The organism is Streptomyces sp. C (genome assembly GCF_000158895.1).
GTDB lineage: Bacteria > Actinomycetota > Actinomycetes > Streptomycetales > Streptomycetaceae > Streptomyces > Streptomyces racemochromogenes.
The window spans coordinates 3527409-3579341 of the sequence record NZ_GG657750.1; the positions used below are offsets into that span (position 1 = coordinate 3527409).

Consider the following 51933-nt stretch of genomic DNA (forward strand, 5'->3'; position numbering starts at 1 on the left):
GGGGCGGGGTGCCCTTGGGCGGTCTCAGGGAGGGTTGGGGGCTTCCCGTCAGTCCCATCGTCCTTCCGGTTCGGGCCGGTCCCTCAAGGGCGCTCCTTCGTCGCGTCGCTACGCGATCGCCTTCGGCGACCCTTGACCGACCGACCCGAACCGGAAAGCCGAAAGACTGCCGGGAAACCCCCAAAGAAACGGCACGGTCCAGAGGAGAAGGGACGGGTCCCTCAGCGATGAGACGAGGGGCCGGGGCTTGGCCGGCCGGGCATCCGGGCCCCAAGAGCCGAGATCCGGAGCCGGGGCGCGACTACCCGCACGAGAAGGCGAACAGACTGCCCTGCGGAGCCCCCAGGCGCAGCAGATCGCTACGCGCTCCTCTCGTCTCAGCGTCCGACGACCGCCTTGGGCCGATACCCGCACCAGAGGGCGAACAGAGCAGCCCAGGAAGCCGACAGGCGCGACAGATCGCTACGTGCTTCTCCCGACTTGGCGTCGGACGGCCGTCTGTGGCTGATACCCGCGCCAGAAGGCGAACAGAGCAGCCCAGGGAGCCGACAGGCGCGGCGGATCGCTACGCGCTTCTCTGATCGCGGCGGCCGGCGGCCGTCTTGGCCTCCGGAGGGAGCGTGGGAGTTTCGTTCAGGTGATGCGACTAGGTTCTGTCCGGCGGATCATTCGCGGAGCCAGAGCCTGATGGCTGCGGTGGTGATGGTGCCGTGGAAGACGTAGGCGCGTTTGTCGTAGCGGGTGGCGACGGCCCGGTGGTGTTTGAGCCGATTGATCGTCCGCTCGACCTCGTTGCGCCGTTTGTAGAGCTCCTTGTCGAAGCCGGTGGGCCGGCCGCCCCTGCTGCCGCGGCGTTTGCGGTTGGCCCGCTGGTCCCTGGGCTCTGGGATCGTGTGCTTGATCTGGCGTCTTCGCAGGTGGCTGCGGTTGCGGCGTGAGCTGTATGCCTTGTCGCCGCTGACGTGGTCGGGCCTGGTGCGGGGGTGTCCGCCGCCAGGTCTGGCGACACGGATGCGAGCGAGGACTTCGGTGAACTGGGGCGCGTCGCCCCACTGTCCCGGTGTGACGAGCAGGGCCAGCGGGCGGCAGCCGCCCTCACTGGCGAGATGGATTTTGCAGGTCAGGCCGCCCCGGGACCGGCCGAGTCCCTCGTCGGGGCGGTGGTTTCGAGGCGTCGTTCTTTTTTCGGGACCCGTGGAGTGGTCTTGCGGGCTCCGGCCGCGTGCTGATGGGCCGGCACGTGGTCGAGTCGACGCCGACCATGCTCCAGTCGAGTCGGCCCGCCAGGTCGGCATCGGCCTGGACCGCCCGCAGGATCCGGTCCCACGTGCCGTCGGCGGACCAGCGCCGATGGCGTTCATAGACCGTCTTCCAGCTGCCGTATCGCTCGGGAAGGTCCCGCCACGGGATCCCGGTCCGCACCCGGAACAGGATTCCGTTGACCACCTGCCGGTGGTCGCTCCAGCGTCCGCCCCGCAGCCCGGCAATGGGCAGGTGCGGCTCAAGCCGCACCCACTCCGCGTTCGTCAGATCACCCCGCCCCATGCCCGGCCTAACGACCGGACAAGCCGACAGTGACAAGATCCGCCGGACAGAACCTAGAACCGTCTGGTCAGAATGCAGTGGGGATCATCGTTGTCTTCATCGCCCACGCGGGTCCAGAGCATCACCGTGTTGTCATGCCGCCACACGCTGAGCTCGTCGCGCACTTCGTCGCCCTTGGGGCCTTTGACGTCGAACTTTCGCTCAACGGCCCTTCCTGTCTCGGCTCTCCAGGTTCCGGACCCCGACCGGGGGCCGTCCCAGTTCCAGTCCGAGGCGCCCATCCAGTCGCCGCACACCTGGTTGGCGATGAAAGTCCCGTCCGGATTCAGCGTCAGGCTGCCGCCGTAGGCGTCGAACCACGTGACCGCGAGTTCGGCCGGCGTCAGTCTGACGGGTTCGCCTTCGGGCGGCGGGCGGTTCCAGATCCTTCCGCAAGCCGTGAGCGTGAGAGACATGGCGAGGAGGACCAGTACGGTCCGGCAGGAACGCGGCACACTCCACCCCCAAGGGTTTCTGCAGGTCGCGTGTGCGACGAGGATGCGACCCGCAGCCTGGCACACACTTTGAACGCGTTCAAGTCCGAGGTGCGGCATCAGCCCCGGACGGGCGTCGGACGCTGAGAGATGAGGAGCGCGTAGCGATCTGTCGCGCCTGTCGGCTTCCTGGGCTGCTCTGTTCGCCCTCTGGTGCGGGTATCGGCCCAAGGCGGTCGTCGGACGCTGAGACGAGAGGAGCGCGTAGCGATCTGCTGCGCCTGGGGGCTCCGCAGGGCAGTCTGTTCGCCTTCTCGTGCGGGTAGTCGCGCCCCGGCTCCGGATCTCGACTGTTGAGGGCCCGGATGCCCGGCCGGCCAAGCCCCGGCCCCTCGTCTCATCGCTGAGATGCCCGTCCCTCCACCATGGACCGTGCCGTTTCTTTGGGGGTTTCCCGGCAGTCTTTCGGCTTTCCGGTTCGGGTCGGTCGGTCAAGGGTCGCCGAAGGCGATCGCGTAGCGACGCGACGCAGGAGCGCCCTTGAGGGACCGGCCCGAACCGGAAGGACGATGGGACTGACGGGAAGCCCCCAACCCTCCCTGAGACCGCCCAAGGGCACCCCGCCCACCGCGGCGTCTCAGCATGCCCCGCCACGGTGGAGGCGGCGGGTCAGGGCGTGGAGCCAGGGGTGGGTGGCCGGGCGGCCGTCCAGGACGGCGGTGAACTGGGCCGTCGTGCGCAGGGCGCGGAGGGTGGCCAGGTCGTCGCGGCCCGGGGGCGGGGGCGGAGGGGTGCCGTGCTGGGCCGCGCGGTAGGTGTCGACGAGGTACTGCTCGATGGCTGTCATGCATCCACCCTCACCCCGTTGGGCGCGGCGCGCTCGCCGATTGACGCTCCCCGTCAATCGACGCCCCTCACCTGCGGCGATGCCCCGTCGGCGGCTTCACGACCCCTCGTACGGGCGTACGGCCAGAGCGCGGGCGCCCGCGCCCGTCGGCCGCGCCCTGCCGTGTCCGCGGCGCGCGCGGGAGGCCACAATGGGGCGATGAGCGTCACCATCGACATCGCCGGGCTCCCCGCGGAGCGGATCGGTTTCGCGCCGTCGCCGCTCGCCGAGCTCTGCATGACCCTGCACGCGCTCTCGCAGCCGGCCCATCACCCGGGGCTCCAGTCCTGGACGAGGGCCACCACGGCTTCGCTCGACCCCTGCCTCGCCGACCGGCTCCTCGAGGCCGATTTCATGTGGCGCAGTTCGTTCTCGGACATCTTCATGGCCTTCGCCGGCATCCCCGGTGGTACCGGCCGTCCGGGGGCGACGCTGGCCGAGGAGCTGGACGTGCTCGACCGGTTGGACGACGAGCGGTTCGTGATGGCGGCGCTGGAGCACTGCTGGCTGGCGCTGTACAACGAGGGCGGCGGGCCGCACCCGTTGAAGGACGCGGGGGCGCGGGCGAAGGCGCTGGAGACGGCGGCGGCGCGCGGGCCGCGGCAGTTGGAGTTCTCGATCCGGCTGCTGGACGACCCGACCGGGGTGCGGGTGTGGATGCGGCGGCTGCTGGAGGACTGCGACGAGGCCTTCTTCGCCGAGACCTGGCGGCGCATCGAGCCCCGTCAGACGGCGGACGCCCGGCACAAGGCGGAGGTGCTGCGCCGCAAGGGGCTGCCGGCGGTGCTGCGGGAGGTGTCCTCGGCGCTGAGCGTCGACGAGGGGCTGACGGTGATCACCGCCGACAAGATGGTCAACGGTCAGACCACGGCGACGGATCCGCTGGTCGGGCCGGGGCTGCTCTTCGTTCCGACGAACTTCGGCTGGCCGCACCTGTTGGTGCTGCACGCTCCGGGCTGGCGGCCGGTGGTGCACTACCCGCTGGACTCGCCCGAACTGGCCTCCGAGCCGGGCTCGGTGGAGTTGTTGCAGCGCCGGATGGAGGCGTTGGCGCACCCCATGCGGATGATGCTGTGCCGCAGTCTGGCGCGCGCCCCGTACACGACGAGTGAGCTGGCGCGGGTGTACGGGATCTCCGCGCCGGAGGTGTCCCGGCACCTGGCCGTGCTGAAGAAGGCGGGCCTGATGCACACCCGGCGCCAGGGACGTTATGTACAGCACCAGTTGGATCTGTCCGTGGTCGCACGAATAGGTGGCGATTTCATCGAGGGAATCCTGCGCTGAGCCGGTCTGCCCGACGATCGGACGGTGGCCGGATTTCGCCCCTCATCAGAGGTACCGATATCCGGATTTCACAAACCGGAAGCAGTGAAAACTCTGGCGAGGGCCGCCTCTTGGTGTCTAACGTGCGTCCACCACGCCACGCCTCCCCCACAGACGCTTCCTGCTGTGAAAGGACCTTCATGCCCTCTCGCCGTATAGCCGCAGCCACCGCCGTCCTGGCGGCCGCCGCCCTCGTCTCCCCGCTGCTCCTCGCCGGTCCGGCCGGTGCGACGAGCCCGCAGAGCGACGCCGCCCGGGGTGACGCGCTGGCCAGGAAGCTGGTCAAGGACTCGACGGGCAAGGGCGCCAACAACCATCTGAAGGTCTTCCAGTCGATCGCCGACTACAACAACGGGACCCGGGTGGCCGGCTCGAAGGGCCACGCCCAGTCGGCGCAGTACGTCGAGGCCGTGCTGAAGGGTGCCGGGTACCAGGTCTCGCGCCACGAGTTCGACTTCGTGTACGTCGAGACGATCTCCGAGAAGCTGAAGGTCAACGGGGCCACCGGCCGCGACGTGCCCCTCAAGCTGATGACCTACACGGCCAGCGGCCCGGAGGGCGGCATCACCGCGCCCGTCGCCGTCGCCCCCGTCGACGCCGACGGCACCAACGGCTGCGAGGCCGCGGACTTCGCGCCCGGCGCCTTCACCGGCAAGATCGCGCTGATCAAGCGCGGCGGCTGCACCTTCGCCACGAAGCAGGCGAACGCGGCGGCGGCCGGCGCGGTCGGCGCGGTCATCTACAACAACACCGCGGGCGCCCTCAACGGCACCCTCGGCGACGCGAACGCCGGCAAGGTCCCCACCGGCGGCATCTCCCAGCAGGACGGCGAGAAGCTCGCCGCGGAGGCGGCCGCCGGTCCCGTCTCGCTCACCCTGGACGTCCGCGAGCTGCGCGAGAACCGCAAGACGTTCAACGTCGTCGCGGAGACCAAGGGCGGCGACCCGGAGAACACCGTCTTCCTCGGCGCGCACCTGGACTCGGTCGCGGCCGGTCCGGGCATCAACGACAACGGCTCCGGCTCGGCGGGCATCCTCCAGGTCGCACAGCGCCTCGCGAGCGAGCAGAAGAAGATCAAGAACAAGGTGAAGTTCGCCTGGTGGTCGGCGGAGGAGTTCGGTCTCCTCGGCTCCGAGGCGTACGTGGCCTCGCTGACGCCCGAGCAGAAGAAGCAGATCAAGCTCTACCTGAACTTCGACATGATCGCCTCGCCGAACTCCGCGTACTTCGTCTACGACGGCGACGACTCGGACAAGGTCGGCTCGGGCCCGGGCCCCGAGGGTTCGGCGCAGCTGGAGAAGCAGATCACCGACTTCCTCGACGCGCAGAAGATCCCGCACGAGGGCAGTGACTTCACCGGCCGCTCGGACTACGGCCCGTTCATCGAGGCCGGCATCCCGTCGGGCGGTACGGACACGGGCGCCGAGGGCATCAAGACCCCGGAGCAGGCCGCGAAGTTCGGCGGTCAGGCGGGCGTCGCCTACGACCCGAACTACCACGGCAAGGGCGACGACATCAACAACATCGACCAGAAGGCGCTCGACATCAACGTCGACGTCATCGCGAACGCGGTGGGCCACTACGCCTGGGACCTGGCGCCGCTGACGCAGCCGGTCACCCCGAAGCCGTCCACCGGCTCCGGCAACGGCGGCGGTCTGCGCCCGGGCCACGACCACGACGTCACGGAGTAGGAACACCGGGACACACCAGGGGCCGGCCTCCCGTGCGGGGGGCCGGCCCCCGGCCGTGCCCCGCGGGGCGGCGGCCTACCCCGGCCAGGCCCCGACGCCGACCGGCTGGACCAGCCAGCCGAAGTCGCCCAGGCCCCCGCGCGCGGTGAGTTCCGCCGCCTCGCCCGCCGCCGACAGGGCGCGGACGTAACCGGCGGGGTCGGTGGAGGCCAGGGCCAGCGGCGGCCGGCCGCCCGAGACGCCGAGGGCGGTCAGGGCGGCGCGCTGGGTGAGCAGGCCGGCGCCCGGTCCGGCGCAGGCGTCGAGCGCGACGTGCGCGGTGACGTCGCAGCCGCCGTCCGGGACGGGAGCCGTCTCGCGGCCGTCACGGAAGCCGGTGAGGGTGCCGTACGGGGGGCGGGCGGCGCGGGTGTGCGCGTAGTCCACGGCCACCGCGAGGCCCCGGTCCAGGGTGGCGACGGCCGCCGCCCAGGCCTCGTCGCGGGCCCGGCCGATCTCCGCCCGGCCGCCGTCCGGTCCGGCCGCGCCGGGCCACCACCGCTCCAGCCAGTCCCGGTCGGCGTCCTCCAGCGGGCCGCCGGGGGTCTCCGTACCGTCGCGGGCGACCAGGACGTACCGGCCGTCCTCCGCGACGTCCAGCGGTACGTTGTCCAGCCATTCGTTCGCGAACAGCAGCCCCGTCGCCCCCTCGGGCGGCTCGGCCACCCAGCGGACGCGGGGGTCCAGCCCCTCGGGTTCCGCCGCGCGCTCCACCCCGTACGGGCGCACCCGCGCGGCCGTCTCCGCGGGCAGCGCGGCGAGGACGCCGGCCAGCAGTTCGCCCCGCCCGGCCCCCATGTCGACCAGGTCGAGCCGCGCGGGCCGGCCCAGCTCCGCGTCCACCCACTCCAGCAGCCGGGCCACGGCCGCCGCGTACAGGGCGGAGGCGTGCACGGAGGTCCGGAAGTGCCCGGCGGGCCCCGGCCCGCCCGGGCGGACGTAGAAGCCGCCGGGCCCGTACAGCGCGGCCTCCATCGCGGCCCGCCACCGGACCGGCCCCCTGACCTCACCCTCAGCGTTCATCCACCGCAGGTTAAGCCAACCCTCCACCTTGGGGAGTACTCCCCCGTCGCAGGGATCGCACCTGTGGTTGACTCCAGCACCTATTCCCTTTCCCTACTCTGGGTTACGTGCAGCGCCTCTACGACTTCATCCGCAGACACCCGACGGGCGTCGACAGCTTCTGGGCTGTCCTCTTCTTCGGGATCTCGATGATGAACGTGGCCGGGGCCGAGGGGCAGAGCACCGCCCTGCGGCTGGCCACCGTGCCCGTCGTCGGCGCGCTGACCGCCGCCCTGGCCCTGCGCCGCCGCTGGACCGTGCCGATGTTCTGGCTGTCGGCCGGCGCGGGCGTCTGCCAGCTGGCCATCGGGCAGGAAATACAGTTCTGCGACGTCGCGATGCTGGTCGTCCTGTTCACGGTGGCCGCCGCCGACGTCCCGCGCTGGGTCTCGCGCGCCGCGCTGGCCGCCGGGCTGCTGGCCTCGCCGCTGTACTTCCTGCGCTTCGGCGTGGACAAGACCGCGAGCGGCACTGAGGAGCTCCTCTTCGTCCTCTTCATGATGGTCCCCTTCGCCCTCGCCTGGGTGATGGGCGACTCGCTGCGCACCCGCCGCGCCTATTACGCCCAGCTCGTGGAGCGCAACCAGCGGCTGGAGAAGGAGCGCGAGGCGCAGGCCAAGGTCGCGGTGGCCGCCGAGCGCGCCCGGATCGCCCGCGAGCTGCACGACGTCGTCGCGCACAACGTCTCGGTGATGGTGGTCCAGGCCGACGGTGCCGCGTACGTCATGGACGTGGCGCCCGACCAGGCCAAGGAGGCCCTCCAGACCATCTCCGGCACCGGCCGCCAGGCGCTGGCCGAGATGCGCCGGCTGCTGGGCGTGCTGCGCACGGGCGAGCCGCAGGAGTCCGAGGACTACGTGCCGCAGCCCGACGTGGAGCAGATCGAGGTGCTGGTCGAGCAGGTGCGGGCGGCCGGGCTGACGGTCGACTTCGAGGTGGAGGGCGCGCCGCGCAGGCTGCCCAGCGGGGTGGAGCTGACGGCGTACCGGATCGTGCAGGAGGCGCTGACGAACACGCGCAAGCACGGGGGCCCCGACGCCCGGGCGAGCGTGCGGCTGGTCTACTTCGACGACGGGCTGGGCCTGCTGGTCGAGGACGACGGGCGGGGCGCGGCGCACGAACTGTACGAGGACGGCGGCGCGGACGGTGCCGGGCACGGTCTGATCGGCATGCGGGAGCGGATCGGTATGGTCGGGGGAACCCTGGACGCGGGCCCGCGCCCCGGCGGGGGCTTCCGGATCAGTGCCCTGCTCCCGCTCAAGAAGAGTTAGCCCCGTACGGGAACGCCCAAGAAGAGGTAGAGGTAGTCACGGATGTCCATCCGAGTGATGCTGGTCGACGACCAGGTCCTGCTGCGCACCGGCTTCCGCATGGTGCTGGCCGCGCAGCCGGACATGGAGGTCGTCGCCGAGGCGGGCAACGGCCTGGAGGCGCTGGAGGTGCTGCGGGCCACGGCGGTCGACGTCGTCCTGATGGACGTGCGCATGCCCAAGCTGGACGGGGTGGAGGCGACGCGGCGCATCTGTGAGCCGGAGCAGCACCCGAAGGTGATCATCCTGACCACCTTCGACCTGGACGAGTACGCGTTCTCGGGCCTGAAGGCGGGCGCGAGCGGCTTCATGCTGAAGGACGTGCCGCCGGCGGAGCTGCTGGCCGCGATCCGGTCGGTGCACAGCGGGGACGCGGTGGTGGCGCCCTCGACGACGCGGAGGCTGCTGGACCGGTTCGCGCCGATGCTGCCGACGACGGCGGCGGAGCCGGAGAACAAGGAGATCGAGCGGCTGACGGACCGCGAGCGGGAGGTCATGCTGCTGGTCGCGCAGGGCCTGTCGAACGGGGAGATCGCGGCCCGGCTGGTGCTGTCGGAGGCGACGGTCAAGACGCACGTGGGCCGGATCCTGACGAAGCTGGGCCTGCGCGACCGGGTGCAGGTGGTGGTGCTGGCGTACGAGACGGGGCTGGTGCGCGCCGGGGGCGGCGGGGCGGGGTAGTCCCGTCGCCCCTCGGGGGGCGGGTCAGCCGCGCTGGATGAACTCGCAGGAGTTCGAGGCGACGAAGTCGAGGGTGGCCTGGTCGGCGAGCAGCACGTCGAGGTCTCCGGGGTTCTCGCCGCATTCGATGCGGTCGAAGCCGCCGTTGCGGCTGACGATGGTGTCGTTGCCCTCACGGCCGTTGAAGGTGTTGCCCGAGAAGCCCGAGAAGTTCCAGCCGTCGGAGTCGAGGAGCCGGTCGGGGCCGGTTCCGCCGACGAGGCGGTCCAGGCCCTCCCCACCCATGAGGTCGCTGGGAATGGCCGTACTGTTGGTGGCCTCGTCGTTGCGGTCACCGAGCGAGGCCATGATGCGGGTCACGGTGTTCGCCTGGCCGCAGCGGACCGTGTGCGGGTTTCCGGCCTGGACGCAGCCCGGGCCCGGGATCAGGACGGCCGTCGCGTCGTTCACTTCGAGGAGTCCGCCGCTGATCCGGAACTCGACCGTGTTGGTCTCCCCCGGCTGCGCGGTGAAGAGGATCTGGCCGCCGTTGCGCGTCACCAGGGCGGGGTCGGCGGAGGCCGGGCCCGCGAGGGCCATCGTCAGGGCCAGGGCGGCCAGGGCGGGGGTGGCGACGCGTGCGGTGCGGGAGAGCTTCATGGGTGTGCTGTCCTTCGGTTGCGAGACGCGGACCGGGTCGAGGGTCCGTCCGGACCTGCACTACCCCGAGCAACCGTCAGATTCATATTGTCAGCCCGGAGTTACCCCGGCTGCCGTAAGCAACCCCACGTCCGGCCCGCCGCCACCCTGACGACGGCGCCCGGCTACGGCAGCGGCGGCACCGCCGTGCGCAGGTGGGTCAGCAGCACCGACAGGGACTCCCACGCCGACGGGTCCCCGCCGTCGCCCAGCGGGTAGTGCAGCCCGGGCCTGCGCGGGGGGCCCACCTGGACGGGCTTGACCTCCAGCGGGGGCCGCCGCGCCTGGGTCAGCGTCGCCTCGGCCACGCCGGCCCCGCCCAGGGTGAAGGACACCGGTACCGCCGGCACGGACACCCGCGGGGTCAGGCTCAGGTCCCGCCGGCCGGGCCCGAGGGAGGCCAGCATGCTGACCAGGCCGTGCCCGGCGACGAGTTCCTCCGCCAGTCCGGCGAGCGCGTCGAGCGGCACCTCCTCGGAGGGCCCGTACCCGAGGGACAGGGTGACGTCCTCCTCGACCCCGGCGGCCGTGCGGAGCACGCGTACGGTGGCCAGCGCGGGCCGCTCCGGCGATCCGACGGCGGTGACCAGCGTCGGCTCGGGCGCCCGGCTCCGGGCCAGGTCGGTGAGCTGGCGCGGCGACCACGGCAGGTTCACCGGCTCGGCGGTGCCCCAGCCGGCGGGCGGGCCCCCGGTCAGGGTGCGCCAGGCGGCCTCCAGCGAGCGGCCGACCAGCAGCCCTTCCTCGGCGGGGTGTTCGGCGCGGAACTGTACGGTCAGCCGGCGTTCGCCCGACGCCTCGGGCCGCCGGAACGCGGCGGCGAGCCGCGCGTCGCCCGCCTCGTCGCGGACCGGGGCGAAGGTGCCGTCCTGCCAGGCCAGCACCGCGCCGGACAGGCCGTCGTAGTACCCGGACGCGGGGTCCTGGACCACCCACCGGTTCGGCGCGCCGGCGAGCGCGGTGCGCAGCGGCAGGCTGAGCCGGCAGTGGTCGGGGGTGACGATGTGCAGGGCCGCGCCGAATTCGGCGGTGGTGCGCAGGACGTCCGACAGCCAGGCGGTCAGCCCGATCACGGGCCGGTCGGCGAGGACCACGGCGGTGGACGCGGTGACGACGTCCACGGTCGGGAGGGCTCCGACGGGCGCGGGTGCCGCCGAGGCCTCGGAGGTCACCGGCACCACTCCGACGTGCCCGGCGCCCTCGGGCCAGACCGTGCCGCCGAGGACCTCGGCGAGGCGTCCGGCGACGGCCCCGGCGAGGGGGGCCGCCTCGGGTACGGCGGTGGAGGCGCGGGTCTCCGTCCACCAGACGGGGGTGGCGGCGGGCGTCCCGAGGAGGCGCTCGACCTCGCCGGGGACCTGGACGAGCACCGGGGCCTCGACGGAGACGAGCGGGCGGCCGGCCGCGCCGAGCAGCTGGATGACGGCGCCGTCCCCGACGGCCTGGGCGTCGAGGTCCGCGCCGCCCGCCGTCAGGGCCACCATCAGGGCGGTGGTGTCGGGCATCTTGGCGGTGAGGGCGATGACGTCCTTGGTCACGGTGTCAGGGCGCTTCCTGGGTCGGGGAGTCGGCGAGGGCGGTCTGCACGATCTGGTGCGGGCGGCCGCGCCGGACGAGGGTGCCGCGGCCGGGCGGCTGGGCGCTCGCGTACAGCTGCGGGAACAGCTGGCCTTCGGAGCGTTCGCCGTTCATCACGAGGGCGGTGGTGCCGGACTCGCGCAGGGTGGTCATCAGCGGCTCGTACAGGGCCCGGGAGGAGCCGGCGACGCGCCGTGCGATCACGAAGTGCAGGCCGATGTCCTGGGCGGACGGCAGGTAGGGGACGAACGCCTGGAGGGGCTGCTGTCCGGCGGTGGTGAGGATGTCGTAGTCGTCGACGAGGACCACGATGCGCGGTCCGGCGAAGCCGGGCCCCTCGCCCGGTTCGGCGTCGGGGTCGATGCCGTCCTCGGGGAGCCGCTTGTCGAGTTCCTTGGCGATGCCCGCGGACAGGGCGGCGGCGATCTTCGCGTTGTGCGCGTAGCCGCCCCGGTAGGGCTCGGGGACCACGCCGCGCAGACCGCGCCTCGGGTCGTAGACGGCGAAGACCAGTTCCTCCTCGCCGTAGCGGGCGATGAGCTGGCGGGCGACGAGGGCGAGCAGGTTGGTCTTGCCGCACTCGTTGTCGCCGAGGATCAGCAGGTGCTGGTCCTGGCCGAAGAGGTCGAGGAGCACCGGGGCGAGGACGTCCTGGTCCACGCCGACGGGGATCCGGTACGGCTCCTCGTCGACGCCCGGCAGCCGGCCGGACGGCAGCCGCGCGGGCAGGACCCGCACGGGGGAGGCGATGTCGCCGTGCCAGGTGGCGCGGACGGTGCCGGCGGCCTCCTCCAGGGCGGTGGCCAGGTCGGTGTTCCCGGCCCGGGAGTCGATGCGCGGCAGGGCGGTCTGGGCGAACAGCTTGCCGTCGGTGAGGACGCGGCCCGGGGTGTCCGGGGAGATCGTCTCGGACAGTTTGCGGTCGATGGCCGAGTCGGAGGGGTCGCCCAGGCGCAGTTCGACGCGGCCGCCGAAGAGGGACTGGTTGGCGATCCGCACGTCGTTCCAGCGGAGCATGCCGGCGACGACGTGGATGCCGTAGCCGCCGCCCCGCTTGAGGAGGTCGGTGACGGAGTCGTCGAGTTCGGAGAACTCCTCGCGCAGGGCCCCGTAGCCGTCGACGAGCAGCACGATGTCGGTGGACGCGAGCTCGGGCAGCCGGCCCTGGGAGCGCAGCCGGCGCAGCTGGTCGACGGAGTCGATGGAGTGCTCGCGGAACAGCTCCTCGCGGGTGGCGAGCATGGCCCGTACCTCGGCGACCGTGCGGGCGGCCCGTTCCCGGTCGGCTCGGCCGGCGATCCCGCCGACGTGCGGGAGCCCGGCGAGCGCGGCGAGGCCGCCCCCGGCGAGGTCGAGGCCGTAGACGGCGACCTCCTGCGGGGTGTGGGTCAGCGCGAGCGACAGGGCCAGGGTGCGCAGCAGGGTGGTCTTGCCGGACTGGGGGCCGCCGGTGACGGCGGTGTGCCCGCCGGCGACGGTCAGGTCCAGCTCCCAGGGGCCGCGCCACTGGCGGGCGGGGTCGTCGAGGACGCCGAGCGGCACCGTGAGGGGGGCGCGGCGGGCGGTGCCGAGCCGGAGTCCGCGTTCGGTGACGGACAGCGGTCCGGCGGCGGCGTCCAGGGGCGTCGCGTCGGGCAGCGGCGGCAGCCAGATGCGGCGGACGGGCGGGGCGGCGTCGGCGAGCTGGTCGACGATGACGGAGAGCACGCTGGGCCCGGTCTCGCGGGCGGTGGCGGTGGGCTTCTCCTCGGCGGGTTCGGCGGGGCCGGTGCTGTCCTGGAGGGTGTTGAAGGTGGGGTAGGCCAGGGCGAGGGGGCCGCGTTCGGTGTCGTCGAGGGCGGCGGCCGGGCCCCGGTAGCGGCCGGAGACGTACCCGGCCTTGAAGCGGGTGTAGGTGGAGGTGTCCACCTTGAGGTAGCCGAAGCCGGGCAGCGGCGGCAGCTGGAAGGCGTCGGTGGTGTCGAGGACGGTGCGCGACTCGTCGGCGGAGAAGGTGCGCAGGCCCAGCCGGTACGACAGGTAGGTGTCCAGGCCCTTGAGCTTGCCGCCCTCGATGCGCTGGCTGGAGAGCAGCAGGTGCACGCCGATGGAGCGGCCGATGCGGCCGATGGACAGGAACAGGTCGATGAAGTCCGGCTTGGCGGTGAGGAGTTCGCCGAACTCGTCGATGACGACGAACAGGTGCGGCAGCGGCTCCAGTTCGGGCTTCTCGGCGCGCAGGACCGCGTAGTGGCCGATGTCGGCGACGTTCCCGGCGTCCTTGAGGACCTGCTGGCGGCGCTTGACCTCGCCGGCGAGGCTGGTGTGGACGCGTTCGACGAGTCCGGCCTGGTTCTCCAGGTTGGTGATGACGCCGGCGACGTGCGGGAGCTTCTCGAAGGGGGCGAAGGTGGCGCCGCCCTTGTAGTCGACGAGGACCATCGCGAGGTCCTCGGGCGAGTGGGTGGCGACGAGGGCGAGGACGAGCGTACGGAGCAGCTCGCTCTTGCCGGAGCCGGTCGCGCCGACGCACAGGCCGTGCGGGCCCATGCCGAGCTGCGAGGACTCCTTGAGGTCGAGGAGCACCGGGCCGTGCCGGTCGTCGATGCCGATGGGGACGCGCAGGAAGTCCCGCTCGCCGCGCGGCGCCCACATCCGCTTCACGTCGAGGGCGGCGGGGTCGGCGATGCCGAGCAGGCCCATGAAGTCGACCGGCCCGGAGACGGGGGTTCCCTCGGCGACGGACTCGGCGGACAGCCGCAGCGGGGCGAGCATGCGGGCCAGGCCCTCGGCGGTGGCCGGGCCGAGGGCGTCGCTGATGCCCTCGGCGGCGGGGGCCTGCGGGGTGCGCAGGTCCCGGACGGTGACGTGGCTGCCGTCCGGCCCGTCGACGGTGATCCGTATGGTCACCTCGTCGGGCTCGTGGACCTGCTCGGCGAGCAGGTGCAGCACGGTGGTGTTCATGTCGGCCAGGCCCACGGCGGTGTCGGGGCGGGGCAGTTCGACGGCGTTCTCTCCGTACTCGTCGCTGACGACGAGGAGCCGGCCGGCCAGGCGCAGGGCGCGCTTGTCGGACAGGCCGCGGCGCACCTCGGCCGCGTACGAGGCCCTGCGGCGCAGGTCGGCCGCGAGGACCCCGGAGGCGAGCTGGGGCAGGCTGGGCGCGATCCGGCGGGCGGCGACGGGCCCGTCCTGTTCCTGCTGGTCGAGGACGTGGGGCAGCCACTTGGCCCACTCCCAGTCCCCGAGCCGGTCGCCGGGCACGCCGAGGGCGACGGCGACGTCGTCGGGGGCGTGCAGGACCGCGGTGTGCGCGAGCAGGGCGCGGGCGACGCGCAGCACGCCCTCGCGGTGGCCGACGATGCTGACGTTGCCGGCCCGGTCGAGGGGGACGGTCAGCGGGAAGTCGCTGGCCCGGCCGAAGCGGGCCATGAGGGCGCCGGCCTCGTTGAGCATGAACCGGTCGGGCGGGGTGAGGACGCCGCCGGCGCCCGCCGCGAGGGAGAGTTCCTGCACGGCGACGGCGCCGGTGCCCAGGCGGGGCCGCAGGAAGTCGGGGTCGGTGCGGCGCCGCTCCCACAGCCGTGCGGGGTCGCGTACGAGGTCGTACAGGGCCTCCGGCGGCGGGTTGAGGCGGCGGGCCTCGTCGCGCAGCGCCTTCTCGCGGGCGCCGAGCTCCTCGCGCTGCTCCTCCAGGTACTTCCAAGGTAGCGCCTCGCGCCTGGGCGCGGCGGGTGCGCTGGGCCTTTGCCGCGCTGGGACCAGAACAAGGGCGACGGCGCCGATTCAGGGCGAAAGACGAGGGCGATCGCGCCGACGGCGGCGAACTTGGCTGTTGCGGATGACGGTCATCATCACGGCCGAGCCCATCACGCCCGCCATCGGCAGCCAGCGCCGGTGGCCGGGCTGCCGATCTTTGCCCTCGGGCCAGGTTGGGGCGGGGCCTCGACGGTGTGGGGCTGCGCGGGGGCGGGGGGCATGGTGCCCCGGGCCGGGCGGTGGATCAGCTGCTGGGTCACCGGGCGGCACCGGAAGCCGGGAGGGCCACGGCCCGCTGGAGCACGTCGGCGGCGAGCCGCACGGCCGCCTCCCGCGTCTGGAAGCCGAGGAGTTCGGACTTGACGGCGCCGCCGGACGCGAGGTGGCGGTCGTAGGGCAGTACGACGACGCCCGCGCCGGTCGCGCGCAGCTTCTCGACGGCCTTGCCGAGGTCGACGGCGGGGTGCGGGGACTGGACGGTGAGGACGACAACGGTCCGCGGGAGGACGGGCACCGGGAGGGAGCCGAGCCAGTCGAGGACGGCGTGGGTGGAGACGAGCCCCTCGGCGGTGGCGGGCGCGGTGAGCACGCGGGCGTGCGCGGTGTCGAGGGCGGTGCGGGCGACCTCGCCGGGGAGGGTCTCGCAGTCGACGACGGTGACGCCGAAGTAGCGGCGCAGGGCGACCATCACGGTCCGGTAGGTGGCGACGTCGACCTGGGCGCCGATGCGGCCCTGGCTGCCGGGCAGCAGCCAGCCGCCGTCGGGGAGCGGCACGAGGTAGCCGGTGATGTCGGTGAGCTGCATGGAGGGGCGGACGATCTGCGCGAGGTCCGCGCAGGTCCAGCGCAGGGACTGCACGCCGAGCCGGACGGGGAGGGTGCCGAGGGCGGCGTCGGCCTCCAGGGTGAGCACCGGGTCGTGGCGGAAGTGGTTGTAGGTGCGGCTGAGGAGGGCGGTGACGGTGGTCTTGCCGGAGCCGCCGCGGATGCTGGTGACGACGATCTGGCGGCCGGTGGTGACGGGCTGCTGGACCTGGGTGGCGAGTTCCGTCTCGGCGGCGACGGCCCTGGCGACGGAGGAGCCGAGCGCTCCGCGGAGGGTGCGCAGGGTGCGGCGGGCCAGCGGGTCGCCGTGGCGGGGCCGGCCGGCGGGGGCGTCGGAGCCGGGGACCGGGACGGTCTCGGGGGCGCGGGCCTGGGGGGCCTGCGGGGTGTACTGCTGCGGGGCGTGGGCCTGCTGGTGCGCCGCGGGGGCCGGCTGCTGCGGGGTGTAGGCCGACTGCTGCGCCGTGGGGGCCGGCTGCTGCGGGAGCGGGGCGTGCGGCTGCACCGGCAGGGCGCCCTGGGGGGCGGTGGCGGGAGCGGCCGTGCCCGCGCCGTGGCCCATCAGGTCGCCCAGGACGCCGGCCTGCCAGTCGCCGTGGCCGCTGCCGGGGCCGGGGCCGGGGCCGCTGCCGCTCGGCTGTCCGTGCCCGCCGCCGCCGACGGGCCCGGGCAGGTGGCCGTCACCGTCACGCTGGTTCGTGCTCATGTCTGACATGTCTGAGTAGCAACCCTTACGCGAAGGTGCCGAGCAGCCGCCCGTACACGCCGAACACCCCGATGAGCAGCGGGAACAGCACGATGACGCCGATCGACTCGACGGTGTCCCCGACCCGCCGCAGCCGGACCCGCACGTGCTCGGGCGGCTGGACGGCGAGGACGCCGAGCGCCGCCAGGGCCAGCACCAGCAGCACCGCCAGCGGCCCGGCCGCACCGGCCCGGCCGGCCCACACCAGCAGCGCCGCCACGGTGACCGCGGCCCCGGCCAGCAGCAGCGCGACCACCTCGGCGACGAGCGGGAACGCCCGCGCGCGCAGCCACAGCACGACGGCGACCGCCGAGGCGAGGGACACCGTCCACACGTCGGGCTCCCGCAGCGCGACCACACCGGCCGCGCCCGCCGAGACGGCGGTGGCGAGGGTGGCCAGCACCATGCCCCGGTGGGTGGCGCCGAGGGCGGTGGCGACCTTGTACCGGCTGACCGAGGCCCCGCGGGCCCGCTGGTCGTCCAGGCCGGTCAGTCCGGCCGCCGCCAGGGCGAGACGCGGCAGCAGCCCGAGCAGGACCACCGAGAACACGGCGAGCACGGCTCCGGTACGGGCGCCCGCCTGGCCCTGCGCCAGCGCGGTCGACTCCCACACCACCGTCAGGCCCACCACGGCGGCGGCGCCCACGAACCCGCCCCGCCCGAGCGGCGTGAACCACCCCAGCAGCGCGAGCCCGACGGCCAGCGCACCCGCGACGGCGGCGAGCCGGCCCATGGCGCCCCAGTGCTGCGCGTCGCCCAGGGTCCACGCCCCGAGCACCCCGACGGCGGCGGCACAGGCCAGCAGCGCGGCCGCCAGCCCGGACCGCTTCAGCCGCCCGGCCAGCGCCCCGACGATCCCGGCGACCGCGGCCGCAGCGAGCAGCACGCCCGCCACGGCTCCCGGCGCGAACTCCCGCCGGGCGAACCATCCCGCCACCAGCGCCCACAGGACCATCCCCGCCCCGGCGGTGACCCGCCGCGCGGAGGGCCGCCAGCGCCAGGCGCGTACGTCCAGGTCCTCGGCGGCCTCGTCGGTGACGTCGTGCACCACGGGCGCGGACGGCACGTCCTGCACCCGCACGAGCCGCAGCACGGCCCCGTCGGCGATGCCGGCGTCCTCCAGGGAGGTGCCGTGCTCGATGACGGACCCGTCCGCCGTGACCAGGTGACGCAGCATCGGCTGCGCGGCCACCCGGTCGTCCAGCATCCGTATGACGTCGGGCAGGAGTCGCCCGACGGGCTCCTGAGAGGGCAGTACGAGATCCATCCGCCGCCGCTCACCAACCAGGGTGACCCGGCTCAAAGCCGTACCGCTCACTGCCCCCATGCTCACCACGCGCTCGAACCTATCACCGAGTACTGACCTGCCCGGGCGTCCCGACCTTGCCGATGAGGCGGTGGGAGATGAACGACCAGCCGACGCAGCCGGCGCACAGCACCGCCGCGATGACCAGCCCGGCGACGGCCTTGCCGATCCGCTCGTCGGCCACCCGCCGCCCGCGCTGCGCGCCGAACAGCACGGCGTCGCGCATCCGGCGCCGCCGTACCGCGACGGATTCCAGCAACTGGCTGTCGTAGTCCTCAGCCGCCACCCCGGCCTCCCTTCTCCGTGTCGCCCCGCACGCTAGTACGCCCCCTCACGACGCCGAAACCGGCACCGCCGGTTCCGTCATGCTCCTGCCACGTCGTCGGCGCTGCCCGGCACGGGTCACACCAGGCTCCCGATCCGCCGGGCCGCCTCCAGGTGGCCGATGGCGGCCAGGCCCGCGGACCCGGCCGGCAGGTCCACCGGCTCCCAGCGCAGACCGGGCCCGAGCACCTCGTCGGCCCGGACGTCGTCCCCGAGCGCCCGGCTCCGGAACAACGGGCCTGCACCGTACTCGTCCTGGTGGTACGTGATGCGCCCCTCGCCCTCCAGCGCGTCGAGCACGGCGTCGTCGAGCACGGCGACGGGCCGGCTGCCGAGGTAGCCCGCGAGCTTGCCGGGCGGCACCATCACGCCCACGAGGTCGATGAACACCCCCGAGCAGTCACGGCTGAAGGACCCGCCGCGCTCGTAGAACAGCACGAGCGGCTCGTACAGGTCGGGCGGCCCGGCCACGGCCTCCGGGGTCCGCTCCGCGAGCCCCGCCAGCCGCACGGCCCCGGCACAGGTCTTGCGGAGCTCCCCCCAGACGACCGTGCGCCGCAGCTCCTCCAGTTCGGCCGCCTGCGCGGGCGGCAGCCCGAACTCCGGGTCCAGGTAGGGCGTGACGTCGTAGAACGGCCAGGCCTCCTCGGCCCCGCAGGCCTTCGCCCACACGGCGGCCCGCCGCAGGTACTCCCACATCAGCACCTGCCGGGACCCGCAGCGCTCGAACGCGAGGTCCCACCGCATGTCCCAGTCCACGGCCCGCAGCCGCCCCAGCATCCGCGACGCCGACACCCTCAGCCCCTCCCCGAAAGCTCCGCGAGCGCGTCCGGCGACGGCGCCCGGTGTACGACCGTTCCGACGGACACCCCGTCCTCGGTCCGGCCGAGGCAGCCGTCCAGGGCCTCCGACGCCCCGGCCCCACCGCTCCGCGCGGCGCGGAACCGCAGCAGCCAGGGCACGCCGGCCCCGAATGCCGCGTCCCCCGCCGCGCTGCGGGGCTCGTAGCCGGCCGCGCCGTCGGCCGACGCCCAGAGGAACCCGAGGAGCCGCTCCCCGCACCGCACTTCGGCGTACCGGACGGACTCCTCGGTGGTGGCTTCGTAGTCCCCTTCCCCGTATCCGCCGGGCAGGAGCTTCATGAGCCGCCGCCACCGCGCGGGCACCTCGAACGTGCCCCAGGAGTCCGCGTACGCCGCCCCTTCCGCCAGCAGGTCGGCGAACCCGTCCGCTGTGGGCCGGGCGTGCCGGGTCTCGTCACCCGGGTCGACCTCGACGCCCGTCAGCCCGGAGATCCGCTCCAGCGCGGCCGCGAGCCGGGGCGCGTTCCCGGCGGCCACCTCGGGCTGCGGCCGCTCCCGGAGGTCCTGGGTGAGCCACGGATCGGCGTAGGCGGACAGTACGAGGATCGCGCCGCCCTGGCCCCACAGGTGGACCCGTACGACGAACAGCTCCTCGGCCCGCCGCCGGACCCCGGCCTCCGGCCACTCACCGGGGAGCCGGAGGCTCACCGTCAGGTGCTGACCGGGCAGCAGCCGCACGGCAGCGGCTACCTCGGCCATGGCGGCGACGGGCACGTCGCGCCGCTCGAACAGCGGCCGGCCCATGGCCGACAGCTCACAGAGCTCAACTGCGCCCGTTCCGCCGTCGGCGATCAGCCCGAGGGAAGCCAGGACGTCCCTGACCTCCCCCACCAGCGCGAGGGCCCGCGAAGCCCCGCTCACGGCGGCATCGAGCACGGGGGAGGGCTCCCAGAACCACTCCCCCACCGGCTCGGTCGTGATCACGAGCGCTTCTACTCCTGCGCCAGTTCCACCAGCTTCCGGAACTCGTCCACTTCGCCCGTGGCCTTCACCTCTACGCGGCCCGCCACTGGGTCGGCGGGGCGTTCCCCGAGCTCGAGGATCGCGGCGGTGGGCGCCAGGCCCCGTTCGTACGCTTCCTGAAGCCGGTCCAGCCAGGTCAAGCCGGCCCTGTATCCATCCAGATCCGCCAGTTCACGCGGCTCGAAGCTCGCAGCGCCCTCGTCGTCCGAAGCCCACAGATATCCCAGCACACCGTGAGCCCCCACGACCGGGACGTACCGCACGGCACCCGACGCCCGGCGCCCGTATCCGGCCGTGAACTTCGGACTCTGGCTGAAGATTTCGTTCCGATAGGGGATCTCGAACCTTCCCCATACGTCGGACGGGGAGCCATCGTCGTCTTCGAAGTGGTTCTCGACCCCCGATTCCGTCGGAATGCCGAGCCTGGACGGGTCGTCGGGGTCGATCTCCAGGTCGAGCTCCTCGGCGATCTCCGCGAGCGCCATGGCCAAACGGGGTCTGTTCACCTGGAACACCGCGTCCTGAGCACGCCCCCGCAGGTCGAACGGCATCCAGGCGTCGGAAAAAGTCGTGAGGCTTACGTTGAAGTACCCCTCGGACACGGCGACGGACAGCGCGAAGAGCCCTTCCACTGCTTCGGCGCCACCACCACCGGTTTCCACGAGACCATCACACACGGCGTGCAGTTCGACGCCACCCATCTCCCCGTCGGCGATGGCTTCCTTGATCCGCTCGTCCAGCGTCCCGTTGAACGAGACGCTCGTAGCCGTGTCCGCGCCCGGGCCGATGGCGAAGTCCGCGCGAAGGAGGGTGCTCCGGCGGCCCATCGCCGGGACTTCCACGGCGACACGGCCACCTCGGGGTGTGCCGAGGTGATGTCGATCCAGGACCGCGAGGGCTGTCGTAAACCGACGGACGGCCTCACGGACCAGGTCGGTCTCACGGCCGGGCTCCCCCCAGGACCACCGCGCGACGGGTGTGCTGGCAATCAAGGCCGTCCTCCTGGCATGAAGCTGGCGCCGGGCGGATACATGAGCGTTCCGTCCTCGACACGAAGTACAACGATCACACCTTGCTCAGAATGGATCCTGGCAAGTTTCTTCTCGATTCCCGAGGCCAGCATGTCCGCCACGCTCCCCTTGGTGTCGACGACGAAGACCTTGACATCGGCGGCGGACTGGGAGAGCTGGCCCATGTTCTGCCACATCTTGTCAATGACCTTCTTGGGGTTCGCGACCTCCTTGAACTGATACCCGTAGATGTTCCCGTCGGCGTCACGGGCCATCACGTCCATATCAGTGTCCGGGCCGGTCTTCACCCCAGGCTTGATCTCGACATCCTTCTTGATCTCGAAGCTGATGTCCCTGACGCCCGAGTCGAAGAGCTGATCGGCCAGTCGGAGCTGTTCGATGCCACCTGACATCGCGTTCTTCTGGCTGAAACTGCCCACAACCTGCTCGAAATTCGTCATGCCGTTGAACTTGCCCGACGCGATCAGGTCGGCCACTTCCTGGCCCGCCGGGTGATCGGCCAGATTGGCGAGCGCCTTCTCCAGGTCCGGCGGCTTTGGCTTTCCGGGACGCATATTGGCCCGGATCTGCCGCTCCGTCTCGCCACCTCTCTCGAAGGGACGCGGCTCCTCGCGGGGAATCCCTTCATCCCCGAGGCCGCCCGTGCCCGAACCGCCGTGTCCGCCGCCGGCGCCAGGGCCGTCGCCGTGGCCGCCGCCGCCCGTGGAGGGGCCGTCGCCGTGGCCGCCCGTGGAGGGGGTGTCCGTGTGGCCGCCGCCGGTGGGGGTGGTGTCGGTGTTGCCGTGGCCGGGGGTCGTGCCGCCGGGTTCGGTGTGGCTGTTGTGCGGCAGGTTGTCGGCGGTGCCGCCCGGGGTGTGGGAGGCCGCCCCGCCCGGGGTGTGGGTCGTGGCCCCGCCGGGGGTGTGGGAGGTGACGTCCGCGGTGTGGGCGCCGACGCCGACCGGGACCTCCTGCCGCTTGGGGACCTCGGCCAGGGGGTGGTCGACGCCCTTGGGGACCGAGGTGAGGTCCTGCTTGGGCAGGCCCTTGTGGTCCAGGAGCTGGTTGGTGACCTTGTCGAAGTACTGCGGACGGCCGAGCGCGTCGTCGGTGAGCTGGACCGTGTCGTCCGGGTGCGGGAACTTCACCCCCGGCGCGTCGGCCTTCGGGAGGTCCTTCCACACCACGTCGTCGAGCTTCGGGAACGCGCCGTCGACCTTGCCGAGGTTCGCGAACAGGTCACCGATCTTCAGCTTCGCCAGGGAGCCGGCCTTGCCGATGTAGGTGATCGGGTCGATGATCTTGCCGGCCTTCCCGGCCACCGAGAGGACCTTCGCGATCCCGCCCGCCTTGGCCGCGGTGCCGGCGCCGCCGGTGAACACGGTGGTCAGGACGTTGAAGGTGACCGCACCCGCCGCGCGCGCCGGGTTCTTGCCCCACTCGTCCCACGCGACCAGCGCCTTGCCGGTCTCCTTCATCGCCGTGCGCGAGTCGCGCAGCCAGCCCGGGAGCTGCTTGTCGTCCGCCATCCAGAAGGCCGTGCCGACGCCGGGGATGGTGGTGATGGCCAGGCCGGTGGCGAGTTTGGCGAGACCGGTCCAGGCCTGGCCGGCCTTGTCCCAGCCGTCGACGCCGACCAGGGTGCCAAGGCCCCGGATGGTGCCCCAGATGCCGTCGACGATGATCCCGTCCCACACGAAGGACTTGACCCAGTAGCCGACCTCCCACGCCCGGTGGGTCTCCTCCAGCTGCGAACCCCACGGCAGGTCCTGGACCTTGTTCAGGTCATCGGCCTTGTAGCCGTACATGTTCGCGCCGTTCGAGCCGTCGTTGACGGTCAGCGGCGGGGCGCAGTACAGGGCCCGGATCTTGTTCGCGCAGGTGCGTTCAGCCGCCCAGAAGGCCTCCGCGGCCGCGTTGACGTCGTGGATCAGATCGTTGTTCTCATCGATCTTCTTCCCGTCGTCCTTCCAGTGCTCATCCCCGGCGATCTTGTTCGTGAACGTCGTCGCCTTCGCCTGGAGCGCCTTCAGCCGCGCCACGATCGGGCGGGCCTCGGTGACGTACTCACCGAGGGCCTTGGCCGCCGATTCGAGCTGGTCGGCGAAGAAGTCGCTGTCCGTTTTCACCGGCTTGGTGGTGGCGAACAGCTGCGCCGCCTCGGGAGCGGCGTAGAAGGCGGACAGGCCCTGGAACTCGGAGTCGACGTTCGCGCCGGCGGTGCGGAAGGTGCCCGCGGCCGCCGTGATCGCCGCGTGGTCCTGCTCCAACGCGTCCAGGTCACCCGTGAACTGCGGGATCGTGCACGGATTGATCGGTACGTGGTCGGTCACTTCTGACCAGCCCCCGGAAGGTCGACCTTGGGCTCCTTCAGGGCTTCGTTCTGCGCGTTCTGCGCCTGCTCGATGTTGCCCTGCACGTAGGCCGTCGTGGCCTTGATCGCCCCGTTGATGGAGGCCTCCGTGCGCTTGCCGATGTACGCGAGGCGGTAGTCGTGGGACTGCATGAGCCCGCCCAGGGCACCGGCGATCGGGCCCATTCCGCCGCCCTCGCCGGCGGTGCCGCCGCCCGGCGTGATGGTGCCCGCGTGCTTCGCGGCCTCCGGCAGCTCCGTCTGGAGCGACTTGCCCGCCTTCTCGAAGCCCTCGGCGGCCGTGATCGTCTTGTTGACGACCCCCTGCACGCCGGACGGCTTGATGTCCCAGTCCATGCCCTACCCCCGTGTCCTCGCGTACTCGCGTCCCTCGTCCGGCGTCAGCCGATGTTGTCGACCGCCGCCTTGGCCTTCTGCAGCGTGGCCTGTGCGGTGGCGTCGTTCTGCTCCAGCGTGGTGCGGACGAGGCGGATGATGTCGCGGACCTCGTTCGCCGCCTTGTTCCAGCGGACTTCCTTGCCGTGGTACTCGTCGGAGACGCCGTCGGCCTGGAACTCGGCCATCGCGGCCTTCACCGCGTTGTCACGGTCGCCGAGCACCCGCTCCAGCTGGCCGATGATCCCGCCGAGTCCGCCCTGGACCTCGACGGAGGCGGCGATGTCGTACGAGGTGCGGTCCTGGTTCGCCATGTCTGTCAGTCCCCCGGGTGTCAGCGCGCGCCGAAGCGAGCGGCGTCGAAGTTCGCGGAGCCCATGTTCTGGTGGGCGTTGTCGCCCTGCTCCTGGTCACCGGTGGTGAACGAGGTGTCCATTCCGGCCTGGCCGCCGAGGATGGCGCGCAGCGAGGCGTTCAGCTCGGCGGTGATCGCGTCGGAGCGCCGCTTGAAGGAGTCGAACGCCTGGCGTCCGACGCCGTTGAACTTGCCCTCCAGCGGGTCCGCGGCGGCGACCAGCAGCTTGATCAGCGTGCCGAGGTCGTCGCTGGAACCGGTCGTGGCCTTGCCCAGTTCGGACAGCGTGGTGCTGCCCATGTCGAACTTCATTCACCCACCCCTGACGTGTTGTTCCGTCACTTGCGTGCGTACCTGTCTACCGAAGGGACGTTGCGAACACAAACACGGTTTCATCCGGCCTTGACGTCTGGCCGAAAATCGCCGTCGGCCGGTTGTCGTTTGCCCAGGACCTCCCGTACGTAGTCGTCCCCCGCGTCCCACAGCCAGGCTGCCAGGGCCCTGCCGGCCGGGCCCTGGCAGCGGGACACCGGGCCCGCGGCGTGCCGGAGGGCGCGGCCGGAGGACTCGTTGTCGAGCAGCGTCCGCAGCAGTTCCACCGCGAGTTCCTCGTCGACCAGGGTCACCGCTCCCGCGAGGCCGACGAGTTGGGTCTCGACGTCGAAGCGGTAGCGCTGCCCCGCCCGCATCCCGGCGAGGCCCCGTTCGACGGCGGCGCGGATCCCGGGCAGGCAGTCGCGTACGGACTCGGCGTCCAGGCAGTCGCCGAGCCGGTTGTCGAAGCCCTCGCGGTCGGCGAGGCCGACCAGGGCGCGGAGGGTCGCGGCACGCAGCTCCGAGGTGCCCTTCTGCGCCGCCAACTCCGCACTGCTGACGGCCGCTTCGCAGAAATGGCCGTAGCTGTCGTCCTGGGAGAACCAGCGGTCGATCGACCAGCCGTACCAGAAGGCGGCGCGGGGGTCGGTGGTGGCGGCCCGGACGACGGCCTCGTAGCCGGCGGGCTCGGCCCAGTGGACCAGGGCGATCAGGGCCAGGAGGCGTTCGCCGCAGGCCGCGGCGGGATCGTCGAGGAGGGCGGTGAGGCCGGGTACGCGGTCGCGGTGGGCGGGATCGTCCTCGCCCTCCCAGATCACCTCGTACGGGTCGCTGGTGGGCGTGCCGTCGAAGCCGGTGCCGAGCAGCCGCTCGTAGGCCGTCGTCATGTCAGGTCATCCATCGGTCGGGGCGGGCCGCCGCGCGGGAGGTGCGGGAGCGGACCGCCTGGTCGTGCAGCAGGCAGGCGGCCTCGGCGGCGGGGCGCAGCCGGGCGGTGACGGTGGTGTTCGCGCCGGTGTCCACGTGTACGTCGGCCACCCCGCGGGCGCGCTCCCAGGGGCCCTGTGAGCGGCGCACGCTCTGCACCTTCGCATGCGGAACGATCTCCGTGCGCCGGCACAGGCGGCCCCGCCGGGCGGCGAAGACCTCCTCCGAAACGGCCAGGCCGTACCCCTTCCACCACACCGGCACCACCCACCGCGAGCCGGTGCGCGGGGAGGGGCTGAACCGCAGGCCGGCCGGGTCCGCGCCCGGCAGCACGCGGGCGATCAGGGCGTGGGCGGCGTCCCGGGTGGCCACGGGGACCAGCACCCCGTTCTTGGAGCCGGCCACGGCCAGCTCCACCCGGACCCAGCCGCGCCGCCGCCACAGCAGCGGCTCCACGATCCGTACGGCCTGCACCCGGCCCGGCGGGACCGTCTCGTGGGCCCGGTCCAGCAGCCCGTGGTCCAGGCGCAGCCCGTCGGGGGACTCGGCGACGGTCCAGTCGTACCCGGTGAGGAACCGGCCCGCGGTGCCGCCCCACACGGCGCCGAGCAGCGGTACGAGGGTGACCGCGGCCGCCCAGAGGCTGTCGCTGAGCCGCCAGACGACCACCGGTGCGACGAGTCCGGCGGTCAGAGCGGCCCACACGTCGAGGCCGAGCAGCAGCGAGACCACCAGGTCCCGTACGGACACGCGCAGCAGCTCCCGCGCGGGGGCCTGGCCGACGGCGACGGCCTCGGCGGGCGCGAAGCCGGCGGCGCGGGCCAGCAGCTCGGCGCGCAGGGCGACGGCGTCGCGTTCGTCGAGGAAGGCCAGCTCGTCCTTGGCCGCGGTGCCGATGACGTCGAGCCGGAGCTTGGCGACGCCGGCGACGCGGGCCAGCATCGGGCGGGTGACGTCCACGGCCTGGAGGCGGTCGAGGCGGATGTGGGCGGTGCGGCGGAAGACCAGGCCGGTGCGGATGCGGAGCTCGGTGTCGGTGACGGCGTAGTGGGTGAACCACCAGCTGAGGAAGCCGTACGTGCCGAAGACGAGGACCAGCGCGGCCAGGACGAGCAGGCGCACGCCGGGGGTGAGGCCGGTGATCCACTCCTGGGCCCGCTCGCCCTGCTGGACGACGACACCGCCGAGGGCGGCGCCGGGCACCCAGGCGCGCCGCAGCGGGGTCAGCACGTGCAGCCGCCGCTCGCCGCTCCCCTGCGGGGCTTCCGGGTGCGCCGGGCCGGCCCCGGGCGCGGCGGCGGGAGCCTGGGCGGCGGCGGGCGTGGTGGGGGCGTCGGGGAGCCGCTGCGCGGGGCCGTCCCCTACCCGCCCTTCCACCGTTCCCCGGGGCTCCGCCCCGGACCCCTCCGCCGGGCGGTGCTCGTCGCCGGGGGCGGGGGTTCCCCGGTCCGGGTCCCCCGCGGAGCGGGGCGGCGGCGGGGTCACAGGCCCGCCGACCTTGCTTCGCCCAGGGCGGTCAGGCGGTCGCGGAGGCGTTCCGCCTCCGCCGGGGCCAGGCCCGGGATCCTGGCGTCCGTCGCCGCGGCCGCCGTGTGGAGCTGGACCGAGGCCAGGCCGAAGCGGCGCTCCAGCGGGCCCGAGGTCACCTCCACCAGCTGCATCCGCCCGTACGGGACCACCGTCTCCTCCCGCCACAGCACCCCCCGGCTGATCAGCAGGTCGTCGGCCCGTTCCGCGTACCGCCAGGACCGCCAGTTCCGCCCGATCAGCACCCACCCCCAGGCCAGTACGGCCGGCCAGAACACCGCGAGCACGGCCCACCACGGCCCGGCGGCCAGCCCCAGCGACACGCCGGTCACCACCGTGAGCGGGACCGTCCAGAGCACCAGCAGCAGCCGTCGGACCCCGCGCAGCCCGCCGGGCAGGCCCACCCACTCGGGGCGGTCCGTCTCACCCCTCGTCCCCGTATCCATGCACCCACCCTAGGACTGAGACAATGCGCCCATGACGGAGACCACGGTCGGCATCGGCGGTGCGGCGGAGAGCACCGACATGGTGCTCAACATCGGACCCCAGCACCCTTCCACCCACGGCGTGCTGCGCCTGCGGCTCGTCCTGGACGGCGAGCGCATCGCCAGCGCCGAGCCGGTGGTCGGCTACATGCACCGGGGTGCCGAGAAGCTCTTCGAGGCGCGCGACTACCGGCAGATCGTGATGCTCGCGAACCGCCACGACTGGCTGTCCGCGTTCTCCAACGAGCTCGGCGTGGTCATGGCCGTCGAGCGGATGCTCGGCATGGAGGTCCCCGAGCGCGCGGTGTGGATGCGCACGCTCCTCGCCGAGCTGAACCGGGTCCTGAACCACCTGATGTTCCTCGGGTCGTACCCCCTCGAACTGGGCGGCATCACCCCGATCTTCCACGCGTTCCGCGAGCGCGAGGAGCTCCAGGCCGTGATGGAGGAGATCTCCGGCGGCCGCATGCACTACATGTTCAACCGCGTCGGCGGCCTCAAGGAGGACCTCCCGGCCGGCTGGCTCGGCCGGGCCCGCGCCGCCATCGCCGACGTCCGCACCCGCATGGACGTCTACGACAAGCTGGTCCACGGCAACGAGATCTTCCGGGCCCGCACCCGCGGCGTCGGCGTCCTGTCCGCCGAGGCGGTCCACGCGTACGGGGTGTCCGGCCCGATCGCGCGCGCCTCCGGCGTGGACTTCGACCTGCGCCGCGACGAGCCGTACCTGGCGTACGGGGAGCTGGCCGACGTGCTGAAGGTCGTCACCCGCACCGAGGGCGACTGCCTGGCCCGCTTCGAGGTGCTGCTCGACCAGACGCACAACGCCCTCGACCTGGCCGTGGCCTGCCTGGACCGGATGGCGGAGCTGCCGCCGGGGCCGGTCAACCAGCGGCTCCCGAAGGTGCTGAAGGCGCCCGAGGGCAGCACGTACGCCTGGACGGAGAACCCGCTCGGCATCAACGGCTACTACCTGGTCTCCAAGGGCGAGAAGACCCCGTACCGGCTGAAGCTGCGCAGCGCCTCCTTCAACAACATCCAGGCGCTGGCCGTGCTGCTGCCCGGGCAGCTGGTCGCGGACATGGTGTCGATCCTCGGCTCGCTCTTCTTCGTGGTCGGCGACATCGACAAGTAGGGCGGCCGGCCCCCGCCGGGACGGGTCCGCGCGACCTGACAGGCCGGGGAAATCCGCCCGGGCCGTGTCGGTGGGGCGTCCTAGGGTGCCCCCATGACCACTGGCACGTACCCGGACTACCTGCGCCGCCTCGGCCTGACCGACCCCGGCGCCCCCTCCGCCGAGGGGCTGTTCGCGCTCCAGCGCGCCCACCTGGAGCGCATCCCCTACGACAACGTCGACATCCACCTCGGCCGGCCGCCCGGCATCGACCCCGGCCTGTCGGCGCGCCGGTTCGCCGAGGGGCGCGGCGGCTACTGCTTCCACCTCAACGGCGCCTTCGCCGCGCTGCTGGAGGGCCTGGGCTACGACGTGACCCGCCACCTGTCCGGGGTCGAGGCCGACGACGGGTCGCGGGTGGTCAACGGCCAGCACCTGACGCTGACCGTGCGGGTCGACGGGGCGGCGTACTGGGTGGACGCCGGGCTCGGGGACGGCCCGTACGAGCCGCTGCCGCTGCGCGAGGGCTCGTACGAGCAGGGCGGCTTCCGCTACGCGCTGCGGCGGCTGGACCCGCTGGAGGGCGAGGGCCCCGGCTGGAGCTACCTCAATCCCGACAGCGGCATGCACCGGGTGAACTTCCGCGACGCCCCCGCGGCGATGGCCGACTTCGAGGCGACGCACACCTGGCTGTCGACCTCCCCGGACTCCTCCTTCGTACGGACCTTCGCGCTGTTCCGGCGCGACGCGGACGGCGTGGACATCCTGCGCGGACGCGTCCTGTCCCGCCGGGCGGGGGGCGGGAAGGTGACGGCCGAGCGGGAACTGGCCGGGCGGCGGGAGTTCTTCGAGGTGCTGGAGGGCGTCTTCGGGCGGCGGCTCGACGACCTGACGGAGGCGGACCGGGAGGTCCTGTGGGCCCGGGTGGACGAGGCCCACCGGGCCTGGCTCGCGTCCAAGGCCGAGAAGGAGGCCGCGCCCGCCTCCTGACGGCTTCGCTGTCGGTGCGCCAGGGCAGACTGGGGGCATGTCCCACTCCCCCCGACGGGCCTGCCCCGCCTGCGGCCGCGACTGCGCCGTGACGGCCGGCCGGATCGCCCGCCACGACCCGCCGGCCGGGCGCGACCGGGGCGACATGGTGTCCTGCCCCGGCTCCCGGGCCCGGGTGGTCCTCGGTGCCTCCGCCCCGACGCTGGACGGCTTCGTCCTCGGGCCGCATCCGGGGCAGTTGCCGCTGTTCTGAGCCGCCCCGGCCGCTGCCGTCTGGGTACGGGGGCCGGGCGGACTGAGTACGCGTACGGATCCCCCGGTCCGGCCCGCCGGGACAGGATGGCCGCATGACCTGGAGCCCTCAGCCCCCGACCGCCGCCGCGCCCCCGTCCGCCGGGGCGGGGCGGAGCCGCGTGCCCGCGGTGGTCGCCGCCGCGCTGTTCGTGCCCGCGCTGGTGGCGGCGAAGATCCTGGTCCTGATGACCGAGAAGGGCGGCCGCTGCCTGATGTACGGCGGCTGCGAGCCCTTCCCCGGGGTCGTCTTCCTGGTGCTGTGCGGTGCGGCGGCGGTGGCGCTGGTGCTGGCCCTGGCCGCGCCGGCGCGGCTGCGGGGCCCGGCGCTGGGCGCCCAACTGCTCCTGGAGCTGTGCACGGTGGGCCTGGTCCTCGCCTTCCCCTGAGCCGCCGGGCCCGCCGGATCCGCCGGCTTGTGCACAGGCTGTGGAGATCCGTCCGGCCGGGCCCCTCAGGGCGTGGCCGGGTCCTCGGTCGGGAGCTCGCCGGCCGCCGTCCGCCAGGCTCCGGGCCCGCCCCGTGTCACCGAGGATCGGTCGGCGTCCTCTGCGGCCTCCGCCAGCCACTCCCGGTGCTCGCGCCGGGCGTCGGTGAGGCTCTGGCTGCCGTTGGGGCCGCCCCAGACCTCGTCGGCCTCCTCGTCGCCCTGGCCGTCGTCCTCCCAGCCGCACTCGCCGCAGATCTCGAAGCAGGCGCTCGACTCCAGGGTCGGCTGGAAGCAGCACGGGCAGTCGAAGACCTCGCCCGGCTCGCCCATGCGGCGCTCGCGCACTAGGGGGTGTCCGCAAAGTGGCGCCGTCCGCCCGGAGGGCGGCCCCGCGTCGTCCGGTGCGTGCTCTCGGCGTGCCGGGCGGAAGCCCGCGTACTGGACGTACTTGGGCTTTCGTCCGGTGCGGCGAGAGCGCGCGCCGGGCGTCGCGGGGCAGGCGAGACTTTGCGGACACCCCCTAGGAGATCGCGGTGCGGAGGCGGACCACCTCGATGGGCTCCGTCTCGTCGTGCGCCGTGAGGTCGATGACCTGGCCCGCCGCGTCCTGTTCGGGGGTGGCCTCCGTGGCCTCCGGTCCGGCTTCGGCGTCCGCCGTCTCCGCCTCGTGGACGGCGAGGGCCTCGGCGCCGACCACGTCGGCGAGGTCCTCGTTCTGCACGGACTCGATCGCGGCGCGGGCCTGCGCGGCGTTCTTGGTGCCGAAGAAGTCGAAGCCGCCCTCGGCGCGGGAGGCGGTGCGGCGCTGGGCCGCGTACGGGGACACCGCGGCCGCCGGCCCGGCGGGCCGGGACCGCCGCCGCCCGGTCGGGGGCGGGAGCGGCCGGGCGGCTGTGCGTGGGCGCCGGGGCGGCAGCGGTGGCGGACCGTTCCTCCGCCTTGCGGGCCAGGGCCGCCATCGCGGCGTGGGCCCGGGCGTAGCCGACCGGGGTGGGCGCTCCGGAGCCGGTGCGCTCCTCGGAGACGGCCGGGAGTTCCTTGGGCGCGCCGGCCGGGGCGGTGGAGGCCTCCAGGGCGAGCAGCCGGCGCTTCTCCAGGGCACTGGCGCGCTCGGTCTCGGCGGTGGCGTACCGGCGCAGCAGCGCGGCGTGTTCCCCGCGCAGGCCCGCCAGTTCGACGCGCTTGGCGCGCAGCTTGGCGTCGAGGCGGGCGCGCAGCAGGCGGGCCTCCTCGATGTCGGATTCGAGCTCGGCTATCCGCTCGTCCGTCTTCCACTCGTCCTTGACCCGTTCGCGGGCCAGCTCCGCCACCCGGCGGCCGGCCGCCCGGTCCCAGGAGCGCATGAGGACGGCGCCGCCCACGCCGGCGGCCGCCGTGAGGGCCACGAGCAGGCGCAGTGCGAGGGGTTCCGCGAGGAGCCAGGCCGCACCGGCGCTGGCCACGGAAACCCCGGCGACGGCCGTCGGCGTGAGAAGTCGGTGCAGGGGCTCGGGATTGCGGTGGCGTCCACGGGGCATGGCCTGAAATTTACAGGGCGTGGACCGCGTGTGGGGTACCCGCCCGGCAATCCGTTCCCGGGCAGTTACCCCACAATTGGCCATCAAACACGTGACTACTGCTTCTTCAGCAGTCCCTTGGACTCCAGATAGGCCTTCGCCACGTCGGCCGGCTTCGCGCGTTCCGCGTCCACCTTGCGGTTCAACTCGACGAGGTCGGCGGTGGTCAGGGCCTTGGTGAGCGCGTCGAGGGCGGTGGCGACCTCGGGGGCCCCGGCGTCCTTGGCGTTGACGACGGGCAGCACGTTGTCGGCGTTCTGGAGCTTCTTGTCGTCCTCCAGCAGGACCAGGCCGTAGGCGTCGAGGGTGGCGTCGGTGGTGGTGGTCAGCACCAGCTGGTCCACCCCGTCCTTGACGGCCTGCTTGGCCTGCGGGGTGCCGACTCCCTTGGGATCAATACCGGAAACGGCGATTCCGTACGTCTTCTCCAGTCCGGGCGCGCAGAAGGGGCGGACGGCGCATTCGTCACCCGCCGCGATCTTCACCTTCAGCCCCGACTTTCCAAGATCGGAAAGGGACTTGAGGTTGTTCTTCTGCGCGAATTCCCTGCTCACGGCGAAGGCGTTCTGGTCGACCGCCGAGCCCGCCGGGAGGGCCTTCAGCCCGAGCGGCGCCGCGAGCTTCTCCAGCGCCGCGACGGTCGCCGCCGCGTCGCTGGAGGCGACCGGCTTCTCCTTGGGCGCGTTCGGACCGTTCACCTTGGCGTTCAGGAACTCCGCGAGCGTGGCCGCGTACTCCGGGACGACGTCGATCTCGCCCTTCTCCAGCGACGGCTCGTACAGCTCGCGGTTGTTGACGGTGGTGACCGAGGTGTCGTAGCCGGCGCCGCGCAGGACCTGCGCGTACAGCTCCGCCAGCACGTTGGACTCGGTGAAGCCCGCCGCGCCGACCACCAGCTTCCCCTTGCCGCCGCCCCCGGCGGGGGCCGACGCGGAACCGCCGTCCTTCGCCTTCTCCAGGCTCTCGCCGCCGCACGCGGCGAGCGAGACGGTCAGGGCCACCGCGCCCAGGGTCGCGCCGAGGATGCGCGTGGACTTGCTCATCATGCTCCTTAGGGATCGGTAAGAGGGAGGACGGCCTGCCGCGCCTCAGCGCGACGGGGCCCCCGGCAGCAGCCGGTCGGCCGCCACCAGCGCGCCCTCCACCACCAGGGCCAGCAGCGCCACCAGCACGGCGCCCGCCACCACCTGCGGGGTGTTGTACGTGTTGAAGCCGGCGGTGATGATCCGGCCCAGGCCCCCCTGGCCGACCATCGCCGCGATCGTGGCGGTGGCGACGACCTGCACGGCGGCCGAACGCAGCCCGGTCATCACCAGGGGGCGCGCGAGCGGCAGTTCCACGCGCAGGAACAGCTGGCGCCCCGACATGCCCATCCCCCGGGCCGCCTCGACCACCGAGCGGTCCACCTCGCGCATGCCGACGTACGCGTTGGTCAGCAGCGGCGGTACGGCGAACAGCACCAGCGCGGCGATGGTGGGCAGGTAGCCCGCGCTGCGCAGCGGCGAGACCATGAACAGGGCCAGCACCGCGAACACCGGCACGGCCCGCCCGGCGTTGGAGACGTTCACCGCGAGGGTGCCGCCCTTGCCGAGGTGGCCGAGCCACAGGCCCACGGGCAGGGCCACCGCGCAGGCGACGGCCAGGGCGATCCCGCTCACGTAGACGTGCTCGCCGAGCCGGTGCCACACCCCCGCCTCGCCGGACCAGTTGGCCCCGTCGGCCAGCCAGTCCCAGGACCGTGCCATCACGCCCATGCCCTCACGCCCCCTTCGCCTTCGCGGCCGCCCCGGTCTTCGCGGAACGGCGGCCGGGCCGCGTCCACGGGGTCAGCAGGCGCTGCACTGCGAGCAGCAGCAGGTCGGCGACGAGCGCGAGCAGCACGCACAGCACGGACGCGGTGAGCACCTGGGCCTTGAAGGAGCTGTTCACGGCGGGGGCGATCAGGTTGCCCAGCCCGCCCTTGCCGACGATGGAGCCGACGGTGGTCAGGGCCACCGTCGACACGGTGGCGATCCGCACCCCGGCGAGCAGGGCGGGCAGCGCCAGCGGGAGTTCCACCTGCCACAGCAGCCGGCCCGGGCCGTAGCCCATGCCGCGCGCGGCCTCCCGTACGTCCTCGGGGACGGCCTCCAGGCCGGCCAGCACGTTGCGGACCAGGATGGTCAGCGAGTACAGCACCAGGCCGGTCACCACGAGCGCCGCCGACAGCCCGAAGAAGGGCAGCAGCAGGGAGAACATGGCGAGCGAGGGGATCGTGTAGAGCAGCGTGGTCAGACCCAGCACGGGAGCCGCCCAGCGGCGGCCGCGGCGGGCCAGCAGGGCGAGGGGGACGGCCACGGCGACGCCGACGAGCACCGCCACCGCGGTGATCCAGACGTGTTCGACGGTCGCGTCGGTGAGCTCCCGGGAGCGGGAGGTGACGTATTCCCAGCAGATCCAGTCGTTCGCCACCAGGCAGCCCTGCCCGGCCAAGCCGCTCACCCCTTCCCCCCTCGCACGGATGTGCCGCACAGCGGCCTCCGAGCGACCATAACCCCCGGTGCCCGCGATGGCCGGAATTATTCGCACAGCCGCAACACTCCCCTGACGAACCCTTCGCCCATCCGGGCGGACCGTTGGGGGAGGATGGCGGGGTGATCCGATTCGAGCGAGTGTCCAAGCGCTACCCCGACGGGACGACGGCCGTCGAGGAACTGTCCTTCGAGGTCGCGGAGGGCGAGCTGGTCACGCTGGTCGGCCCGTCCGGCTGCGGCAAGACGACCACGATGAAGATGGTCAACCGGCTGATCGAGCCGACCTCCGGCCGGATCCTGCTGAACGGCGAGGACATCGCCGCCGCCGACCCGGTCGAGCTGCGCCGCCGCATCGGCTACGTCATCCAGCAGGTCGGGCTGTTCCCGCACAAGACGGTCCTGGAGAACACGGCGACCGTGCCCCAGCTGATCGGCACCCCCAAGGCGAAGGCCCGCGCCCGCGCCGCCGAACTGCTCGAACTCGTGGGGCTGGATCCGGCCGTGTACGGGGGCCGCTACCCGCAGCAGCTGTCGGGCGGGCAGCGCCAGCGCGTCGGCGTGGCCCGCGCCCTCGCCGCCGACCCGCCGGTGCTGCTCATGGACGAGCCCTTCGGCGCGGTCGACCCGGTGGTGCGCGAACGGCTCCAGAACGAGTTCCTGACCCTCCAGAAGACCGTCCGCAAGACGATCCTGCTGGTCACGCACGACCTGGAGGAGGCCGTCCGGCTCGGCGACCGGATCGCCGTCTACGGGCACGGCACCATCGAGCAGTTCGCCCGCCCGGCCGCCGTCCTCGCCGCGCCCGCCACCGAGTACGTCGCCTCCTTCGTCGGCGCCGACCGCGGCCTCAAGCGGCTCGCCGTCACCCCCGTCGGGACGGCCGACCTGACCGCCCCCGACGGCGGCCCGGACCCCGCCGTCACGGTGCCCCTGGGGGCGTCGCTGCGCGAGGCCCTCGCCGCCCTGCTCCAGGACGACTCCGGCCGCGTCGGCGTCACCGACCCGGACTCCGGCGCACTGGCCGGCGTACTCACCCCCGGCGGGGTGCACCGGGCGCTGCGCCGGGCCGGCCTCCGGGACTCCTGACGGCGCCCGGACACGCGGAAGGGCCCGGCCGGAGCCGGGCCCTTCACGTACACCTGCCGAGCACGGGGCTCAGGCCTGCATGCGGCCGCTCAGCCACACCAGCATCGGCGGGATCTCGCGGCGCCAGGTGTTGAAGTTGTGGCCGCCGCTGTCGAGGATGATCGAGGAGACCCGGTCCGGGCCCTTGACCAGCTTGATGAACTTCTTGGTGTCGTTCAGGTTGTCCTCGCCCTTCTCACTGGTCGTGACCAGGAAGGACGTACCGGTCGGCTTCTTGTCCTTCAGGCTCGCCAGCACGTCCGCGCGGGCCTTCAGCTTGTCGTCGCCGTGGAACAGGTCACCGGTCGTCGCGTCGTCCGCCGCCTTGTAGTACGCGGACAGGCCCACCGCCGCCCCGAAGGTCTGCGGGTGGTGCGCGGCGATCTTCAGGGCGCAGTAGCCGCCCGTGGAGTTGCCGATGAAGCCCATGTTCTGCGGCTTCTTGCCCACCCGGAAGGTGGACTGGATGGCCTGCGGCAGGTCCTGCGCGAAGAACGTCTCGGTCTGCGGGCCACCGGGTATGTCCACGCACTCGGTGTCGCGCGGCGGCGCGATCGTCGGCCGCAGCATGACCAGGATCATCGGCTTCATCTTGCCCGCCTTGGCCTGCTTGAAGGCCGTCATCGGGTAGTTCAGCCCTTTGATCAGGTTCTCGGCGGTGCCCGGGTAGCCCGTCAGGACGATCGACGCCGGAAAGTTCTGGTCCTTGTGCTGCGGCTGGAAGTACTCCGGGGGCAGCCACACGTAGCCGGGGCTCGTTATCTTCGACTTCGGGCCGGTTATGGCCACTTTCAGGATCTGCCCGCCGACCTGCGGCTTGCCGCCGCCGGGCACGTCCAGCTTCTGCTTGTCGAGGACCTTGATGTCCTTGCTGCTCATCGAGTGGTCGACGACCTTGCCGATGGACGTCTCCTGGCCGAACAGGTCCGCCCACGAGCCGTAGAAGAGGAACGACTTGTTCGCCGCGAGACCGACTGCCGAGAACAGCGCCAGCTGGGTGGCCAGCAGCAGGCCGATCCGGCCGAAGACCGCGCGCACGCCGCGCCCCGAGAGCTTCGGCCAGGCCCAGACCGTGACCGCGAACAGGGCCACGCCCGCGATGATGGCCAGGACCAGAACCGTATTACTGGTGAGACCCATGAGCAGTCAGTCGACTTTCTGATGGCAGGACCGGATTTTTCCGACGGAAGAGTGAACCCCCTCCCCGCCGATGTCGTCCTAGTGGACGCACCACACTCCGGAGGCTGTCACGGCCTTCGGCCACATGATCTCTCGCGGAGCAACGGGAAGCGATGTCTAGCAGGATAGATGGCGATAAGTCGGGACAGGTTCCGAGTACGGTCCGGCGAATCTTCCGCGGACCACGACCGGAGTCGGTGCCCGGTCTCGTAGGTACGGCCGTCATGATCGTCGGCCTTCTGGACATCGCGGCGGGCGTCTTCCCGCGATTCCGCCACAGCCGGATCCACGCGGTCACCGAGGTGCTGCCCGGCTCCCTGGGCCCCTTCGCCGCGGCCCTCTCCATCAGCGCGGGCGTGCTCATCCTGCTCCTCGCGCACGGTCTCAAGCGCCACAAGCGCCGCGCCTGGCGGGCCGCCGTCATCCTGCTGCCCGCAGGCGCCGTCGCCCAGTTCGCGTACCGCCACTCCGTCATCGGCGTGGTCATCTCCGCGGTGCTCCTCGCCCTGCTGGTCCGCCACCAGGGTGAATTCAAGGCCCTGCCGGACCCGCGCAGCCGCTGGAAGGCCCTCGCCAACTTCGTCCTGATGAGCGCCGGCTCCATCGGCCTCGGCCTCGTCATCGTCAACGTGCACCCGGGCAAGGTCGTCGGCCGCCCCAGCCTGTACGAGCAGATCACCCACGTCGTCTACGGCCTCTTCGGCTTCGAGGGCCCCGTCGACTACGCCGGCCGGGTCTCCTGGACCGTCGGCTACTCCCTCGGCGCGCTCGGCATGCTGACCGCCGTCACCACCATCTACCTGGCCTTCCGCCCCGAGCACCCGGCCGCCCGCCTCACCTCCGCCGACGAGGAGAAGCTGCGCGAGCTGCTCGCCAAGCACGGCGGCCGCGACTCCCTCGGCCACTTCGCGCTCCGCCGCGACAAGGCCGTCGTCTTCTCCCCCAGCGGCAAGGCCGCCGTCACCTACCGGGTGGTCTCCGGCGTGATGCTCGCCTCCGGCGACCCGGTCGGCGACGTCGAGGCCTGGCCCGGCGCCATCGAGCGGTTCATGGAGGAGGCCAAGGCCCACTCCTGGACCCCCGCCGTCGTCGGCTGCAGCGAGACCGGCGGCGAGGTCTGGACCCGCGAGACCGGCCTGGACGCCCTGGAGCTCGGCGACGAGGCCATCGTCGACGTCAAAGACTTCTCCCTCTCCGGCCGCCCGATGCGCAACGTCCGCCAGATGGTCAAGCGCATCGAACGCAACGGCTACACCACCAAGGTCCGCCGGGTCAGCGAACTGAACGAGTTCGAGCTGTCCCAGGTCCGCAGGGCGTCCGAGGCCTGGCGCGGCACCGACACCGAGCGCGGCTTCTCCATGGCCCTGGGCCGCATCGGCGACCCGGGCGACGGCGACTGCATCATCGCCACCGCGCACCGCGTCGAGGAGGGCGACACCAGCCCCTTCGGCGACCTCAAGGCCATCCAGCACTTCGTGCCGTGGGGCAAGGACGGCATGTCGCTGGAGATGATGCGCCGCGACCGGGCGGCCGACCCCGGCATGAACGAGCTGCTGATCGTCGCCTCCCTCCAGCAGGCCCCCGAGCTGAACATCGAGAAGGTCTCCCTGAACTTCGCGATGTTCCGCGCGGCCCTCGCCCGCGGCGAGAAGATCGGCGCCGGACCGGTCCTGCGGGCCTGGCGCGGCCTGCTCGTGTTCCTCTCGCGCTGGTTCCAGATCGAGTCGCTGTACAAGTTCAACGAGAAGTTCCGCCCCCGCTGGGAGCCGCGCTTCATGGTCTACCGGCACCACCGCGACCTGCCGCGCATCGGCTTCGCCGTGATGCAGGCGGAGGGCTTCGTCACGCTGGCCCTCCCCCGCCTCTTCGCGAGCCGCCGCCGCCCCAAGCCGGTGCGCACCTGCACGCACACGGTCCACGAGGCCAAGGTGCCGGCGCAGCAGGACCGGGAGGTCCAGGCCGCGTAAGCCCTGCCGGGCGGGTAGGGGACCCCTGCGGGGCTGGTCCCCTACCCGCCCTTCCACCGTTCCCCGGGCGCTGCCCGGACCCGTTCCGGGCGCTGCGCGCCCGGTGCGCTCAAACGCCGCGCGGGCTGGATTTCGCGCAGCGAAATTCCAGCCCCGCCGGCGTTTGAGGCGCGGGGGTCCGGGGCGGAGCCCCGGGGAACGGGCGAAGGGCGGGTAGGGGACCTCGCCCGCGCAGCGGCCCACCCACCCGTACTCGCCCACCGGCCCCGGCCCCCGCAACGCCCCGGCCAACTACCCTGGGCCCATGAACAGCAACCTCGGGCCGGCCCCCAGGGGCATCGTCACAGGGCTGCCCGACTGGGACCGCTGCGCGGTCATGGGCGTCGTCAACGTCACCCCGGACTCCTTCTCCGACGGCGGCCGGTGGTTCGACACCACCGCCGCCGTCAAGCGCGGCCTCGAACTCGTCGCCCAGGGCGCCGACCTCGTCGACGTCGGCGGTGAGTCCACCCGCCCCGGAGCCACCCGCGTCGACGCCGACGAAGAGCTCCGCCGGGTCGTGCCCGTCGTCCGGGGCCTGGCCTCCGAGGGCGTCGTCGTCTCCGTCGACACCATGCGCGCCGCCGTCGCCGAACAGGCCGTCGCCGCGGGCGCCCGCCTCGTCAACGACGTCAGCGGCGGCCTCGCCGACCCCGGCATGATCCCCGCCGTCGCCGCCACGGACGTGCCCTTCGTGGTCATGCACTGGCGCGGCTTCAGCGACAACATGAACAGCCTCGCCGTCTACGGCGACGTCCTCTCCGAGGTCACCGCCGAGCTCCGCGCCCGCATCGACGCCGTCGTCGCCGGCGGCATCGCCCCCGAGCGGATCGTCGTCGACCCCGGCCTCGGCTTCGCCAAGAACGCCGAGCACGACCTGGCCCTCGTCGCCCGCCTCCCCGAGCTGCGCGCCCTCGGCTTCCCGCTGCTCGTCGCCGCCTCCCGCAAGCGCTTCCTCGGCCGGGTCCTGGCCGGCACCGCCGACACCGCCCCGCCCCCGGCCCGCGAGCGGGACGCCGCCACGGCCGCCGTCTCGGCCATCGCCGCGCACCAGGGCGCCTGGGCCGTACGGGTGCACGAGGTACGGGCGACCGCGGACGCGGTTCGGGTGGCCCGAGCCGTGGAAGGGGCTCTGTGACCCGCCCGACGCACACCCGCCGGACGTACAGGGAAGGGGCACGGTGAGCCGTACCGACATCGAAGCCGTCGAAGAGGCCAACACGGCCTTCTACGCGGCCATGGAGCAGGGGGACTTCGACACGCTGTCGGCGCTCTGGCTGGAGGACGAGATCTCCTGCGTCCACCCCGGGTGGCCGGTGCTCTCGGGGCGGGGCGAGGTGCTGCGTTCGTACGCGCTGATCATGTCCCACACCGAGTACATCCAGTTCTTCCTGACCGACACCAAGGTGGCCCTCATAGGTGACACCGCACTGGTCACGTGCACCGAGAACATCCTCAGCGGGGGACCCTCCCCCGAGGCCGGCGAGCTGGGCCCGCTGGTCGGTCAGCTGGTCGTCGCCACGAATGTGTTCCGACGCACACCGGAGGGCTGGCGCCTCTGGTCCCACCACGGTTCTCCGGTGCTCACGGACTCCGATGACGAGGAAGAAGAGGGCTCCGGCTGACCCCAAGGGCGGGGCCCCGGGTTTGTCGCAGGTAAATTCGAAGGTGGACGACGCCGACCGCACTCGGCGTAGGCCCATGGTCCCGGGGAGCCCCGGGACCGGAAGCACCTACGAAAGCAGGAGTGATTCGCGTGGATCGTGTCGCGCTGCGCGGCCTCAAGGCTCGCGGGCACCACGGCGTCTTCCCCCGGGAGCGCGAAGAGGGCCAGACCTTCATCGTCGACCTCGTGCTGCACCTGGACACCCGCCCGGCCGCGGCCGGTGACGACCTGGCCAAGACCGTGCACTACGGGGTCGTGGCCGAGGAGGTCGTGGACGTGGTCCAGGGCGAGCCCGTGGACCTGATCGAGACCCTCGCCGAGCGGATCGCCCAGCAGTGCCTCAAGCACGAGGCGGTGGCACAGGTGGAGGTCGTCGTCCACAAGCCGGACGCGCCGATCACCGTGCCCTTCGACGACGTGACCATCACGATCACCCGGAGCCGCGCATGAACAACGGACTGAACGCCCAGAGCGACCCCACCGTCCAGCCGGTGCCCGCCTCCGTCGTCGAGGCGGTCGACGCGGCGGACACCACCCTGTCCAACCCCAAGTGGGCCGTCGTCGCGCTCGGCGCGAACCTCGGCAACCGCCTGGACACCCTCCAGGGCGCCATCGACGCCCTCGGCGACACCCCGGGGCTGCGGGTCAAGGCCGTCTCCCCGGTCTACGAGACGGAGCCGTGGGGCGTCGAGCCCGGCTCGCAGCCCTCGTACCTGAACGCCGTCGTCGCGCTGAAGACCACCCTGCCGCCCTCCTCCCTGCTGGAGCGGGCCCACGCGATCGAGGAGGCCTTCGACCGCGTCCGCGAGGAGCGCTGGGGGCCGCGCACGATCGACGTCGACATCGTCACGTACGCCGACGTGGTCTCCGACGACCCGGTCCTCACCCTCCCGCACCCCCGGGCGCACCTGCGGTCCTTCGTCCTGGCCCCCTGGAACGACATCGACCCCGAGGCCCAGCTGCCCGGCCGCGGCCCCGTCGGGGAGCTGCTGACCGCGATCGGCCTCGCCGGTGTCACGGCGCGCGCCGACCTGGAACTCCGCCTGCCGGAGTAGCCGTCAGCGTGATGTGGGGGGCCGGGGGAAACAGGGGACGGGCAATTGAATCCTCCCCTCCCTGAAGGGGAGGGGATTCCTCACCCTCCAGGGCTGATCGGGGATTTCTGGCTCACGCTGCCAGGCGGGGCAGCGCCCCATCTGGTCTTCCGCGATCAGCACCAGCCGGGTCGAGACCAGCCCGGGCCAGCATCACGCGGGCGGAGTTCTTGTCCCTGGGGGACACGGCTCCGCACACGGTGCAGGCGTACGTGCGTTCCGAGAGAGGTAGTGCGTGCTTGGTTCTCGCTCCGCACTGCGCGCAGTCCATCGTGGTGTGCGCGGGGTGGACCAGGTACACGGCACGGCCGTGCTTACGGCCCATCTCGATGAGGGCCGTCTTCGTGGCGCCGATCGCGGCATCGGCGGCCTTCTTGGACATGGTGGACCTGGCGAGGAACTTCGGGCGGAAGTCCTCCACCGCCAGGGCATCGTGATCGCGGACCACAGCCTTGGCCCACTTACGGCCGGTGTCCTGCCGCTGCCGGGCCACCTTCTTGTGCAGCTTCGCGACTCGCTTCTTCGCCGCCCGGTAGCCCTTCGAGGCGGGCTTGCCCTTCGCCGGTTTCCGGCGGGCCATCATCCGCTGACAACGCGCGAGGCCGGCGGCGGCCTTCTTCCCGTGCCCGGCGTGCGGAAGGTCGTGGGCATCGCTGGTGGTGGTCGCGATCTCCTTCACACCCCAGTCGATACCGATCACACGACCCGTCTCAGACAGCGGCTGCACCTCGGCGGGGACGACGAAGGACGCGTACCAATGGCCGACGGAGTCCTGATAGACACGCACGCTGGACGGGTCGGCCGGGAGATCCCGCGACCACACCACCGTTAACACGATGCCGCCCACCAGGTGCAGGTATCCGTCCTTCAACCGGAAGCCGCGCTTGGTGTAGTTGAGGGACGGCAGCGATTCCCGCTTCTTCTTCCACTTCGGCATCCCGGCCCGCTGCCGCACCGGCAAACGGTCCTTGATGTCCTTCTGCGCCTTGGCGCGGGACTTCCCGAAGTCCCGGATCAACTGCTGCTGCGGAACCGAGGACCCATCGCGCAGCCAGGCATTCGCCTTACGGGCATCGGTCAGCATCCTGTCGAGCTGCGCCGGACCGCAGGTCCGCTTGTCCGCCCCTTCGGGCCGGCCCTTGTTCCACAGATGCGCCTGTTTCGACTTCGCGCAGCACTCGTTCCAGATCCACCGGCACCGGTCCCACTCCGCCATCAGGGCGGTGAGCGCAGTGGACGACACGCGGACGCGGAAGGTCCACCGGGCATGCCCGGCATCCCCCGCTAACGCTGTCGTTACCATCCCAATAACCTATCCCCGACCACTGACAACGACCGAAAGAGCAAGGTCAGACCTGATGAGAACCGAGCTCCGGCGCTCCGCGCCTCCAACCCGAGGACCCATTCCTACCCGGCTTGAAGGCCGAAGCCTCCTGGGAGAAATCAGGTGAAGCAACTGAGGCCGGCGGTCCTGGCGGGCATCTTCGCGATCGCCGGGGTGCTGTCCTGGGCGGGTGCCCGCCTGTGGAACGCGTACGGCACCCTGCCGGGCGTCCCGCTGGCCGCGCCGATCGTGCTGGCGGTGATCGCCGTCGTCCTGCTGGCGACGGCCCTGTCGATGCGCGCCCGGCTCAAGGCCCAGCGGGAGCGCCGCCCGGGAGCTAAGGGCGTGGAGCCGCTGATGGCGGCCCGGGCCGTGGTCTTCGGCCAGGCGAGCGCCCTGGTCGCGGCCCTGGTCGCGGGCATGTACGGCGGCGTGGGCGTCTTCCTGCTCACCGACGCGATGGACGTCCCGGCCCGCCGCGACCAGGCCTGGTACGCGGGCGGCTCGGTCATCGCCGGCGCGGCCGTGATCGCCGCCGCGCTGTTCCTGGAGCGCGTCCTGAGGCTCCCCGAGGACGACGACCCGTCCAAGGCCCGCGCCACGGCCTGAGCCCTGCGGGGCTACTCGTACGGGTGCCCCAGCCACTCCCAGAGCGGGCGCGGCCCGGGGCCCCGGTCCTCCCAGTCGCAGAACTGGAGGTCCTCCAGGACGCCCTCGTGGGCGAACAGGGTCGCCTCGCCGTCGTAGCCGCCGTCCGGGCCGATCAGGGAGGCCCCCGCCACGGGGCCGGAGCGCCGGCCCGTCGGCGCGGCCGGCACGGCGTCCGCGTCCACCCGCAGGTACACGCAGGGGCAGGAGCAGCCGCTGTCGCGCATCTCGGCGTACGGGATCTGCGCCCGCAGGGCGCGGTGGACGTCGGAGCCACCGCCGAGCAGGACCTCCAGCGTGCGCCGGACGTCCTCGCTCAGCGGCTCCCAGAGGGCCCCTCCGGTCGCCCCCGGCTCCGGCACGGGCTCAGCGCGCCATGATCAGGCTCATGGCCTCGTTGCGGGTCGCGGGGTCGCGCAGCTGGCCGCGGACCGCCGAGGTGATGGTCTTCGCGCCGGGCTTGCGGACCCCGCGCATGGTCATGCACATGTGCTCGCACTCGATGACCACGATGCAGCCGCGCGGGTCGAGGATCTCCATCAGGGAGTCGGCGATCTGCGTGGTCAGGCGCTCCTGGACCTGCGGGCGGCGGGCGAAGACGTCCACGAGGCGGGCCAGCTTGGACAGGCCGGTGATCTTGCCGTCGGTGGAGGGGATGTAGCCGACGTGGGCCACACCGTGGAAGGGGACCAGGTGGTGTTCACAGGAACTCATGACTTCGATGTCCTTCACCAGGACCATCTCGTCGTGGCCGAGGTCGAACGTCGTGGTCAGGACCTCTTCGGGCTTCTGGTAGAGGCCGGCGAATATCTCCTTGTACGCCCGCGCGACGCGCGCCGGGGTCTCCAGGAGGCCTTCGCGGTCCGGGTCCTCGCCGACCGCGATCAGGAGCTCGCGGACGGCCGCCTCGGCACGCTTCTCGTCGAACTCGCCGATCGTGCCCTCGCCACCGGTCAGGGTCACTGGGTCGGTCATCTCATCCTCGTTCCTGTGCGCACGCGCGGCTTCGTACAAATGTGCCGCGCCCCCCAGGCTAGAACCTGGGGGGCGCGGCTTCCATTCCGGGTGGTCAGGCCTCCGGGCGGTCCTCCGGGGCCACCTCGATGCCCTTCTCCGTGGAGACGGGCGCCGCGGCTGCCGCCGAGGTGCCGTTCGCGGAGTTCGTCAGCTGGAGCTCCTTGGGAGAGAGCACCGGCGGACGGGTGGAGGGGGTACGGCGGGAGGAACCGGTCCACGCCGGACGGGCCGGGCGCTTCACGATCGTGGAGAAGATCTCGGCGATCTCCTCCTTGCCCAGCGTCTCCTTCTCCAGGAGCGCGAGGACGAGGTTGTCCAGGACGTCCCGGTTCTCGACCAGGATCTCCCAGGCCTCGTTGTGCGCGGTCTCGATGAGCTTCTTGACCTCTTCGTCGACCAGCGCCGCGACCTCTTCCGAGTAGTCCCGCGGGTGCGACATCTCGCGGCCCAGGAACGGCTCGGTGTTGTCCCCGCCGAACTTGATCGCGCCGAGGCGCTCGGTCATGCCGTACTGGGTGACCATCGCGCGGGCCGTCGCCGTGGCCTTCTCGATGTCGTTCGCGGCGCCGGTGGTCGGGTCGTGGAAGACCAGTTCCTCCGCCGCGCGCCCGCCCAGCATGTAGGCGAGCTGGTCGAGCATCTCGTTGCGCGTGGTCGAGTACTTGTCCTCGTCGGGCAGGACCATGGTGTAGCCCAGGGCCCGGCCGCGGGACAGGATCGTGATCTTGTGGACCGGGTCGGAGTTCGGGGAGGCCGCCGCGACCAGGGCGTGTCCGCCCTCGTGGTACGCGGTGATCTTCTTTTCCTTGTCCGACATGATCCGGGTCCGCTTCTGCGGGCCCGCCACGACGCGGTCGATCGCCTCGTCCAGCATGTGGTTGTCGATCAGCTTCTTGTCCGAGCGGGCCGTGAGGAGCGCGGCCTCGTTGAGGACGTTGGAGAGATCGGCACCCGTGAAGCCGGGGGTGCGGCGGGCGACGGCCGAGAGGTCGACGTCCGGTGCGACCGGCTTGCCCTTCTGGTGGACCTTGAGGATCTCCAGACGGCCCTGCATGTCGGGACGGTCGACCGCGATCTGCCGGTCGAAGCGGCCCGGGCGCAGCAGGGCCGGGTCGAGGATGTCGGGGCGGTTCGTGGCGGCGATCAGGATGACGCCGCCCTTCACGTCGAAGCCGTCCATCTCGACCAGCAGCTGGTTGAGGGTCTGCTCGCGCTCGTCGTGGCCGCCGCCGAGACCCGCACCGCGGTGCCGGCCGACGGCGTCGATCTCGTCGACGAAGACGATCGCCGGCGCGTTGGCCTTGGCCTGCTCGAACAGGTCGCGGACGCGCGAGGCGCCGACACCGACGAACATCTCGACGAAGTCGGAACCGGAGATCGAGTAGAAGGGGACGCCGGCCTCGCCCGCGACGGCACGCGCGAGCAGGGTCTTGCCGGTGCCGGGCGGGCCGTAGAGCAGCACGCCCTTGGGGATCTTGGCGCCGACGGCCTGGAACTTCGCCGGCTCCTGGAGGAACTCCTTGATCTCGTGGAGTTCCTCGACGGCCTCGTCCGAGCCCGCGACGTCGGCGAACGTCGTCTTCGGGGTGTCCTTGGTGATGAGCTTCGCCTTGGACTTGCCGAAGTTCATGACCCGGGAGCCGCCACCCTGCATCTGGTTCATCAGGAACAGGAAGACGACGACGATGAGGACGAAGGGCAGGAGCGAGAGCAGCACGCTCAGGAACGGGCTGGTCTTGTCCGGCGTGACGGAGTAGCCGTCGGGGATCTGACCGGCTTCGTACTTGCTCTGGAGGTTCTGGGCGAGCTGGACGCCCTGGTCCCCGATGTAGTTGGCCTGGAACTTGGTGCCGCTGTTGTTGCCGAGCTTCTGGCCCTTCTTCAGCTCGATCTTGATCATCTGGCTGTCACCGGTGGTCAGCTTGGCGCTGTCCACCTGGCCACTGTTGATCGCCTTGATGACCTCGCTGGTCTCCACCGACTTGTAGCCGCCGCCGGAGCCGACGACGTTCATCAACACGACCACGGCGAGGACGGCCAGCACGATCCACATGACCGGCCCACGGAAGTATCGCTTCACGTCCATCCATACGGGGTGCCGGGCACCCCGTCCCTCCTGCCCGTAGGTAAATGCTGCTGTGAGTAAAGACTGTTCTTCGGAATGTACCTCTGTATTGTCACCCGCGACCTCGAGGGACGGCTGACAGACCCGCCTTCCCACGCTCCAACGTCGGAAACGGCCCCCGGGTTCCCCCGGGGGCGCCGCCGGTGACGGCGTCCGCGAAGGCCGGGGTCAGCCGCCGTAGACGTGCGGGGCGAGCGTGCCGACGAACGGCAGGTTGCGGTACTTCTCCGCGTAGTCGAGGCCGTAGCCGACGACGAACTCGTTCGGGATGTCGAAGCCGACCCACTCGACGTCGATGGCGACCTTCGCGGCCTCGGGCTTGCGCAGCAGCGTGACGACCTTGAGGGAGGCCGGCTGGCGGGAGCCGAGGTTCGACAGCAGCCAGGACAGGGTCAGGCCCGAGTCGATGATGTCCTCGACGATCAGGACGTGCTTGTCCTTGATGTCGGTGTCGAGGTCCTTGAGGATCCGCACCACGCCCGAGGACTGGGTCCCGGCGCCGTAGGAGGACACCGCCATCCAGTCCATGGTGAGCGGGGTGGACAAGGCGCGCGCCAGGTCCGCCATCACCATGACGGCGCCCTTGAGCACGCCGACGATGAGCAGGTCCTTGCCCGCGTACTCCGCGTCGATCTTCGCGGCCAGCTCGGCCAGCTTCGCGTCGATCTCTTCCTTGGTGATGAGCACCGACTGGAGGTCGTTGCCCATGTCCTTCTCGTCCACCCGCATCACTTTCGTTGTCGGCCGGGGCTCCGGGGGTGCCCCCGGAGGACTCAGCCGTGTTTCAGCACCAATCAGCCCTGCCGGATGACAAGTCTGCCACCCTGCCGCTGGGCCTCGACGCGGCCGGGCAGGTTGATGGCGCCCTGGCCCCGCCATCCGGTGATGAGGCGGTCGACTTCCTCGATGTGGCGGGCGAAGAGCGAGCCGGCCGGGGAGCCGGCGGCGACCACGGCCCGGCGCAGCACCCGGCGGCGGACGGCCGGGGGCAGCGCGTAGAGCTTGGCGCACTCCAGGCGGCCGTCCTCGTCGCGCACGCCCGCCTCGGCGTCGGCGGCCCAGGCGTCGAGGGCGTCGGCGTCGTCGCGGGAGAGCTGGGCGGTGCGGGCGAGTGCTTCCACGACTCCCTTGCCGAGCGCCTTCTCCAGGGCGGGCAGTCCCTCGTGGCGCAGCCGGGAGCGGGTGTAGGCGGGGTCGATGTTGTGCGGGTCGTCCCAGACGGGCAGGGACTGGACCATGCAGGCCTTGCGGGCCGTCTGCCGGTCGACCTGGAGGAAGGGGCGCCGGTAGCGGTTGGTGCGGCCGGGGCCGCCGGAGACTTCGGCCATGCCGGACAGGGAGCGGATGCCGGAGCCGCGGGCGAGGCCCAGCAGGACGGTTTCGGCCTGGTCGTCACGGGTGTGCCCGAGCAGCACGGCGCAGGCTCCGAGCCGGTCCGCGGCCTCGTCCAGGGCGGCGTAGCGGGCGTCGCGGGCAGCGGCCTCGGGTCCGCCCTCGCGGCCGACGCGCACGGCGACGGACTCCACCGGGTCGAGGCGGAGCGCGGTCATGCGCGTCACGACCTCCGCGGCGCGCAGGTCGGAGCCGACCTGGAGGCCGTGGTCGACGGTGATGCCGCCCGCCCGGATGCCGAGCTTGGGTGCCTCGAAGGCGAGGGCGGAGGCGAGCGCCATGGAGTCCGCGCCGCCGGAGCAGGCGACGAGGACGAGGGGCTGGGCGCCCGCCGCGCGGGGGCGGGGGATGTCGGTGAGGTCGGTGAGGACGTCGTGGAGTACGCGGCGGACCGCCAGGCGTATCGCCGCGACCGCAGGATGGGGACCCATGTCCGGTGCCCTTCGTGGAGTTCGGATGCTCGGAGGCTTCGGGTGTTGCGCGGGGAGATGCGGAATGTCACTCAGAGTGCGTCGATGGTGACAGAACCGAGCCGTTCCCCGAGCATCGCACGCCCTTCCACCGCCCACGGTCCCTCGGAAGGGTGATGCTGCTTCCCCCAGTGAGACATGTTTACGCCTCCTGCTTCACCTTTCTTCGCCCTGCGTGCCGCCCTTGCGGTGGACCCGGGCCACCCAGTCCGCGGGGCGGGCGATCTCGGCCTTGGTGGGCAGGGTGTTGGGCGAGGTCCACACCCGGTTGAAGCCGTCCATGCCGACCTGGCCCACGACGGCCCGTACGAAGCGCTCGCCGTCGCGGTACTGGCGCAGCTTGGCGTCGAGGCCCAGGAGCTTGCGCAGGGCGGCGTCGAGGCGGCCGGCGCCGCTGGCGCGGCGCTGCTGGAACTTCTCGCGGATCTCGGCGACGGAGGGGACGACCTCGGGTCCGACGCCGTCCATGACGAAGTCGGCGTGTCCCTCCAGGAGGGACATGACGGCGGTGAGCCGGGCGAGCACCTCGCGCTGTTCGGGGGTCTGGACGAGTTCGACGAGGGAGGGTCCCTCCTCGCCGCGTTCGCCTTCGGCGCGGGCTCCGGCGAAGGACTGGACGGCCTCGCGGATCCGCTCCAGGACGGCGCCCGGTTCCAGCTCGGTGGCGCCGAGGAACGTCTGGATCTCGCCCTCCAGGTGGGCGCGCAGCCAGGGGACGGCGGTGAACTGGGTGCGGTGCGTCTCCTCGTGCAGGCAGACCCAGAGCCGGAAGTCGTGCGGGTCCACCTCCAGCTCGCGTTCGACGTGCACGATGTTGGGCGCGACGAGCAGCAGCCGGCCGCCGGTGGCGGCGCCGCCCGGCAGGTCGGGGCCGGCGGGCGCGAAGGTCTCGTACTGGCCGAGCACGCGGGAGGCCAGGAAGCTGAGCAGCATGCCCAGCTCGACGCCGGTGACCTTGCCGCCGACGGCGCCGATGACGGCGCCGCCGGGGGTGGCGGAGCGGCGGTCCTGCATCTTGCCGAGGAGCGGGCCGAGGAGTTCGCGGAAGCCCGCGACGTTGGCCTTGACCCAGCCGGCCCGGTCGACGACGAGGACGGGGGTGTCGGGGAGGGGGGAGCCCTCGGGGATCATCCGGGTGAACGCGCGCACGTGCTCCTCGGAGGTCCTGGCGTGCCGGCGGAGTTCCGCCACCACGGCCCGGGCCTCGTCGCGGCTGACTTCCGGACCCGGCCTGACCAGCCGGGTCGCGGTCGCCACCGCGAGGTTCCAGTCGACCATCTCCGCACCACCGATGCTCGTCATGCGTCAACCGTACGTGGACCGGCGCCGCTGGGGGTCCCCCCGGACGGAGTTTGGGGGAGCCCGTGGGTCAGGGGGTCGCGGCGACGGCGGCGGCCAGCTTGTCGAGGCCCTTCTCGGCGGCGGTCTTGTCGGGGGTGTTCGCGGCCAGGAAGGCGAAGGCGAGGAGCCGCCCCGACGGGTCGACGACGGTGCCGGCGAGGCCGTTCGCCACGGTGAGGGTGCCGGTCTTGGCCCGGACCAGGCCGGCTGCCGGGGAGTCGCCGGTGTTGCGGGCGCGCAGGGTCCCGGTGAAGCCGGCGACGGGCAGTCCGGTGAGGACCGGCCGCAGCTCGGGGTGGCGGGGGTCGGCGGCCTTGGCGAGGAGGGCCGTCAGGAGGCGCGTGCTGAGCCGGTCGGCCCGGTTGAGGCCGCTGCCGTCGGCGAAGCGGGTGCCGGTGAGGTCGACGCCGAGGGAGGCCAGCTTCTCGGAGACGGCCTTCTCGGCGCCCTCGAAGCTGGCGGGCCGGCCGGTGGCGAGGGCGGTCTGGCGGGCGAGGGCCTCGGCGATGTCGTTGTCGCTGTTGGTCAGCATCCGCTCCACGAGCCCGGCGAGGGGGGTGGAGAGGGTGGTGGCCAGCGGCTGGGCCCCGGCGGGGGCCTTCGCCCTGGCGGGTTCGCCGCCCACTTTGATCCCTCGGTCGCGGAGCAGGGCGGCGAAGGAGCGGGCGGTGTCCCTGGAGGGGTCGTCGGAGCGGTCCACGGGCCCGGAGGTGGAGTCGTCGGGGCGGCCCTCGTCGGCGGTGAGGGCGGTGACGGGGGCGATGTTCTCGTCGCGGCCGATCGGGTGGAGGACGGGTCCGGTGTAGAGGGAGTCGTCGTAGCCGAGGGTCACGGTGTCGGTGCCGGCGGCCTTGAGGGCCTGGGCGGTGTCGGCGGCGAGGGCCACGAGGCTGCCGCCGGAGCCGGCGGGGCTCTTCTTCTTGGCGGTGAGGGACGGGTCGCCGCCGCCGACCAGGACGATCTCCCCGGGGCCGGCTCCGGGCGTCACGGTGGTCCGGATCCGGTGTTCGGGCCCGAGCGCGGCCAGGGCGGCGCTCGCGGTGGCGATCTTGATGGTGGAGGCCGGGGTCATGGGGTCGCCCGCCCCGGACTCGTAGAGCACCTGGCCCGTGGCGACGTCGATCACCGAGGCCCCGCGCGCGGTGCCGAGCGCGGGGTCCGCCAGCAGGGGCGTGAGGGCCCCGGCGAGCGCGGCGGCGCCGGTGTTCGGGCGGGGGGCGAGGCCGCCGAGTACCCCGGGGGCGCTGGGCGCGGCCTGCGGGAGGCCGCCGGCGGCGTGATCTGCACCACCCGTCCGGCTCCAGGAGGCGGCCCTGTCCCGCTCGGCCTTACGCTGGCCGGAGTCCCAAGGACCGGCGGTGGCGACCAGCGCAGCCGACAGGGCGAGGCCGGCGACGGCCGACCCCGTGATGAGCTGCCACGTCTTGACCAATGGCACCTCGGACCAGCCCCTTTCGCGATCACACATATGCGTGAGGGACACTTAATCACTGCGTCTTGCCGCGAGCATGGCACCCCACCCGCAGGGCTGGGCCGGACGCGCGCGCATTTGAATCAAAATGCCGTCTCGAAGCAGTCAAGCTTCGGCACTGGGCCGGAGCTGATCATGGAGGAGCAGGACGTGGAGTTCGACGTCACCATCGAGATCCCCAAGGGTTCGCGGAACAAGTACGAGGTGGACCACGAGACCGGCCGGATCCGTCTGGACCGTCGCCTCTTCACCTCGACCAGCTACCCGGCCGACTACGGCTTCGTCGAGAACACCCTCGGCGAGGACGGCGACCCGCTGGACGCGCTGGTCATCCTGGACGAGCCGACCTTCCCGGGCTGCCTGATCAAGTGCCGCGCGATCGGCATGTTCAACATGACCGACGAGGCGGGCGGCGACGCCAAGCTGCTGTGCGTGCCGGCCTCCGACCCGCGCGTCGAGCACCTGCGCGACATCCACCACGTGTCCGAGTTCGACCGCCTGGAGATCCAGCACTTCTTCGAGGTCTACAAGGACCTGGAGCCGGGCAAGTCCGTCGAGGGTGCGAACTGGGTCGGCCGCGCCGAGGCCGAGGCCGAGATCGAGGCCTCGTTCAAGCGCCTGGAGGCCCAGGGCGGCCACCACTGAGCTCCGCTCGGTAGCCGGGTCCGGGGCGCGCCCTGACCCACCACGTCCGCAGCGGGCGGCACCCCCACGGGGCGCCGCCCGCTGCGGCGTTCCCGGGGCGCCGGGCGGCGTTTGAGGCGCGGGGGGTCCGGGGGCGGA

The 51933-nt window shown here is 72.4% G+C and carries 48 protein-coding genes and 2 pseudogenes; 16 read left to right on the forward strand and 34 right to left on the reverse strand.

Going from position 1 to position 51933, the window contains the following annotated elements; genetic code table 11:
• Positions 1-665: 665 nt before the first annotated feature.
• The 3 genes and pseudogenes from SSNG_RS39720 to SSNG_RS44850 all read right to left on the reverse strand — a co-directional run bounded on the left by SSNG_RS39720 (position 666) and on the right by SSNG_RS44850 (position 2865).
• A pseudogene (locus SSNG_RS39720) lies at positions 666-1545 on the reverse strand (IS5 family transposase).
• A 53-nt stretch (positions 1546-1598) separates the two neighbouring features.
• Positions 1599-2000: a hypothetical protein gene (locus SSNG_RS42115; protein ID WP_165365002.1), complete on the reverse strand. Its 402-nt coding sequence runs from the start codon at positions 1998-2000 to the stop codon at positions 1599-1601.
• Between the two features lie 655 nt (positions 2001-2655).
• Complete coding sequence (locus SSNG_RS44850) at positions 2656-2865, reverse strand: hypothetical protein (RefSeq protein WP_007264830.1); 210 nt, start codon at positions 2863-2865, stop codon at positions 2656-2658.
• Between the two features lie 198 nt (positions 2866-3063).
• Between SSNG_RS44850 and SSNG_RS15700 the strand changes: the two genes are divergently transcribed.
• Both SSNG_RS15700 and SSNG_RS15705 read left to right on the forward strand, forming a co-directional pair.
• Positions 3064-4188, forward strand: a complete 1125-nt coding sequence (locus SSNG_RS15700) for a DUF5937 family protein (RefSeq protein ID WP_007264831.1) — start codon at positions 3064-3066, stop codon at positions 4186-4188.
• A 179-nt stretch (positions 4189-4367) separates the two neighbouring features.
• Positions 4368-5918: a M28 family metallopeptidase gene (locus tag SSNG_RS15705; RefSeq protein WP_042801088.1), complete on the forward strand. Its 1551-nt coding sequence runs from the start codon at positions 4368-4370 to the stop codon at positions 5916-5918.
• A gap of 75 nt (positions 5919-5993) precedes the next feature.
• On the opposite strand, the gene SSNG_RS15710 is transcribed toward SSNG_RS15705, so the two are convergent.
• Entirely contained in the window at positions 5994-6980 is a 987-nt protein-coding gene (locus tag SSNG_RS15710) for an SAM-dependent methyltransferase (RefSeq protein WP_042801090.1), read from the reverse strand.
• 107 nt (positions 6981-7087) lie between these two features.
• On the opposite strand from SSNG_RS15710, the gene SSNG_RS15715 reads away from it, so the two are divergent.
• Positions 7088-8290, forward strand: a complete 1203-nt coding sequence (locus tag SSNG_RS15715) for a sensor histidine kinase (RefSeq protein WP_007264834.1) — start codon at positions 7088-7090, stop codon at positions 8288-8290.
• A gap of 42 nt (positions 8291-8332) precedes the next feature.
• Entirely contained in the window at positions 8333-9010 is a 678-nt protein-coding gene (locus SSNG_RS15720) for a response regulator transcription factor (protein ID WP_007264835.1), read from the forward strand.
• A 24-nt stretch (positions 9011-9034) separates the two neighbouring features.
• Here the strand turns inward: SSNG_RS15720 and SSNG_RS15725 are convergent, their stop codons facing one another.
• The 16 genes from SSNG_RS15725 to SSNG_RS15800 form a co-directional block, all read right to left on the reverse strand.
• Positions 9035-9649, reverse strand: coding sequence for a hypothetical protein (locus tag SSNG_RS15725; protein WP_007264836.1), 615 nt, complete (start codon positions 9647-9649; stop codon positions 9035-9037).
• Positions 9650-9813: 164 nt separating this feature from the next.
• On the reverse strand, positions 9814-11226 hold the full coding sequence (locus SSNG_RS15730; RefSeq protein ID WP_007264837.1) for a DUF6177 family protein: 1413 nt from the start codon (positions 11224-11226) through the stop codon (positions 9814-9816).
• A gap of 4 nt (positions 11227-11230) precedes the next feature.
• Entirely contained in the window at positions 11231-15031 is a 3801-nt protein-coding gene (eccCb, locus tag SSNG_RS44855; RefSeq protein WP_347232500.1) for a type VII secretion protein EccCb, read from the reverse strand.
• A gap of 229 nt (positions 15032-15260) precedes the next feature.
• The gene (locus SSNG_RS15740) at positions 15261-16535 is read right to left on the reverse strand and encodes a hypothetical protein (protein WP_241695062.1); all 1275 of its coding nucleotides are present in this window, start codon (positions 16533-16535) and stop codon (positions 15261-15263) included.
• Positions 16536-16560: 25 nt separating this feature from the next.
• The gene (gene eccD, locus SSNG_RS15745) at positions 16561-17901 is read right to left on the reverse strand and encodes a type VII secretion integral membrane protein EccD (protein WP_042801093.1); all 1341 of its coding nucleotides are present in this window, start codon (positions 17899-17901) and stop codon (positions 16561-16563) included.
• A 22-nt stretch (positions 17902-17923) separates the two neighbouring features.
• A complete protein-coding gene (locus tag SSNG_RS15750) occupies positions 17924-18106 on the reverse strand; it encodes a hypothetical protein (RefSeq protein ID WP_050779875.1) in 183 nt (60 codons plus the stop codon).
• Between the two features lie 176 nt (positions 18107-18282).
• Positions 18283-18999 (reverse strand): hypothetical protein, encoded by a 717-nt coding sequence (locus SSNG_RS15755; protein WP_050779636.1) that lies wholly within the window; start codon positions 18997-18999, stop codon positions 18283-18285.
• 2 nt (positions 19000-19001) lie between these two features.
• Positions 19002-19991, reverse strand: a complete 990-nt coding sequence (locus tag SSNG_RS15760) for a hypothetical protein (protein WP_007264844.1) — start codon at positions 19989-19991, stop codon at positions 19002-19004.
• Positions 19992-19999: 8 nt separating this feature from the next.
• On the reverse strand, positions 20000-21022 hold the full coding sequence (locus SSNG_RS39735) for a hypothetical protein (RefSeq protein WP_007264845.1): 1023 nt from the start codon (positions 21020-21022) through the stop codon (positions 20000-20002).
• Positions 21019-23373: a hypothetical protein gene (locus SSNG_RS15770; RefSeq protein WP_007264846.1), complete on the reverse strand. Its 2355-nt coding sequence runs from the start codon at positions 23371-23373 to the stop codon at positions 21019-21021. Before SSNG_RS15770 ends, SSNG_RS39735 begins: the two co-directional genes overlap by 4 nt.
• Positions 23370-23750 (reverse strand): DUF6507 family protein, encoded by a 381-nt coding sequence (locus SSNG_RS15775; RefSeq protein ID WP_007264847.1) that lies wholly within the window; start codon positions 23748-23750, stop codon positions 23370-23372. Before SSNG_RS15775 ends, SSNG_RS15770 begins: the two co-directional genes overlap by 4 nt.
• Positions 23751-23794: 44 nt before the next feature.
• Positions 23795-24103, reverse strand: a complete 309-nt coding sequence (locus SSNG_RS15780; RefSeq protein ID WP_007264848.1) for a pore-forming ESAT-6 family protein — start codon at positions 24101-24103, stop codon at positions 23795-23797.
• A 20-nt stretch (positions 24104-24123) separates the two neighbouring features.
• Positions 24124-24456, reverse strand: coding sequence for a hypothetical protein (locus tag SSNG_RS15785; RefSeq protein WP_007264849.1), 333 nt, complete (start codon positions 24454-24456; stop codon positions 24124-24126).
• 80 nt (positions 24457-24536) lie between these two features.
• Positions 24537-25346: a hypothetical protein gene (locus SSNG_RS15790; RefSeq protein WP_007264850.1), complete on the reverse strand. Its 810-nt coding sequence runs from the start codon at positions 25344-25346 to the stop codon at positions 24537-24539.
• A 1-nt stretch (position 25347) separates the two neighbouring features.
• The gene (locus SSNG_RS15795) at positions 25348-26622 is read right to left on the reverse strand and encodes a PH domain-containing protein (RefSeq protein ID WP_241695238.1); all 1275 of its coding nucleotides are present in this window, start codon (positions 26620-26622) and stop codon (positions 25348-25350) included.
• A 245-nt stretch (positions 26623-26867) separates the two neighbouring features.
• Entirely contained in the window at positions 26868-27359 is a 492-nt protein-coding gene (locus tag SSNG_RS15800) for a PH domain-containing protein (protein WP_007264852.1), read from the reverse strand.
• 31 nt (positions 27360-27390) lie between these two features.
• Between SSNG_RS15800 and SSNG_RS15805 the strand changes: the two genes are divergently transcribed.
• The 4 genes from SSNG_RS15805 (at position 27391) to SSNG_RS15820 (ending at position 30182) form a co-directional block, all read left to right on the forward strand.
• Positions 27391-28533: an NADH-quinone oxidoreductase subunit D gene (locus SSNG_RS15805; protein ID WP_007264853.1), complete on the forward strand. Its 1143-nt coding sequence runs from the start codon at positions 27391-27393 to the stop codon at positions 28531-28533.
• Positions 28534-28626: 93 nt separating this feature from the next.
• Positions 28627-29502, forward strand: a complete 876-nt coding sequence (locus SSNG_RS15810) for an arylamine N-acetyltransferase (RefSeq protein ID WP_007264854.1) — start codon at positions 28627-28629, stop codon at positions 29500-29502.
• Positions 29503-29539: 37 nt separating this feature from the next.
• A complete protein-coding gene (locus tag SSNG_RS15815) occupies positions 29540-29755 on the forward strand; it encodes a hypothetical protein (RefSeq protein ID WP_007264855.1) in 216 nt (71 codons plus the stop codon).
• 94 nt (positions 29756-29849) lie between these two features.
• Positions 29850-30182: a hypothetical protein gene (locus SSNG_RS15820; RefSeq protein ID WP_007264856.1), complete on the forward strand. Its 333-nt coding sequence runs from the start codon at positions 29850-29852 to the stop codon at positions 30180-30182.
• A gap of 65 nt (positions 30183-30247) precedes the next feature.
• Here SSNG_RS15820 and SSNG_RS15825 read toward each other — a convergent pair whose 3' ends face one another.
• The 5 genes and pseudogenes from SSNG_RS15825 to SSNG_RS15845 form a co-directional block, all read right to left on the reverse strand.
• Positions 30248-30568 (reverse strand): CPCC family cysteine-rich protein, encoded by a 321-nt coding sequence (locus SSNG_RS15825; protein WP_007264857.1) that lies wholly within the window; start codon positions 30566-30568, stop codon positions 30248-30250.
• 175 nt (positions 30569-30743) lie between these two features.
• Positions 30744-31740, reverse strand: a pseudogene (locus SSNG_RS15830) (hypothetical protein).
• Positions 31741-31835: 95 nt separating this feature from the next.
• The gene (locus SSNG_RS15835) at positions 31836-32822 is read right to left on the reverse strand and encodes an ABC transporter substrate-binding protein (RefSeq protein ID WP_007264859.1); all 987 of its coding nucleotides are present in this window, start codon (positions 32820-32822) and stop codon (positions 31836-31838) included.
• Between the two features lie 45 nt (positions 32823-32867).
• Complete coding sequence (locus tag SSNG_RS15840; RefSeq protein WP_007264860.1) at positions 32868-33533, reverse strand: ABC transporter permease; 666 nt, start codon at positions 33531-33533, stop codon at positions 32868-32870.
• 4 nt (positions 33534-33537) lie between these two features.
• Positions 33538-34251: an ABC transporter permease gene (locus tag SSNG_RS15845; RefSeq protein ID WP_042801095.1), complete on the reverse strand. Its 714-nt coding sequence runs from the start codon at positions 34249-34251 to the stop codon at positions 33538-33540.
• 161 nt (positions 34252-34412) lie between these two features.
• Between SSNG_RS15845 and SSNG_RS15850 the strand changes: the two genes are divergently transcribed.
• Complete coding sequence (locus SSNG_RS15850; RefSeq protein WP_042801097.1) at positions 34413-35378, forward strand: ATP-binding cassette domain-containing protein; 966 nt, start codon at positions 34413-34415, stop codon at positions 35376-35378.
• A gap of 69 nt (positions 35379-35447) precedes the next feature.
• Here SSNG_RS15850 and SSNG_RS15855 read toward each other — a convergent pair whose 3' ends face one another.
• Entirely contained in the window at positions 35448-36557 is a 1110-nt protein-coding gene (locus SSNG_RS15855) for an alpha/beta hydrolase-fold protein (protein WP_042801101.1), read from the reverse strand.
• Positions 36558-36709: 152 nt separating this feature from the next.
• Here SSNG_RS15855 and SSNG_RS15860 point away from each other — a divergent pair, with 152 nt between their 5' ends.
• The 5 genes from SSNG_RS15860 to folK all read left to right on the forward strand — a co-directional run bounded on the left by SSNG_RS15860 (position 36710) and on the right by folK (position 41323).
• Entirely contained in the window at positions 36710-38563 is a 1854-nt protein-coding gene (locus tag SSNG_RS15860) for a phosphatidylglycerol lysyltransferase domain-containing protein (protein ID WP_007264864.1), read from the forward strand.
• A 304-nt stretch (positions 38564-38867) separates the two neighbouring features.
• Positions 38868-39740: a dihydropteroate synthase gene (folP, locus tag SSNG_RS15865; protein ID WP_007264865.1), complete on the forward strand. Its 873-nt coding sequence runs from the start codon at positions 38868-38870 to the stop codon at positions 39738-39740.
• Between the two features lie 43 nt (positions 39741-39783).
• Complete coding sequence (locus tag SSNG_RS15870; RefSeq protein ID WP_007264866.1) at positions 39784-40227, forward strand: nuclear transport factor 2 family protein; 444 nt, start codon at positions 39784-39786, stop codon at positions 40225-40227.
• Between the two features lie 131 nt (positions 40228-40358).
• Positions 40359-40718: a dihydroneopterin aldolase gene (gene folB / locus SSNG_RS15875; RefSeq protein ID WP_030010912.1), complete on the forward strand. Its 360-nt coding sequence runs from the start codon at positions 40359-40361 to the stop codon at positions 40716-40718.
• Positions 40715-41323 carry a 2-amino-4-hydroxy-6-hydroxymethyldihydropteridine diphosphokinase gene (gene folK, locus SSNG_RS15880; RefSeq protein WP_007264868.1) on the forward strand — a complete coding sequence of 203 codons (609 nt, stop codon included), beginning with the start codon at positions 40715-40717 and terminating at the stop codon, positions 41321-41323. The genes folB and folK overlap by 4 nt, the downstream gene beginning before the upstream one ends.
• A gap of 112 nt (positions 41324-41435) precedes the next feature.
• Here folK and SSNG_RS15885 read toward each other — a convergent pair whose 3' ends face one another.
• The gene (locus SSNG_RS15885) at positions 41436-42665 is read right to left on the reverse strand and encodes an RNA-guided endonuclease TnpB family protein (protein WP_007264869.1); all 1230 of its coding nucleotides are present in this window, start codon (positions 42663-42665) and stop codon (positions 41436-41438) included.
• Between the two features lie 144 nt (positions 42666-42809).
• Between SSNG_RS15885 and SSNG_RS15890 the strand changes: the two genes are divergently transcribed.
• Complete coding sequence (locus SSNG_RS15890) at positions 42810-43295, forward strand: DUF3180 domain-containing protein (protein WP_007264870.1); 486 nt, start codon at positions 42810-42812, stop codon at positions 43293-43295.
• A gap of 11 nt (positions 43296-43306) precedes the next feature.
• Here SSNG_RS15890 and SSNG_RS15895 read toward each other — a convergent pair whose 3' ends face one another.
• The 7 genes from SSNG_RS15895 to dacB form a co-directional block, all read right to left on the reverse strand.
• Positions 43307-43696, reverse strand: coding sequence for a hypothetical protein (locus SSNG_RS15895; protein ID WP_007264871.1), 390 nt, complete (start codon positions 43694-43696; stop codon positions 43307-43309).
• 4 nt (positions 43697-43700) lie between these two features.
• Positions 43701-44309, reverse strand: a complete 609-nt coding sequence (folE, locus tag SSNG_RS15900; RefSeq protein WP_007264872.1) for a GTP cyclohydrolase I FolE — start codon at positions 44307-44309, stop codon at positions 43701-43703.
• Between the two features lie 94 nt (positions 44310-44403).
• The gene (gene ftsH / locus SSNG_RS15905; RefSeq protein WP_007264873.1) at positions 44404-46437 is read right to left on the reverse strand and encodes an ATP-dependent zinc metalloprotease FtsH; all 2034 of its coding nucleotides are present in this window, start codon (positions 46435-46437) and stop codon (positions 44404-44406) included.
• A gap of 207 nt (positions 46438-46644) precedes the next feature.
• Positions 46645-47205: a hypoxanthine phosphoribosyltransferase gene (gene hpt / locus SSNG_RS15910; RefSeq protein ID WP_007264874.1), complete on the reverse strand. Its 561-nt coding sequence runs from the start codon at positions 47203-47205 to the stop codon at positions 46645-46647.
• A gap of 65 nt (positions 47206-47270) precedes the next feature.
• Positions 47271-48299, reverse strand: a complete 1029-nt coding sequence (tilS, locus tag SSNG_RS15915) for a tRNA lysidine(34) synthetase TilS (protein ID WP_007264875.1) — start codon at positions 48297-48299, stop codon at positions 47271-47273.
• Positions 48300-48494: 195 nt separating this feature from the next.
• Complete coding sequence (locus SSNG_RS15920) at positions 48495-49640, reverse strand: zinc-dependent metalloprotease (RefSeq protein ID WP_128636979.1); 1146 nt, start codon at positions 49638-49640, stop codon at positions 48495-48497.
• Between the two features lie 67 nt (positions 49641-49707).
• Positions 49708-51117 (reverse strand): D-alanyl-D-alanine carboxypeptidase/D-alanyl-D-alanine-endopeptidase, encoded by a 1410-nt coding sequence (gene dacB, locus SSNG_RS15925; protein WP_042801105.1) that lies wholly within the window; start codon positions 51115-51117, stop codon positions 49708-49710.
• A 183-nt stretch (positions 51118-51300) separates the two neighbouring features.
• Between dacB and SSNG_RS15930 the strand changes: the two genes are divergently transcribed.
• Positions 51301-51795, forward strand: a complete 495-nt coding sequence (locus tag SSNG_RS15930; RefSeq protein ID WP_007264878.1) for an inorganic diphosphatase — start codon at positions 51301-51303, stop codon at positions 51793-51795.
• Positions 51796-51933: the final 138 nt, after the last annotated feature.

Coding starts and splice junctions, on each gene's coding strand:
- SSNG_RS42115 (WP_165365002.1), bottom strand. CDS start 2,000: ATGTCTCTCACGCTCACGGCTTGCGGAAGGATCTGGAACCGCCCGCCG.
- SSNG_RS44850 (WP_007264830.1), bottom strand. CDS start 2,865: ATGACAGCCATCGAGCAGTACCTCGTCGACACCTACCGCGCGGCCCAG.
- SSNG_RS15700 (WP_007264831.1), top strand. CDS start 3,064: ATGAGCGTCACCATCGACATCGCCGGGCTCCCCGCGGAGCGGATCGGT.
- SSNG_RS15705 (WP_042801088.1), top strand. CDS start 4,368: ATGCCCTCTCGCCGTATAGCCGCAGCCACCGCCGTCCTGGCGGCCGCC.
- SSNG_RS15710 (WP_042801090.1), bottom strand. CDS start 6,980: ATGAACGCTGAGGGTGAGGTCAGGGGGCCGGTCCGGTGGCGGGCCGCG.
- SSNG_RS15720 (WP_007264835.1), top strand. CDS start 8,333: ATGTCCATCCGAGTGATGCTGGTCGACGACCAGGTCCTGCTGCGCACC.
- SSNG_RS15725 (WP_007264836.1), bottom strand. CDS start 9,649: ATGAAGCTCTCCCGCACCGCACGCGTCGCCACCCCCGCCCTGGCCGCC.
- SSNG_RS15740 (WP_241695062.1), bottom strand. CDS start 16,535: ATGAGCACGAACCAGCGTGACGGTGACGGCCACCTGCCCGGGCCCGTC.
- eccD (WP_042801093.1), bottom strand. CDS start 17,901: ATGGGGGCAGTGAGCGGTACGGCTTTGAGCCGGGTCACCCTGGTTGGT.
- SSNG_RS15750 (WP_050779875.1), bottom strand. CDS start 18,106: ATGCGCGACGCCGTGCTGTTCGGCGCGCAGCGCGGGCGGCGGGTGGCC.
- SSNG_RS15775 (WP_007264847.1), bottom strand. CDS start 23,750: ATGGACTGGGACATCAAGCCGTCCGGCGTGCAGGGGGTCGTCAACAAG.
- SSNG_RS15780 (WP_007264848.1), bottom strand. CDS start 24,103: ATGGCGAACCAGGACCGCACCTCGTACGACATCGCCGCCTCCGTCGAG.
- SSNG_RS15785 (WP_007264849.1), bottom strand. CDS start 24,456: ATGAAGTTCGACATGGGCAGCACCACGCTGTCCGAACTGGGCAAGGCC.
- SSNG_RS15790 (WP_007264850.1), bottom strand. CDS start 25,346: ATGACGACGGCCTACGAGCGGCTGCTCGGCACCGGCTTCGACGGCACG.
- SSNG_RS15800 (WP_007264852.1), bottom strand. CDS start 27,359: ATGGATACGGGGACGAGGGGTGAGACGGACCGCCCCGAGTGGGTGGGC.
- SSNG_RS15805 (WP_007264853.1), top strand. CDS start 27,391: ATGACGGAGACCACGGTCGGCATCGGCGGTGCGGCGGAGAGCACCGAC.
- SSNG_RS15810 (WP_007264854.1), top strand. CDS start 28,627: ATGACCACTGGCACGTACCCGGACTACCTGCGCCGCCTCGGCCTGACC.
- SSNG_RS15815 (WP_007264855.1), top strand. CDS start 29,540: ATGTCCCACTCCCCCCGACGGGCCTGCCCCGCCTGCGGCCGCGACTGC.
- SSNG_RS15820 (WP_007264856.1), top strand. CDS start 29,850: ATGACCTGGAGCCCTCAGCCCCCGACCGCCGCCGCGCCCCCGTCCGCC.
- SSNG_RS15835 (WP_007264859.1), bottom strand. CDS start 32,822: ATGAGCAAGTCCACGCGCATCCTCGGCGCGACCCTGGGCGCGGTGGCC.
- SSNG_RS15840 (WP_007264860.1), bottom strand. CDS start 33,533: ATGGGCGTGATGGCACGGTCCTGGGACTGGCTGGCCGACGGGGCCAAC.
- SSNG_RS15855 (WP_042801101.1), bottom strand. CDS start 36,557: ATGGGTCTCACCAGTAATACGGTTCTGGTCCTGGCCATCATCGCGGGC.
- SSNG_RS15860 (WP_007264864.1), top strand. CDS start 36,710: ATGTCTAGCAGGATAGATGGCGATAAGTCGGGACAGGTTCCGAGTACG.
- folP (WP_007264865.1), top strand. CDS start 38,868: ATGAACAGCAACCTCGGGCCGGCCCCCAGGGGCATCGTCACAGGGCTG.
- folK (WP_007264868.1), top strand. CDS start 40,715: ATGAACAACGGACTGAACGCCCAGAGCGACCCCACCGTCCAGCCGGTG.
- SSNG_RS15885 (WP_007264869.1), bottom strand. CDS start 42,665: ATGGTAACGACAGCGTTAGCGGGGGATGCCGGGCATGCCCGGTGGACC.
- folE (WP_007264872.1), bottom strand. CDS start 44,309: ATGACCGACCCAGTGACCCTGACCGGTGGCGAGGGCACGATCGGCGAG.
- ftsH (WP_007264873.1), bottom strand. CDS start 46,437: ATGGACGTGAAGCGATACTTCCGTGGGCCGGTCATGTGGATCGTGCTG.
- hpt (WP_007264874.1), bottom strand. CDS start 47,205: ATGCGGGTGGACGAGAAGGACATGGGCAACGACCTCCAGTCGGTGCTC.
- tilS (WP_007264875.1), bottom strand. CDS start 48,299: ATGGGTCCCCATCCTGCGGTCGCGGCGATACGCCTGGCGGTCCGCCGC.
- SSNG_RS15920 (WP_128636979.1), bottom strand. CDS start 49,640: ATGACGAGCATCGGTGGTGCGGAGATGGTCGACTGGAACCTCGCGGTG.